Annotated in this window: 57 protein-coding genes (1 of these 57 running past the window's edge); 24 read left to right on the forward strand and 33 right to left on the reverse strand. The window is 45.3% G+C overall.

The window, feature by feature from the left end; genetic code table 11:
- Positions 1–613 precede the first annotated feature (613 nt).
- Positions 614–1,453 carry a hypothetical protein gene (locus M4S28_RS25525; RefSeq protein ID WP_249633816.1) on the forward strand — a complete coding sequence of 280 codons (840 nt, stop codon included), beginning with the start codon at positions 614–616 and terminating at the stop codon, positions 1,451–1,453.
- 895 nt (positions 1,454–2,348) lie between these two features.
- Here M4S28_RS25525 and M4S28_RS25530 read toward each other — a convergent pair.
- On the reverse strand, positions 2,349–3,317 hold the full coding sequence (locus tag M4S28_RS25530) for an Rpn family recombination-promoting nuclease/putative transposase (RefSeq protein ID WP_249633817.1): 969 nt from the start codon (positions 3,315–3,317) through the stop codon (positions 2,349–2,351).
- Between the two features lie 175 nt (positions 3,318–3,492).
- Between M4S28_RS25530 and M4S28_RS25535 the strand changes: the two genes are divergently transcribed.
- From M4S28_RS25535 to M4S28_RS25640, 22 genes are all read left to right on the forward strand, one after another.
- Positions 3,493–4,257: a ParA family protein gene (locus M4S28_RS25535; RefSeq protein WP_249633818.1), complete on the forward strand. Its 765-nt coding sequence runs from the start codon at positions 3,493–3,495 to the stop codon at positions 4,255–4,257.
- A 51-nt stretch (positions 4,258–4,308) separates the two neighbouring features.
- The gene (locus M4S28_RS25540) at positions 4,309–4,590 is read left to right on the forward strand and encodes a hypothetical protein (RefSeq protein ID WP_249633819.1); all 282 of its coding nucleotides are present in this window, start codon (positions 4,309–4,311) and stop codon (positions 4,588–4,590) included.
- A gap of 99 nt (positions 4,591–4,689) precedes the next feature.
- Complete coding sequence (locus M4S28_RS25545) at positions 4,690–4,863, forward strand: hypothetical protein (RefSeq protein WP_170213771.1); 174 nt, start codon at positions 4,690–4,692, stop codon at positions 4,861–4,863.
- A 280-nt stretch (positions 4,864–5,143) separates the two neighbouring features.
- On the forward strand, positions 5,144–5,467 hold the full coding sequence (locus M4S28_RS25550) for a hypothetical protein (protein WP_249633820.1): 324 nt from the start codon (positions 5,144–5,146) through the stop codon (positions 5,465–5,467).
- A 582-nt stretch (positions 5,468–6,049) separates the two neighbouring features.
- On the forward strand, positions 6,050–6,631 hold the full coding sequence (locus M4S28_RS25555) for a DUF2913 family protein (RefSeq protein ID WP_249633876.1): 582 nt from the start codon (positions 6,050–6,052) through the stop codon (positions 6,629–6,631).
- Between the two features lie 94 nt (positions 6,632–6,725).
- Positions 6,726–6,899 (forward strand): helix-turn-helix domain-containing protein, encoded by a 174-nt coding sequence (locus M4S28_RS25560; protein WP_249633877.1) that lies wholly within the window; start codon positions 6,726–6,728, stop codon positions 6,897–6,899.
- Between the two features lie 2 nt (positions 6,900–6,901).
- Entirely contained in the window at positions 6,902–7,105 is a 204-nt protein-coding gene (locus M4S28_RS25565) for a hypothetical protein (RefSeq protein ID WP_249633821.1), read from the forward strand.
- 399 nt (positions 7,106–7,504) lie between these two features.
- Positions 7,505–8,800, forward strand: a complete 1,296-nt coding sequence (locus tag M4S28_RS25570; RefSeq protein WP_249633822.1) for a coiled-coil domain-containing protein — start codon at positions 7,505–7,507, stop codon at positions 8,798–8,800.
- Positions 8,800–9,429 carry a tyrosine-type recombinase/integrase gene (locus M4S28_RS25575; RefSeq protein WP_249633823.1) on the forward strand — a complete coding sequence of 210 codons (630 nt, stop codon included), beginning with the start codon at positions 8,800–8,802 and terminating at the stop codon, positions 9,427–9,429. Before M4S28_RS25570 ends, M4S28_RS25575 begins: the two co-directional genes overlap by 1 nt.
- 79 nt (positions 9,430–9,508) lie before the next feature.
- Positions 9,509–9,763: an AbrB/MazE/SpoVT family DNA-binding domain-containing protein gene (locus M4S28_RS25580; protein ID WP_017098243.1), complete on the forward strand. Its 255-nt coding sequence runs from the start codon at positions 9,509–9,511 to the stop codon at positions 9,761–9,763.
- Positions 9,763–10,116, forward strand: a complete 354-nt coding sequence (locus tag M4S28_RS25585; RefSeq protein ID WP_017098244.1) for a type II toxin-antitoxin system PemK/MazF family toxin — start codon at positions 9,763–9,765, stop codon at positions 10,114–10,116. Before M4S28_RS25580 ends, M4S28_RS25585 begins: the two co-directional genes overlap by 1 nt.
- Positions 10,117–10,130: 14 nt before the next feature.
- Positions 10,131–10,355, forward strand: coding sequence for a hypothetical protein (locus tag M4S28_RS25590; RefSeq protein WP_050613175.1), 225 nt, complete (start codon positions 10,131–10,133; stop codon positions 10,353–10,355).
- The gene (locus tag M4S28_RS25595; RefSeq protein WP_017098253.1) at positions 10,352–10,747 is read left to right on the forward strand and encodes a hypothetical protein; all 396 of its coding nucleotides are present in this window, start codon (positions 10,352–10,354) and stop codon (positions 10,745–10,747) included. Before M4S28_RS25590 ends, M4S28_RS25595 begins: the two co-directional genes overlap by 4 nt.
- Before the next feature lie 464 nt (positions 10,748–11,211).
- Positions 11,212–13,029: a ParB/RepB/Spo0J family partition protein gene (locus tag M4S28_RS25600; protein ID WP_249633824.1), complete on the forward strand. Its 1,818-nt coding sequence runs from the start codon at positions 11,212–11,214 to the stop codon at positions 13,027–13,029.
- A 148-nt stretch (positions 13,030–13,177) separates the two neighbouring features.
- Positions 13,178–14,355 (forward strand): IS3 family transposase gene (locus M4S28_RS25605; RefSeq protein ID WP_249631935.1). Its coding sequence is split into 2 segments (ribosomal slippage): positions 13,178–13,436 and positions 13,436–14,355, totalling 1,179 coding nucleotides; the frame shifts between segments, so codons are not numbered across the junction.
- 347 nt (positions 14,356–14,702) lie between these two features.
- Positions 14,703–16,625 (forward strand): DUF3560 domain-containing protein, encoded by a 1,923-nt coding sequence (locus M4S28_RS25610; protein WP_249633825.1) that lies wholly within the window; start codon positions 14,703–14,705, stop codon positions 16,623–16,625.
- A gap of 92 nt (positions 16,626–16,717) precedes the next feature.
- Positions 16,718–17,002, forward strand: coding sequence for a DUF1640 domain-containing protein (locus tag M4S28_RS25615; protein WP_139686193.1), 285 nt, complete (start codon positions 16,718–16,720; stop codon positions 17,000–17,002).
- A 749-nt stretch (positions 17,003–17,751) separates the two neighbouring features.
- Positions 17,752–18,207 (forward strand): hypothetical protein, encoded by a 456-nt coding sequence (locus tag M4S28_RS25620; protein ID WP_249633826.1) that lies wholly within the window; start codon positions 17,752–17,754, stop codon positions 18,205–18,207.
- 36 nt (positions 18,208–18,243) lie between these two features.
- The gene (locus M4S28_RS25625; RefSeq protein WP_249633827.1) at positions 18,244–18,630 is read left to right on the forward strand and encodes a DUF7659 family protein; all 387 of its coding nucleotides are present in this window, start codon (positions 18,244–18,246) and stop codon (positions 18,628–18,630) included.
- A gap of 80 nt (positions 18,631–18,710) precedes the next feature.
- Complete coding sequence (locus M4S28_RS25630) at positions 18,711–19,046, forward strand: type I restriction endonuclease subunit M (RefSeq protein ID WP_249633828.1); 336 nt, start codon at positions 18,711–18,713, stop codon at positions 19,044–19,046.
- A gap of 439 nt (positions 19,047–19,485) precedes the next feature.
- Positions 19,486–19,929, forward strand: coding sequence for a lytic transglycosylase domain-containing protein (locus M4S28_RS25635; protein WP_249633829.1), 444 nt, complete (start codon positions 19,486–19,488; stop codon positions 19,927–19,929).
- A gap of 578 nt (positions 19,930–20,507) precedes the next feature.
- Entirely contained in the window at positions 20,508–20,867 is a 360-nt protein-coding gene (locus M4S28_RS25640) for a hypothetical protein (protein ID WP_050613184.1), read from the forward strand.
- 18 nt (positions 20,868–20,885) lie between these two features.
- Here M4S28_RS25640 and traI read toward each other — a convergent pair whose 3' ends face one another.
- From traI to M4S28_RS25790, 30 genes are all read right to left on the reverse strand, one after another.
- Positions 20,886–26,663, reverse strand: coding sequence for a conjugative transfer relaxase/helicase TraI (gene traI / locus M4S28_RS25645; protein ID WP_249633830.1), 5,778 nt, complete (start codon positions 26,661–26,663; stop codon positions 20,886–20,888).
- 1,686 nt (positions 26,664–28,349) lie between these two features.
- Positions 28,350–28,976, reverse strand: coding sequence for a hypothetical protein (locus M4S28_RS25650; RefSeq protein WP_249633831.1), 627 nt, complete (start codon positions 28,974–28,976; stop codon positions 28,350–28,352).
- A gap of 118 nt (positions 28,977–29,094) precedes the next feature.
- Positions 29,095–29,319, reverse strand: a complete 225-nt coding sequence (locus M4S28_RS25655) for a hypothetical protein (RefSeq protein WP_249633832.1) — start codon at positions 29,317–29,319, stop codon at positions 29,095–29,097.
- 209 nt (positions 29,320–29,528) lie between these two features.
- Positions 29,529–29,684: an adenosine deaminase gene (locus tag M4S28_RS25660; protein ID WP_249633833.1), complete on the reverse strand. Its 156-nt coding sequence runs from the start codon at positions 29,682–29,684 to the stop codon at positions 29,529–29,531.
- Positions 29,674–29,973 carry a hypothetical protein gene (locus M4S28_RS25665; protein ID WP_249633834.1) on the reverse strand — a complete coding sequence of 100 codons (300 nt, stop codon included), beginning with the start codon at positions 29,971–29,973 and terminating at the stop codon, positions 29,674–29,676. Before M4S28_RS25665 ends, M4S28_RS25660 begins: the two co-directional genes overlap by 11 nt.
- Before the next feature lie 20 nt (positions 29,974–29,993).
- A complete protein-coding gene (gene traD / locus M4S28_RS25670; protein ID WP_249633835.1) occupies positions 29,994–32,093 on the reverse strand; it encodes a type IV conjugative transfer system coupling protein TraD in 2,100 nt (699 codons plus the stop codon).
- Positions 32,094–32,945: 852 nt separating this feature from the next.
- Positions 32,946–33,476 carry a hypothetical protein gene (locus M4S28_RS25675; protein WP_249633836.1) on the reverse strand — a complete coding sequence of 177 codons (531 nt, stop codon included), beginning with the start codon at positions 33,474–33,476 and terminating at the stop codon, positions 32,946–32,948.
- Between the two features lie 82 nt (positions 33,477–33,558).
- Positions 33,559–36,372, reverse strand: a complete 2,814-nt coding sequence (traG, locus tag M4S28_RS25680) for a conjugal transfer mating-pair stabilization protein TraG (protein ID WP_249633837.1) — start codon at positions 36,370–36,372, stop codon at positions 33,559–33,561.
- Between the two features lie 3 nt (positions 36,373–36,375).
- On the reverse strand, positions 36,376–37,782 hold the full coding sequence (locus M4S28_RS25685; protein WP_249633838.1) for a conjugal transfer protein TraH: 1,407 nt from the start codon (positions 37,780–37,782) through the stop codon (positions 36,376–36,378).
- On the reverse strand, positions 37,779–38,192 hold the full coding sequence (trbB, locus tag M4S28_RS25690) for a type-F conjugative transfer system pilin assembly thiol-disulfide isomerase TrbB (RefSeq protein ID WP_249633839.1): 414 nt from the start codon (positions 38,190–38,192) through the stop codon (positions 37,779–37,781). Before trbB ends, M4S28_RS25685 begins: the two co-directional genes overlap by 4 nt.
- A gap of 137 nt (positions 38,193–38,329) precedes the next feature.
- Positions 38,330–39,109, reverse strand: a complete 780-nt coding sequence (gene traF / locus M4S28_RS25695; RefSeq protein ID WP_170213763.1) for a type-F conjugative transfer system pilin assembly protein TraF — start codon at positions 39,107–39,109, stop codon at positions 38,330–38,332.
- A gap of 33 nt (positions 39,110–39,142) precedes the next feature.
- Entirely contained in the window at positions 39,143–39,451 is a 309-nt protein-coding gene (locus tag M4S28_RS25700) for a hypothetical protein (RefSeq protein WP_249633840.1), read from the reverse strand.
- 33 nt (positions 39,452–39,484) lie between these two features.
- Positions 39,485–40,042 (reverse strand): hypothetical protein, encoded by a 558-nt coding sequence (locus M4S28_RS25705; protein WP_231718194.1) that lies wholly within the window; start codon positions 40,040–40,042, stop codon positions 39,485–39,487.
- 33 nt (positions 40,043–40,075) lie between these two features.
- Positions 40,076–40,567: a hypothetical protein gene (locus M4S28_RS25710; RefSeq protein WP_249633841.1), complete on the reverse strand. Its 492-nt coding sequence runs from the start codon at positions 40,565–40,567 to the stop codon at positions 40,076–40,078.
- 12 nt (positions 40,568–40,579) lie between these two features.
- The gene (locus M4S28_RS25715) at positions 40,580–40,933 is read right to left on the reverse strand and encodes a hypothetical protein (RefSeq protein WP_249633842.1); all 354 of its coding nucleotides are present in this window, start codon (positions 40,931–40,933) and stop codon (positions 40,580–40,582) included.
- A 30-nt stretch (positions 40,934–40,963) separates the two neighbouring features.
- Entirely contained in the window at positions 40,964–42,763 is a 1,800-nt protein-coding gene (gene traN, locus M4S28_RS25720) for a type-F conjugative transfer system mating-pair stabilization protein TraN (RefSeq protein ID WP_249633843.1), read from the reverse strand.
- 36 nt (positions 42,764–42,799) lie between these two features.
- Entirely contained in the window at positions 42,800–43,513 is a 714-nt protein-coding gene (gene trbC, locus M4S28_RS25725; protein ID WP_139686226.1) for a type-F conjugative transfer system pilin assembly protein TrbC, read from the reverse strand.
- 253 nt (positions 43,514–43,766) lie between these two features.
- Positions 43,767–44,777, reverse strand: coding sequence for a conjugal transfer pilus assembly protein TraU (traU, locus tag M4S28_RS25730; RefSeq protein ID WP_249633844.1), 1,011 nt, complete (start codon positions 44,775–44,777; stop codon positions 43,767–43,769).
- Between the two features lie 359 nt (positions 44,778–45,136).
- Positions 45,137–45,598: a hypothetical protein gene (locus tag M4S28_RS25735; RefSeq protein ID WP_139686224.1), complete on the reverse strand. Its 462-nt coding sequence runs from the start codon at positions 45,596–45,598 to the stop codon at positions 45,137–45,139.
- Positions 45,598–46,326, reverse strand: a complete 729-nt coding sequence (gene traW / locus M4S28_RS25740) for a type-F conjugative transfer system protein TraW (protein WP_249633845.1) — start codon at positions 46,324–46,326, stop codon at positions 45,598–45,600. The genes M4S28_RS25735 and traW overlap by 1 nt, the downstream gene beginning before the upstream one ends.
- Positions 46,277–48,826 (reverse strand): type IV secretion system protein TraC, encoded by a 2,550-nt coding sequence (gene traC / locus M4S28_RS25745; protein WP_249633846.1) that lies wholly within the window; start codon positions 48,824–48,826, stop codon positions 46,277–46,279. The genes traW and traC overlap by 50 nt, the downstream gene beginning before the upstream one ends.
- Positions 48,827–48,844: 18 nt before the next feature.
- Positions 48,845–49,072 carry a hypothetical protein gene (locus M4S28_RS25750; protein ID WP_249633847.1) on the reverse strand — a complete coding sequence of 76 codons (228 nt, stop codon included), beginning with the start codon at positions 49,070–49,072 and terminating at the stop codon, positions 48,845–48,847.
- Positions 49,073–49,112: 40 nt separating this feature from the next.
- Entirely contained in the window at positions 49,113–49,508 is a 396-nt protein-coding gene (gene traV / locus M4S28_RS25755) for a type IV conjugative transfer system lipoprotein TraV (RefSeq protein ID WP_139686327.1), read from the reverse strand.
- 2 nt (positions 49,509–49,510) lie between these two features.
- Entirely contained in the window at positions 49,511–51,049 is a 1,539-nt protein-coding gene (locus M4S28_RS25760; protein ID WP_249633848.1) for a TraB/TrbI/VirB10 family type IV secretion system protein, read from the reverse strand.
- Positions 51,039–51,824 (reverse strand): type-F conjugative transfer system secretin TraK, encoded by a 786-nt coding sequence (gene traK / locus M4S28_RS25765; protein WP_249633849.1) that lies wholly within the window; start codon positions 51,822–51,824, stop codon positions 51,039–51,041. Before traK ends, M4S28_RS25760 begins: the two co-directional genes overlap by 11 nt.
- Positions 51,814–52,386: a type IV conjugative transfer system protein TraE gene (gene traE, locus M4S28_RS25770; protein ID WP_249633850.1), complete on the reverse strand. Its 573-nt coding sequence runs from the start codon at positions 52,384–52,386 to the stop codon at positions 51,814–51,816. Before traE ends, traK begins: the two co-directional genes overlap by 11 nt.
- Before the next feature lie 14 nt (positions 52,387–52,400).
- Positions 52,401–52,703 (reverse strand): type IV conjugative transfer system protein TraL, encoded by a 303-nt coding sequence (traL, locus tag M4S28_RS25775; protein ID WP_249633851.1) that lies wholly within the window; start codon positions 52,701–52,703, stop codon positions 52,401–52,403.
- Between the two features lie 9 nt (positions 52,704–52,712).
- The gene (gene traA / locus M4S28_RS25780) at positions 52,713–53,000 is read right to left on the reverse strand and encodes a type IV conjugative transfer system pilin TraA (RefSeq protein ID WP_249633852.1); all 288 of its coding nucleotides are present in this window, start codon (positions 52,998–53,000) and stop codon (positions 52,713–52,715) included.
- Between the two features lie 449 nt (positions 53,001–53,449).
- Entirely contained in the window at positions 53,450–53,635 is a 186-nt protein-coding gene (locus tag M4S28_RS25785) for a hypothetical protein (RefSeq protein ID WP_249633853.1), read from the reverse strand.
- A gap of 365 nt (positions 53,636–54,000) precedes the next feature.
- Positions 54,001–54,189 (reverse strand): TraY domain-containing protein, encoded by a 189-nt coding sequence (locus M4S28_RS25790; protein ID WP_139686221.1) that lies wholly within the window; start codon positions 54,187–54,189, stop codon positions 54,001–54,003.
- A gap of 690 nt (positions 54,190–54,879) precedes the next feature.
- Between M4S28_RS25790 and M4S28_RS25795 the strand changes: the two genes are divergently transcribed.
- Positions 54,880–55,719: a hypothetical protein gene (locus tag M4S28_RS25795; protein WP_249633854.1), complete on the forward strand. Its 840-nt coding sequence runs from the start codon at positions 54,880–54,882 to the stop codon at positions 55,717–55,719.
- An 864-nt stretch (positions 55,720–56,583) separates the two neighbouring features.
- Here M4S28_RS25795 and M4S28_RS25800 read toward each other — a convergent pair.
- Complete coding sequence (locus M4S28_RS25800; protein WP_249633878.1) at positions 56,584–57,249, reverse strand: IS6 family transposase; 666 nt, start codon at positions 57,247–57,249, stop codon at positions 56,584–56,586.
- Between the two features lie 250 nt (positions 57,250–57,499).
- Positions 57,500–57,671, reverse strand: partial view of a hypothetical protein gene (locus M4S28_RS25805; protein ID WP_132714993.1) — the final stretch only. The gene runs 311 nt beyond the window's last position; only the last 172 of its 483 coding nucleotides appear in the window; the start codon falls outside the window, past its right edge — the gene reads right to left on this strand; it ends in the stop codon at positions 57,500–57,502.

Here is a 57,671-nt window from a genome sequence, read left to right on the forward strand (position 1 = left end):
AAATGGTTTTATTGAGAGGAGGTGGCTAAAAGTTGAGCGGTTGAATAAATATAAGGGCTATTAAATTTATATTAATAAAGTATAATATGTGATTAGATATCACATATTGTAATAATAGGCTTTAAGTTATTGATATAACTACGTATAATATTCATTATGTTAAACGATTTTGTGAAAATGTGATTTAAGACTTGAGACTCATAAAGTAAGTGCGTTATACTTTACTCAGATTCTTAAAGTGAAAAGTGCATTACATAGCACGCTACTACATAGTTTTCTATGTAGTGTATTTTTTAAGAATTGAGAGTGTGTTAGGGGTGAGAGCCTAACTAAATAGCATTCGCAAAGTAGCCGTTCTCCCGATAGTGAACGGCTTTTTTGTGCCTGAAATTTAAGCATTTGATCTTTTTGCAGATCTTGTGTAAATTGAAATCTTATTGTTTGGACTCTCAATCCAAACAACCCTAAAACTATCGGAATCAAAATATGAAAAATCCCATTGTGTCTTGCCTATGGCAAGCGACCCTCAGACTCCAGACCTCAGTAGTAACCGCATTAGAATCAGATCCTCACACTTTGATCTGGCTCGGTTATGGCTTAGAGGGCGAGTCTCATGTTTGCAGATAACCTCGCACCAGCGTTAGCCAAATCCCAATATGACAAAGCGTATCGTTTGATGCGTAAAGCACGTAAGCGTGAACTCATTGAGATGCACCATGAAGTGCTCAATCCTAAGTCAGCTCAACACGAGGTTGAACTTAACCAGGACGATTACGCGATCGGTTTTAAGGCTCAACGTTTGCTTCGTAGTGGTGAGGTGGTCAATCTTCCCCACGAGTACGCTTTTATATTGAAAGCGTGCCAAGAGTTTATCCATAATCCCCAGCGCTTCCCTGCCCTATTCGCTTGGGGCGGTGCGGCGATCAATAACATCCAATGCCGAACGCTGATCGCCAAAGCCTTAGCTTGTATCTTACCGAATACGGATTTGATAGGTGGCCGTATCGGTGTGCCGACCGAAGCCGGTTTGAAAACCATCAGCTATGACCAGTTGCAGGAAGACTACGCGCTACGTTGGGGCGAATATATTTCACCGAAGTCATTCGCTAAGGTGATTCGATACTTGCAACGTGCGACTTACTTGTACAGTGAGCGCATTAATGTGTGCGTCGATGATGCCGAAGGTACAGTGCGCAGCGCAGCCGCTTATAAGCAATTTACCGAAGCTTTCTTTAGAGACATTAAAGTGGTGCGCTATCCTAATATTTGTGAGTTGATTATTGCCTCTCGCAAACGCATGGAAAAGAAAGGCTTGCGTTTTGACTGGCTAAACTTCCGCACCATTGCTTCTGGTATTCAGGAGATCTACAACGCGACGCGCTGTAATGATTTTGCTAAGAACGTGGCTAACCTGTTCACAGCAACGCCTCACTACTCCCCTTCCCCGCACTAGCTATAGAGAAGTATCCGCTTAACGGCGGAGGGTTTTGCACGTTCGAAGCCTATTTTTGGTTAAAGATCCACCAATATTCTTCGTATTTACCAGAGTCTAACCCTGAGCCCCCTCCCCTCCCTATCGTTCTGAGTCGCTTTTTTACATTAATTTCAAAAGGGGGTGCAATAAAAGCGTGTAAGAGAAGAGCACAAAGATGGCTCTAAAAAATGGACTGCGGTTATGTGTACTCCGTAGTTAAACTTCGTATATAAATAAATATTTAAGTAAACATTAGATAAAAAGTTTAGGTTCACGCTGGCTGCTACATACTTGTATGTAGAGCCGGTGTGAAGCCGACAAGCGATAGCGCGTCAGTCTCATCCCCAAATCTAACTTGATCGATCCTAAAACAGCGGTCGCTACGCTCCAAGGTACCCACAGCCAGCATTAAGCTTTACTGAGCTAAAAAATAACAACGCTATCGCTGGCTGCGCTGGACTTTTCTTTTGTCATTCGACAGGAAACTCTTGAGCATATACTTAAGATATGTGGAACCACCACAATAACCACGAGTCACATCAACCAACAACGCATCTCTTACTCGCTTCGCTCGCGCATTCTAGCAAGGCGAAGGGCAATTTCCGTCCCCGTTACTTCATCGATACATTTTCCTTCATCTGAAATGATTAGAGAGCGTCTTACTCGCTACGCGAGCGCGTTTTGGTACTCGTCGCACAGCGACTCATGGAATAGAAAAGTGACAGGGCAGCGGATCTAATTTGATCTGCGCAGATCTTGAGCAAAAGAAGAGAGGGTTGATAAGGGATTGCTAAATATCAACATTGTTACAGTGTAACGTATTTGGGTTGTAAAAATAGCGAAATGTTTCCATCTCGCTATTTTGAGCCTGTGATCAGTTAATAAGAGTTAAAAGCTCTTTCTCTGTCAATCCTGTGGTTTCAGAGATCAACGATTTGTCTAAACCCGTTGCCAGCATTTTTTTAGCTATAGCAAGTTTCGCAGCTTGTTGGCCAGATGCTTCACCTTCTTGGCGACCTTGTTCTAATCCCTGCTCTAAGCCTCGTTCTAAGCCTCGTTCTAAACCTTGTTTTAAGCCTTGCTCTCGACCGCGGGCTTCTAATTGTTCTGCTACTGTCATGAAACGCTCCTCATGCTCTGGGACTTGTTGAGCTAATGTGCGCATCAAATCTTCTAGATTTGATGTCTCCCCTACTCTCAGCAAATATTCTACTAAACTGTCTAATTGGTTGGTTGTGATTAACCGCTCTAATAACAGTGTAACCAGTGTGTCTGTAAAATCCAATAAGTCTCTTTGCCGTACATGCTTTTGAACCAACTCTAACAACGCCACTCGTTTATGCTGAATGATCTCATCATCTGGCATCACAGTTACATCCACCAAAGGAAAATTCTGGCTATACAGTGTCTTGGCCATCTCTGGATGTTCAAATTCGTCCAGCCAATTTGTGCTGTACGGGTATGGGCTCGTTTTGCCATGATAGAACAGCAAGGGTACAACCAAAGGCAATGTGTCATTACCGGCATCTAGGTGTTGCTTCATTGCGGCAATAGCATATCGCATCATGCGAAAGCCCATATGCTTATCTGGTCTGCTTTGATGCTCTATCAAAGCGTATACATACCCTACCCCTTCCTCTGTCTTCATTGAGTAAAGTACGTCTGAATAGTACGGCACTAGCTCTTCTTCTAAAAATGAACCAGGTTGAAGCCGGAGTGTATCGAGATTGCAGATTTGCTTGATGCGCTCTGGCAAATGGATGTTTAAGAAATCTTTAGCTGTTTCTGGCACTGTCAGGAACGATTTAAACAATCCGTCATGTATCGATGTTGGTGTTTTCATTAGTACTGTTCTGTATAGATTTGTAGTTATCATACCAGAGATTTATTTAGGTTGGTCTACGTCGGAATCCAATATTAGAATGAGCAAATAAGTAATACATTTAGTATTACTTATTTGCTTTTTTTTGAGTGTGGTGTATTATCAAGTAATACTAAATGTATTACTTGAGGTGTGTATGAGCAAAGTGATTGCTTTACTAAATCAGAAGGGCGGTGTTGGTAAAACAACTACCGCTATAAACTTATCTGATACTTTGACCAATCAAGGTTATAAAGTTCTTGGAATAGATCTCGATCCACAAGGAAACTTTTCTAAGGTTGTTTCTGGTGGAGAAGCTAGGTTTCTTAAAAATGTTATGCAGCTATTTCTTAAAGATAATACGGTAGATATCTCGGATCTCATTGCAGAATCCGAACATTCTTCTAACTTTTTCTACATCCCAACAGATATAAGACTTAGCCGTGTCATAGAGTCGGGTTTAACTCTCAGTTTTCGAGAACATCGATTGAGTAAGCACCTTGATAGGATAAAAGATCAATACGATTTCATAATTTTAGACTGTCCGCCGAATTTATCTTTAACTACAACTAATGCAATAGTAGCTGCAGATTTATTTTTAATGCCTGTTAATAGTGGCGTTTTTGCTTTGGATGGTCTCGAAGACTTGTTAGATGCTCTCAATGAAGTCGCTCAAGGTGAAATGTTGAACTATTACGTATTTCGAAATGAGGTTGCTGTAAAAAATAAGAAAATCAATACAGTAATAGAAGAAGATTTGCTCGATATTGCTAATCATAGATTTCTCAAAACATCGATCAGAAGATGTGAAGATATTGGGCAAGCATCATTTATGTCACTTCCATTGAGCAAATATAAGAAAGGCTCTGTAGCGATTAATGATTATAAATCTTTAGTTAAAGAAATTTTAGACTTGATGTAGTACTAATAGTATTACATTGTATCTTTTGGTATTACTAATAGTATTACGTTTATGGATTTGAAAAACAGAAAAAAAAGAGGCGATCGCGAAAAGGTTGATGAGCCAATAACAACTATCACAAAGGTTAGTAGAGTTCAGGCTAAACAGAGTGCTCCAACATGTTATCGTTTTAATGACTATGATAAGGCTGAAATTGCCCTAGCTGTTGCAAATGTTAAAGCCAAAGTAGTTACAAAGGTAACCCCAGCTAAGTTACTACGTGCCTTGGTTCGTTTGAATAATTCTGGTGCCGTAAGTCAAGAAGAACTGGCAAAAATGATAGATTCTTTGTAATACTAAAAGTATTACAAAGACTATAAAAAATACCTCCTTGTAATGTTTACGAGACGAATACAAGGAGGTACACATCAAAACCCCTAAGAGGAAATTAAGATGCAATTGAACTGTAGCATAACTCACACCCTAAACCAAAGCGTGACTAATGAAGAACTCGATACGTTGGTTAGCCTCATGGAACGCAACTACTTTCGCCCCAACCAACAAGAAGTGATTGCCGCATTCGTTGGACGACAGGCCATCAAGAACTACCTAGAGGAGTGTGAGTGATAATTACTTTACCACATGGTGTTTTTCGGTGGTGATTATGTATAATATGTTAAATTGATAAAATTAGGCTGGCTTTTGCGCGTTAGGGGACGACTCTAGCTACAACCGCTCGAAAGTCAGCCTCTTCTATTTCCACACCCTAGATTTCCCTTCTGAAAGTTAATTACAGTTTTCTGATAAATGTTAAACACTTGTGATGCCTTTTTATTTCGACTCGATTTTGCCCTCTAAGTCTCAAAACTAGAGCTTTTTGATTTCAATCTAGCTGACCGCTATCAGATTGCCTTTAAAAATTGATCCTGATGCGGGATCTTTTGTTAGCATTAAAAAATCAAGAATAAAAATGGAGTCTTCTTTTATGTTACTGAGAAATTTTATCGATACTAAAGCCTTGTCTTGGCCATTGGCTCCCCATTTAGAACTGACTAAGGTGGGGAAGTTGAATCTTTATCTTTCTCCTGATATCCCAGAACGAAAGTTTTCAATTGATGAGTTACTTGCTGAGGTGAAGTTGTCTAAAAAGCAGACTAAATTATGGGCGGCTTATTTCCGGGATCTTGCTAGTGAGCTAGATGCTCTTCATGATGAGAGTAATATCAAATAAGCTGAAATTTTTTTGGTGCTCTCGATAGGGAAACCAAGGAATGATTAAATGAAAATAGTTAAACAATTAATCAGACAGTTATAGTCAGTTAAACAGTAAGCTTATGGCGTGACTGGAAAAATAATGGAGCTTAATTGGACCTATGCGTTTAAGCCTTGAATTTGCCGTTGAATGTAAAAACTGACGCGCGATTGCTTGTCGGCTTTGCACTGTCTCTACATGCAAGCATATAGCAACCAGCACAAATCTATCTTATTGGATTTGAACTTGAATATAAATGAATGGGTGTGTACCGAGGACGGAGAGGGTGATCACGTGGTCGATCGTTCTGAAGTTCGAGTGAAAGGGAGAAAGCCATTAGTGAACAATAATCCGTTTTTTTCGAAACTGATCTTTGTCACCCAACAATATCTCAATTGCTCTCTTAACATCACCAAGGATCTCATTAAGCGAACCGTTTTAAATTTGTCAGAACCATTCACCATTTCAGCAGTCAGGCCATAGTTTGCTCTCTAGCCAGATTCTGTAAGGGCTAACAGGTTTCTGATAACATTGCTCTATTCTCAACCTCTAAGTATAAATATGAGTCGTAAGCTGAAATATTTCCAAGCCTTCAATGAACTCGTGACCAACGCGCTTCTTGCTTTGTATTGTTCGATTAAAAACGATGGTGGGTACTGGACAGTAAAAAAAAGAAATGAATATTTGGTGAAGTTCATCAAACCTAAAGTTAAACAGACCCAATTTGCGAACTGTAAAAAAGAAATTAAAACGATGCTGAGTATTGGCCGACATGCCGGCGGCAACCTTGAACAAAGGTTGTGGGAGATGAATGACGTTAATTTGAGCTATCAAGCCCGTTTTTCGCAAGCTGATGAGCTTTACATTATGCTGACCGATATTTTTGAACAACACCAATTTCCCTCTATGCTAGAAAACACGAATGAAGCAATGGAAGTGGATACCCTATATATGACGCAGGAAGAAATCGAAAAAGGATTTGATGCTGAAAATATTCAAATCAAACCGCTGGCAATGACCGTGAAAACTCACCGATTAAAAGCTTTGATTGATTCAGTACAAAGCAAAGGCACTTATCGCGTCGAAGTCGATTTTGTTGATGAGCATGAAGTGATTCATTTGTTGCTGCATAGGAAGGAATAGTCACTTGATAGATCAACCAAAAATTAGAGAGTTAATCCAAGCTCAGTTAGTAGAGGTAGGCTCTACAACGGCTACACATGACTTAAGCTACGTGATGAAAGTCGTTGAGGAGCTTCTTATTGACGAGACGGTTATACATACGAGAGGAAATATAACCAAAGCCGCAAGGTTCTTGGGAATGAACAGGGGAACATTGAGTGCTAAATATGAGCGGCTTCTGCAATCGAGAAGGGATTTACACCCCAATTCGTCCCGTAAGGAGATGTAGATATGGCTTTTTATAACGTTAAGCTTTCTATTGGTGATGTTGTACTCACCGAGTACAGTGGCTATATGAAAGGAATGAAAGGTGTAAAAACGTCGGCGTCTAATGCCGCTCAAAATAATGACTCAATTCTTATTCAGGTATTTGATGTGGCGGGCATTCTTGTTGCCCAAAAAGTTAACGGGTCGTGGGTTAATATCAATACTTGAGATTGTTAGCGACAAGCTTATTGTATGGTCGAAGTTCATAAAAATAGACAGATATTTATTGCCTACGATAACTTGTCGCCAGCATATACTGACCGTGTTTTTCACTATCTTGTGCTTTATCCGCTTTCCCCTGTTGCATCGAGCACTGGTAAACTTTTTGCAAAACTTACCAACAGTTAGGCCAAAGTTAACCACCACTATATCTAGTGGCTTTTGCGCGAATCGATTACACCACATCTTGTGTTTTCCCCTAAACCCTTTAAAACCAAGTCGTGAAATAGCGTTTAAAGAAATTTTCGCTTATCTATGTGTGTATATTAGTAATTTCAAAAAACATACACATACCAACTTAACTGCATATGGTATGCTTAGGCTCAATTAATTGTTCTAGGATATTCAATGAAAACTGCAAAATCTTCTATAACCAGACTTAAGAGAGTCATAACTGATAAGTTACCTTCAGCACCTGATATATACGGTTTTCAAGGGATAAACAGGGATTTATTGATTGAATGTTTGGATGAAACATATGGCTTACTAGAAGGGCTTTCAGAGAAGCGTGAAACATTTGATGTGATCTTTATGAAACGCACCCTTGCGGAGTTAACTAAGGCGTCTACAGATTATCTAAAAGACGACTTCTTAAGAGAATTTAATAGAGAGGTGAAGTTCAACGATTTCTTGGAAAGTATCTTCAAAATCAGGAATTTAGTTAAGCAAACATATCTTTTAGTGATAGAAGAAAGTATTCGCAATGAGTCTCAGATCAGTATCTTAAAAGAAGATTTGAAAATTTATCAAGAACAGCTTCAAAGCTATCTAGATTACAAAGTTGAAATCGATGAATCTGCCGATCTTATCAAAGCCGTGAAGGAAGATTTAAAAGCCTATCATTCCCAGTATGAAGATACTACATCACATGTCGACAATGTTGTTAATCAAGTTGATAAGCAATTAGATTCTTTGACACGTGACGCGAATACTGCTGAAACTGAAGTAGAGCAGATTATTACCACCAAAAATCAAATTGTCAGAAACAAAGTTGCCTATCAAGGAAGTGTTGATAGATTCAATCTACTCATTAAAAACCTAGAGACAAGGAACGAAGATGCCTCCTCGCAAATTGACTCGATTGATACCATTAAAAAAACAATCATCGAACAGCAAGAAAGCATTCAAAATATCATTGATGATGCTAACAGAGCAAGCATGGCGGGTTCATTCAAAAAACGGAAAGACGAACTAAATAGGCCAATTAGTTCATCATGGTGGACAATGATCTGTTCACTTATATTAACGGCTGTGGTCTCTGCGATGCTACTCGTTAATAGTGGGCTATTCTCAGATGAGTTTAAATACCTTGATTTTATTGTGAAAATCCCCGTTATAGCTCCGTTTATCTGGATTGCATGGAGTAGTAGTCAAAGGAATAATTATCTAATAAGAATACAGGAAGATTATGCTTTTAAGTATGCATCAGCGATGGCCTTTGAAGGGTATAAAAAACAAGTCCAAGAAATTGACTCTGATTTGGAAAAACGTCTGCTAGCCCTATCTGTTGAAAATATGGGGATGAATCCGATCAGGTTGTTTGATAAAACCGTCAAATGTAGTCCGGTAAGCGATGTCTTACATGGAGTAGCTGAAGCCACAAAAAACTTGAAAGACGCAGTTAATCCTAAGAAGGGTAGCTAATGGCATTACCTATTTTAATCGAAGACAAGGACAAAATTTGGCTCTTTAAAGTCATAAATCAAACACCTGATCCGGACCTTAATGCTTGTCTAATGGGTTTCTTTTTGGGTAGCGGGATGACGACATTAGAAATATGTCGCGTACAGGTTCGAGATATTGTTAAAAAGAACGGACAGTTAGCAAAATGCTTTACTGTCAAAGGTGAGGTGAGCCGAGACTTTTACCTATCGAATATAAAGTTGCAAAACTTAATCAAGAGCTACGTTAACAAACGCCAAAAGGATGGTGATCACCCCGATCTGCACAATGGCTTTGATGCTGATGCGCCGTTCTTCAAGCGAAGCAATGGCGACCACTTTAAAATCAAACGTAGAACAACTGAAAAAGGTAATACAAGTTTGTACTGTAACGCCCTCAATAATCATATTAAGCGGCTACTGGCTGACGCAGGTATTGAACAACCAAGTATCTTATCAGGTCGCAGAACGTTTGCTGTTCGCTTAAAACGGCATGGAGTGGACACCCCAACGATTCATTTGATGCTTGGCAACAAATCTCTTGAAACCACATTAAGACTTATCGAGACAGACACAGTAAGCATGTTAGCTATTGCTGATATGGCATTCTAGTTATAACAATGTTGACACAAAGATTGGAATGTATACAATTACTGTTGTTATAATAATGTATACACATAGAGGTTGAGATATGCGCACTCAAGTACGAAAAATTGGCAATAGTCTTGGCAACATAATTCCTGCTACGTTCATTCGTCAGCTTGGTTTGGTTGAAGGGGCTGATATTGAGGTTAAAGCCGATGGTAAAAAAATCACTATCGAACCAATCAAACGCCCGAAGAAACGCTTTCCGTTCAGCGAAAAAGAACTTCTGAACGGCTTAGATGCTCATACGGCACATGCTGACGAATTAGCGGTTGTTTCTGGTAAGGAGTTAGGCGAGTAATGGCTCAGTACATCCCTAAACGTAATGACATTATCTGGTTAGATTTTGAACCCGTGAAAGGCAAGGAGATCGGCAAATACCGTCCTGCTCTTGTCCTTTCAAGTAAAGAATATAATCAGCAAACGGGGTTACTTATCTGTTGTCCGATTAGTACCAGTATTCGAGGTCAAGCTACCGAGGTTCCGGTAATGAATTTGGATAAACCTAGTGTCGTGGCATCAAGTTTGATTCAAACACTCTCTTGGAAAGACCGTAACGCGAAGAAGATAACCACCGCTGAAAACGGTGTGATGGAAGATGTTTTACTAAGACTTATCCCGTTGATTGGGGCTGAGTCTCTGTTTGAAGAATAAACGAGGGAAAAACGATGGCTGAAAAATTTAAGTATTTCATAGAACTCATTCAAGAGAATGAAAGTGCTGCTAGATCAGAAGGTACGGATGCATATTTTGTTAATCCAGTCAGTAAAGGCGACATAATTTATTGGGATAATGAACATGGTAGCTGTGGCGGTGTTATCAAATCAGTAGAACACCATCCTACGATATCCGTTCTCATTGTCAGAAAAATTAAATTTGGGGGAGGGGTGTGACAAAGCCTGATGTGTTAAGAGTTGTTGAATTTGTGATTAACAACGCCAAGAAGGGAGAGCATTTTAGTGTTGCTGAGGCCTCTCAATCGAAAGAACTTAATGGTATTTCGATTTATCGGATCGCTGAAATACTGAGGTCTACTTGTTTGGAACCACAAGGGCCATCAAGTTTAGAACGATTAACTACAATTAATACCTCAACATATCAACACGCAGAACAAGGAAGGTGGTCTTTAAATGCACCTGCTTATTTTGGCTATCTTACGTATCAATCTAATCTGAAAGCAGAACAAGCAAATAAACATGCAAGAAATGCATTTTGGGTAGCTATAGCGACAATGGTTATTTCTATTATCGCTATATTTTTTAACTTGATCGCTTACCAAGAATAGCTCGTGAAAGGGCTGCGTTGTGGGGAAGGCTTGAGTTGGGCGTTACCCTTCGGGCAAGGCTTTTCGCTGGTATCTTTCACCTATGCCCTAAGAGTGACATCACCCTGGTGTGTCACTGCGTGCCGCCCCAGAATGTGCCTCTCTACAGACCCTATCTAAAAAGATATCGCTGGGCGGCACTCCGCTGCAATCCTGAACGCCAGCACCTCGTCATTCTTCCTCGTTGCCATTTCACCTCTTGCCGTGTTGAGGGCGTAATCGTTTTATTGATGCTTTCCTCTGGTTGCCTTTTGTCTTGAACTCACTTGCTTAATCGCGCTGATTTCTAAATCTCTCAACTTTCGTCCGATTTGCAAGGGAGGCTTCGCCGCTACGCGCCCTTGTCAAAGCAGACTTTCAAGTCGAGTCGATGAAATCAGGCAATAAGCGAAGTGATACTCAACTAAACAAAAGGATACATTCTTATGAACGCCATCACTCAAATCTCAACGCCCTCTAACCGTCAAGACGCGACCAACGTATCGACGTTGGACTCTCAGGCAACTGCACAAAATGATATCTCTATTGTCATGCTGCCTGTCAGTCAATTAGTGGTGTCTGATTTAAACGTGCGTAAAAGCAAAGCAAGTAAAGCCGATGATGAATCCCTGCAAGCGTCCATTATTGCACATGGCATTATCCAGAACCTTGTGGCTCTGCCTTATGATAAGGATGCGTATCCAGTCATCAGTGGCGGACGCAGACTTACTCAGCTCAACGCGCTAGTAGACACTGGAAGTATTAATTCAGACTACCTTGTCCCCGTTAAAGTATTGAGTGAATCAGAAGCGCAGTCTTATGCCACTGAAATCTCATTAACTGAAAATGTGACTCGCGCATCGATGCACCCTGTTGATGAGTTTGAAGCCTACGCAAAGATGATGAAAGACGGCGTGAATGTAGAAGCCATCGCGCAGCGTTTTGGTAAAACGCAGCTTTACGTGCATCAGCGCATGAAATTGGCTGCGGTTGAGTCGGTTGTCCTCGATGCGTACCGTGAGGGTAATGTCTCTCTTGAGCGTGTCATGTTATTCACCATTGCTAGCCCTGAGCGTCAGCTTGAAGTGTGGGAGCGAGTGAAAGACAGCTCATTCTACGGGGATGGTCAAATTCGCAATATGCTCAAAGAGTCTGCATTGGAAGCATCAAGTGGTTTGGTAAAGTTGGTTGGTCAAGAAGCCTATGAGCAAGCCGGTGGTGTTGTTACAACCGACCTGTTCTCTGACAAGGTGTATTTTGAAGACCGTACACTAATGGAATCACTGGCGACCGCATTGATGCAACTGGAAGCGGATAAGCTGACAGCGCAAGGGTGGAAGTGGACACAAATACTTCTCACCCGTACTCACGATGAAACCCGTGGCTATTTTGAACTGACAGCGAATCAAGGCAAGTACAAGAAAACCGAGAAAGCGTTAGCAGGGTGCATTCTGACCCTAAACTATAAGGGTGATATTGCTATCATTAAGGGGCTAGTAGCGAAATCTGAACGTAAAGCCCTGAAAACCTTGCAAGCGCAAGCTTCGAAAAAGAATGCAGCGAAAGAGGACGGAAGTTCTGTTGCAGTAAGTGACGGTGTAGCGTTAGAGGCTGAATATTCAGGTGCGCTTAGCGATGATTTGAAAGCGCATCAATTAGCGTTATCTAAAGTAGCCTTGCTTAATGCACCTAATATCGCTCTTGATGCCCTTTATTACTCTCTGTGCGTCAACGTTTTTAGCGGTCGATACTCATCAACACCTATCGAGCTTGAGGTGAAAGATACCCGTCTCGACCCCAAGCAGGGCGAATTTGAGCGCAATAAAGCCCTAGATGCTATCGAGGTACACAAAGCAGGGCTTAACCTAACTTGGCTAGATGAAGAAACCGCAGTGAAAAGCTATGAAGCGTTTTGTCAGCTTAGTTGCGAAGAAAAAGAAGCCATGTTGGTGTTTGTGTCAGCAATGGCATTCAAAGCACCTTATCACCAAAACGACTTATCTACACAAGTACGCGCAAAAGTCAGCATTGATAGTGCGCAATACTGGCGACCAGATACGGACAGCTTTTTGAAGCGCATCGATAAAGAGACGTTAATTAATATTGCTCGTCCTGTGATGTCACATACATGGCTACAAAGCGCTCAGGCACTCAAAAAGGGTGACTTAGTTAAACAGCTAGATACTTGGTTAAATGGGGGCGATGAATCGCTAACAGACGCGCAGAAAGAACATTTTGTAAAGTGGATGCCAACTGGGTTTTAAACGATTTAAGGTGCAGTCCTAACGGACTGCATCCCCGCTATTAAGCTCTTTGCCTCACTATAAAGTGATGTTTGTAGTGGCATAGTTAATTTGGCCACCTGATTAAGAGGTGATGTATGATCATCTCGATACTAAAACAGGTGACATTATGACTAAGCGTGAAAGACGCACTTTTAACCCAGAATTTAAACTTGAATGCGCTCAGCTAGTGCTTGACCAGGGACGTTCCTATAAAGAAACCTGCGAAGCAATGGGGATTGGAAAAACTACGTTAGAAAGCTGGGTAAGGCAACTCAAAGCTGAAAGAGCTGGTAAGACACCAAATTCATCACCACTCACTCCAGAGCAAAGAGAAATTCGTGACCTTAAAAAGAAAATCAAACGCATTGAAGAAGAAAAGGAAATTCTAAAAAAGGCTACGGCTCTCTTGATGTCAGACTCCCTGAACGGTTCTCGATGATCGAGAAACTCAAGAAGAGTTATGCTGTGAAACGGCTTTGCGAAGTGTTCGGGGTTCATCGCAGTAGTTATCGTTATTGGGCAAATAGAGATAAATCTCTGTCGTCAGAGCATGTGCTTGTTCGTGCCGAAGTTCGCCGATCTTATGAGCTGAGCAATGGTTCCGCTGGAGCGAGAACCATTGCTGACATAGTCACAGCAAGAGGTATTCGACTTAGCCGTTACCGAGCAAGTAAGTTCATGAAAGAACTAGACTTAGTCAGTTGCCAGCTAGCAAAACATACGTACAAAAAAACACAGCAGGAACATGTTCATATACCTAACCGGTTAAATCGTCAGTTCGCGGTGACTGAGCCGAATCAAGTCTGGTGTGGCGATGTGACTTATATCTGGACGGGGGAGAGATGGTCTTATCTAGCCGTTGTTATTGACTTGTTCGCACGAAAAGTCATCGGTTGGGCAATGTCTAACTCACCAGATAGTGTATTGACTGGCAAGGCGCTGACCATGGCCAATGAGAGCCGCGGAAGGCCGTCTGGTGTAATGTTCCACTCGGATCAAGGTTGCCACTATACGAGTAAAAAATATCGTCAGTTGCTATGGAGATATCGAATCACTCAAAGTATGAGTCGTCGAGGGAACTGTTGGGATAATAGTCCTATGGAGCGAGTGTTCAGAAGTTTAAAAACGGAATGGGTACCAAAGAATGGCTATAGAAGTTTTACAGAGGCACAGAAAGCAATAACGGATTATTTGGTTGGTTATTACAACCAGCATCGTCCACATCAATACAATGGTGGATTAACACCAAATGAGTCGGAACGACAGTTTTGGTTCCCTTATAAAACTGTGGCCAGTTTTACTTGACCACTACAGTTTACGTTCGTTGATGTTAATCCGATTCGTTAGGGAGTGGGGCTTACAGGACCTTATCGACGGCTTTTTTATCATCATGGTTTAAGGTCGATTTGAAGGGCTACGTGTCGGTGAAGGCTTGAGTTGGGCGTTACCCTTCGGGCAAGGCTTTTCGCTGGTATCTTTCATCTATGGCCTAAGAGTGACATCACCCTGATGAGTCACTGCGTGCCGCCCCAGGATGTGCCTCTCTACAGCCCCTATCTAAAAGGATATCGCTGCAATCCTGAACGCCTGCGCTACTGCGTAGCTGCGCCTCGTCGTGCCTCCTCGTTGCCTTTCACCATCTGAACTCAAGTGTGAGTAATGACCTTGATTCACTAGCCGGCTTATTTGCCCTGACTCGCATCACAACGCTTTCTGCTCTTCCTTCTAGATATCTCATCACAGAACCTGTTTTACAAGGGTATATGAACGCTACGCGCCCTTGTAAAGCAGAACCTTGTAATGAGCTAAAGAAGTCAGGCGACAAGCGAAGTGATACTCAAACAACAAGGGGCAAAGCCATGCTAGTGAATCCATCTCAAACTCACACTAACGTTCAAATCGCGACCAACGTATCGACGTTGGACTCTCAGGCAACTGCACAAAATGATCCCTCTAAGAGCAAAGAGAAGCAGGATTTTTTAACCTCGTTTAAGGCTGGCAAATTGCGTAAAAATGCTAAGGCCAAAATTACTAAGTTGTTGGAGCTTGCGGATTCGTTGATCTTAAAAACTCAATCAATGGGTATGGATGATTGCTTTAGAAGTAATCAGCCTGTCACGATGGATAAAGCGGAATTTTGGGATTGGTACGAAAAGAACTACAGCGACATGGTTATTTTATTAACTGTCCATGACGGGGTTCTGGTGAAGGCTACGGTATGTGATTGTATCTACCATTTTTCTAATGATGTCGTCATGACTTTTTCATTGGATTCACGAGGCGAGGACACCGCTATTTTTGAGAATGATCCCCTTGACGCTGAGGAAAGCGAAGAGGTGAAAGAATCCGTTTTATTAACGTCGTTCGATAAATACGAACACTTAAAAAAAACGGCCATCGTGAAGCAAGTTGTCATTGATTGGAGTGAATCAAATCTATTCTCTGATGGTGATGCGTATACGCTAGACGATTACAACACCAAAGCAACCCAAGAAGCGAGGGAAGTCGGTCGCAACAAGGGGTACAGTAAGACGATGATGTATATCGAGTTTGAGAATGGTGATTTGGAGCGATTCAGACATGATATTGATGCAGACTACCCTACGTTAAATCATTACTACGCTGCTGTGAGTGACATTAAACTCATTGCACTGTCTAAAGTGCGCTTTACGTTTGAGCAAGTGACAAAGGCGTTAATTGACGGCTACCTGTCACCGCTTAACCGTGATGAAAAAAAACCAACACCACCGACCCAAGATAACACCCGTAAAGTCGTAGCTCTAGGGGACTATCAAGAGCGACAAGAAACGAAGCGTGAGCGATTAGAAGATCGCGCCGCTAAAGCGGGATCGGTGTCTAATGAGCGGTTTAATACTGCGAGTACATTAGGGAAAATGTTGCCGTTCGGTCAGCCAATCCTTGTTGGTCATCATTCAGAAGCGAAGCACCGTAGACACGCGGAGAGCATCAATACAAACATGCGAAAAAGTGTAGAAGCTCAGGATAAAGCGGAATATCTCAGCCGTCGCGCTGATAGTGTTGGCTCTGCTGGTATCGCGTCAGACGACCCCGAAGCGGTCGGTAAACTCAAGGAAAAGTTAGAGGCTCGCGTTAAATCTCAAGAATTGATGAAAGCCGTAAATAAAGTGGTTCGTGCTCCCCACATGAGCGAAGAAGATAAGATCGAATTCTTAGTTAAGACGCATGGGCAAACCGAAGAAAAAGCGAAAAATTTGTTAAAACCTGACGCATGGGGAGGGCTAGGCTTTGCCAGTTATGCCCTTAAAAATAATAATGCAATGATCCGCACGATAAACAAACGACTCGTTGAATTGGTGTCGTTACACAATGAGGAGCCGTTACAGGAGAGTGGTGAAAGCATGGGGACGGCTTGGGAGTTGTACGAGGAAGAGGGACGCATTAAGTTTTCTTTTGAGGGTATCCCAGACGAAGTTATTCGACAGAAATTAAAAAGTAATGGGTTTAAGTGGTCACGATACTCTAAAGCGTGGGTTCGTAAATTAACACCTAATGCCGTATCGGTGACAAAAAGACTCATCACTCTTCTGAATTAATCAAAAATATGAGTCATTCACTCGTATTCACACGTGAATGACTTCCATAACGTAATGCAGTAAACTCAAGATAATTAAATAGGGTATCTACTATGTCTGAATCAAGCAAAGTCACATTAAGCGTTGAAGAGTTGATCAACTTAACTGCCCATGCTGCCACTCAAGAGCAGTTAAACGATACGCGTAAAGAACTCGACCAAAAAATCGAAACGGTTCGCCATGAAGTTCAAGATGTTCGTCATGAAGTTCAAGATGTCCGTAATGATCTTACGGATAAGATTGATTCCATTAAAAACCTCATTATTGCAACCGCTTTCGCGATGATTGCGACTGTAGCCGGTGCAGCCTTTTGGCTTGGTAATAATATCAACGTTTAATAGTCAAACATATTGCCTTAAATGCCTCTTATCCTAGAGGCATTTTTTGTCCTCGTTATGCCCTCGATCGCTTCAACACTCGCGCTAAAAGAAGTTGAGCCAAAGGCTCGACCGCAAGCGGTCGTTAAAACGGCTCTCAGTGCCACTCTGCGCCCATTTACTCAATGTCTGATTATGCTGCTTTGTCTTCGTGTTATTTTGTGCATTTGTGGCTTATAGGGATTGATAGGCGGCTTTTTTATCATCATGGTTTAAGGTCGATTTGAAGGGCTACGTTGTGGTGAAGGCTTGAGTTGGGCGTTACCCTTCGGGCAAGGCTTTTCGCTGGTATCTTTCATCTATGGCCTAAGAGTGACATCACCCTGATGAGTCACTGCGTGCCGCCCCAGGATGTGCCTCTCTACAGCCCCTATCTAAAAGGATATCGCTGCAATCCTGAACGCCTACGCTACTGCGTAGCTGCGCCTCGTCGTGCCTCCTCGTTGCCTTTCACTGCCTGACATTAAGTTCGAGTAAGGGCTGGTTTTTTTATGCGCCGATTTTCCTTTCTACTCGCATCACGTTACGGACTCGCAAGCTGTTTTACCTTCTCTCAACACAACCTGCCTTGCAAGGGAGGCTTCGCGCTGTATCCCTAGAGCAGCAAGCTGCTAAGGGCTACTAGCCCCTTGTCAAATCAGAACGATGTTGTGAGTGCGGACAGCTAAGCGGCTCCGAAAAGTGATACTCAAACAAAAAGGAAACTCCTCATGGCGCAACAAAACTCAACCCTAACTCTCCCTAAAATGCCAAACAGCGACCAACGTTTCGCCGTTGGGCACGAAAGCTCACCAAAAAATGATTCCTCTTTAGTGTTGCACTCTGATTGTGAATATCAGGATGCAAAGCTGGAATTGGCTTTCCTTGAAGATAAAGACAATGAAATGACGGCTTTTCATGTTCGTGTTGCGGATTTATCGAACGCCATTAAACGCTACGAAAACCAAGGGTTCTCTATTGCACAGGGGAGCCATATCTCTATAGCGGAATTGAAAAACGCAGGATTTACGATGTGCGAGGGGCAGCTCTATCCGTCCACACTCTCAAAAGTCCGCTTTCAGATATTGCGACATTTTCAACTTGGCTCATTAAACGACAATTTTATCGTCATGGATGTATCAACATCGTCAGAAAAATTGTTTTCGTTCGACCTTTGCCCGTTTTGATTGGCTTTTTTATCACGACATAAGGAACTGATAAGCATGAAATATCTATCACACTATATGAATGACAAACAAACCCTTGTCTTTGATGAGCTAGGCGCGTTCTTCGCCTTTTCTAATGAGCAATTCGCAGCAGCAAAAAAAGAGGGGATCAAATACGTGTCGCTAGGGTTTGGTATGATCGTGCCAGAGAGTAATGCGAGTGCTTTGATTGAAAAATTGGATGAGATCCAAAAGGAAGCGATCGCACAAGATATTGCTGAAAATGGCATCAAAGCGATCATTCGTCGTGAGCTATTCAACCACGAATGTTTCTATAGCAATGACATCCGTGACTGTGTTGAAAAACTCACCGATTACAACGTCTCAAGCGAGGAAATTTACGCGGTGTTTAACCATGTCCGACAGACAGAGAATGTGTATTAATTCCATATGAAAACGCCTAGATATTTGCTCGAACAAATATCTAGGCAGTGTCCAAAACTTAAACATACGGTTATTTAAAAATGAACGAGCTAAATATTATCTCAACCAAAGAAAAAATGAAAGTTCAGACTTACGTTTGTACAGCACAGCCATTTGATTTAGGCAAGGTGGTGATCACGCAAGGTATCGACGCTTTATTACGTAAAAATATCGGCGCCAGCTTGCGTGTCTGTTTAATGCGTCACCAAAATGGCGATTGGGGGAATATGCCAATTGAAGATAAGATTTCAAATGACGAAGCCACTAAAACAGGGGAGCGCATTCTGTCAGGCTATCGGTTGTGTGATAAACAAATTTGGATCATTACCGAATGGGATCGCAGTGTGACGACGGTATTATTACCGAATGAATATTAATCACGATTTCAACTAGAAACAAATCCAGTCAATGACTGGATTTTTTTGCGTTTTACTTTCTGGTTTCGGTTTTAAAAATCGATTCGCACTTATTCACAATAAACTATGTGGCTAAGTTGAGTATAGGTACTCTGTGAATAAGTGCTCGTTTTTACGCTGTATTTTTCTTTGTCATCCGACTATAACCTTCATTTTTTTCTGTCAATACTGTGGAACCACCACAATAATAATGAGATCGTTTTGATTTTCGAGTCATTAAGGTCTAGCAGGGTGAAGGGTATTTTTTGATGTGGTGAATGTTGAATATATCTTTAGGGTTCTACTATGCTGATATAGTGATTCTTACTCACTGCGTGAGCGCGTTCTCTACTCGTCGCACAGCTCCTCATGGTAAACTGATTTTATCTTATTTATTAACAATATTTATTGTGGTTATATAGTGAAAATAAAAACAATCTTCGTTTTTCTCATTCCATTCCAAGCGTCTTCTTTTTGTTTTGATGAAGCAGGATACCATTATAATGTCTCTCCAAACTTACTTAGAGCGATTGCACGCGTTGAAAGTAACTTAAACCCTAATGCTATCAATGAAAATAAAAATAGCCGTGGTGAAGTGGTGAGCCGTGATTATGGGCTGATGCAAATTAATTCGAGCTGGTTCAAAAAGCTTTCGGATTTTAATGTGAATGATCAGAATATCTATGAGCCGTGTTTTAACGTGTCATTAGGTGCATGGGTATTAAGTTCTAACTTTTCCAGTCATGGCTATAACTGGAACAGCATAGGCGCATATAATGCGGGTTTCTCCAAACGTACCGAAACCGCCAGAAAAATATACATCCAAAAAGTCCAATCTGTTTATTATTCCGAAAAAGTTAAATAACCATCACTGCACCGTTATGGTGCAATGATGGTTGTCATTTTCTCTTTCTCTTCCTTCCCTCCCTCTCTTCGCTCCTACGTCTGACCCTTCTTGCAGCTCTCTATTCAGTCGCCATAGATCCGGCTTTTTATCTTTCTCTGGTCAAATTTTCTCAAGTTAACCCACCTCAAGCTGATGAAGCTATCCTGACCTTTTACTTTCTCTGAAAGTCACCACACACCACGGCACATTGATTTCAATGTGAATGGTTGTCTGTGAAAAACATAAAGACAATAAAAACAATAACTTATAGATATCTATGGGAGCAAAATAGAGCATGAAAAAATTTTCAAAATCTCAACTAATTAGCCGCTGAAATCGTATTTAAAAATGTGTTAAATGTATTTAATCTCCATTTAACCCATGCGTGGTAAGGTTTGCAGGCTGTTTGACTTGAAAGTGAGTGTATTTGTATTTTATTTCAATTTAGCCCTTTTTGAACAAGGTTTGTGGGCGATTGTGAAGTTGTGGTAATATGGTATTGTATTTGAATGTACATTAAATCGTATTAACACATTTGGGTGGGAGAAAATCTAAAAATGGCGAGAAGCACAGTATTACAAGCCACAATCAAAGGGCCGCTAGAGCAAGATTTTCGCAAGTTTAAAAAGAGAGAGGGTTTGACTGATGCAGATGCGGTTCGTCAGCTTTTGACATTGGCGCTACGTATCAAACTGAATGACAGTGATGATGAAAGGCCGTCGAACCGTGAGCTGATGGAAGAGATTTACCGCGTAGTAAGAGGTAGCTCTGCCATTGGTGAAGTTATTCATGGACAAACCTTTGATGGTGAAAAACTATATAGAGATCAAAAAGACTCAAAGCCTGTCCGTCAGCAAGTTAAGGCGGACATTGATAAAAAAGTAGAGGCCTATCTTTCAGGCGAAAAAAAAGGGTAGCCACTGGCTACCCTTTTATTATCGCTCTAACTCTCTTTCGATTTCTTTGTCTTCCCAATGGCTCTCTTTCTCTGATTGATTAAATTCCATCTCTTGTTGAGGTGAATATTCTTTTGGCTCAAAGTGGTCGAGTGATTGGCTGTCAGTCTCTTTTTTCTCATTGTAGTTGAGGATGTCTAATTCGCTCTCTTGATGAGAAATATGTGGCTCACTTAATTCTACGTTATGTGCGCTGTTATCCCTCTCTAGTTTGTCAATGCACGATTTAATGTCTTCTTTAAGGTTATCGTCTGACATGAATTGAATGTCTCGACCGTTAAAGTTCTCGATGATTTTCTCAATGTTATTTGAGTTTAAATCGTGATTACCTTGGTTTAATACAATAATGATGTTCTGTCTCAGTTCATCGGTGGAGATGTTTTGAATATCGTTCTTATGATTGATATTGATAATGTCAATCTGTCCTTGGGTTTGGTCTCGAATTAAAAATGAGTTTTCAATTGAGGTGCTGATAATAGTGGTGTTTAAATTCTCTCCTTGATGGAATTGTGTTAATTGTTTGGACTTTGTGCCTAGGGTTCTTGGATTAATGTCTAGGGAGGTGTCTTTATTGCCTTGAGTATCTAAATAGGTCACTTCAATGGCTTTGGTTTCACCTTCTTTATTGTGGATGTTGGTTAACATCGCAGGATGAAGAGATCTATCTTCGGATGAATAGACCGCAGAGTGGAACTTAACGTGGTTATTTTCAATGTTATTGACACCGAGCTTGTTTAAGTACGTTTGGGCCAGTGTATTATCCATTGGTAAGCTTTGATTGATATAATCTTTAGCCCGTTCTTCAAACTGCGCAATATGCCTTGGGGTGGTGCTCAGTAATTTGTCGTGTTTACGGTTTTCCTCCAGTTGATATTTATCTGGCTCATTGAGCATCTTGTGCGCTTCATTCATCGCGGCTTTATAATTCATTTCCTTATGACTCATGATTAGGTTAATCAATGCGCCTTTTTCGCCTGTGGTGTAGTCTTTAAAATAACCACGATATTCTCCGGTTAAGGTCACTTTAATGGCCGATTTACCAATACCAAAGGTTAAATAATCCCGGTCTGACTTGGATTGATTTGGCTGGCCTAATAACTGAATGGCGAGACTTTCGGTGTATTTGGGTAGTTGTGTGTTGATGTGCTCCCTAAATGTGTTGTAGTCAAAATCACCACTTTTATTTTGGAACCGGACGTCTTCATGAGGCAGAGCATTACGGTTAAAGTAGGTGGTGTCTTTGGGTGGGATTTGGTTAAGGGTTTCTATCGCACTGGCTTTGTGGCTCTCTTTAGAAAGCCAGCTTTTGACCAATTGTTTGGTGTTGTCGGTATAGAGCCGAATGTGCTGACTGGCACGAGTCACATCGATACCAGCGCGTCTTAGGTTGGTCAATGCGCCTTTGCTTTGTATCGCGCTAATGACGTGTTGATAGGTGGAGCCTTGCGCCATGTCTGCGGTTCGGCTATACGCATAATCCCAATGCCCGTCTTTAAGCTCATTCGGGTTAATGGTGAGCATCTGTCCTGTTTTCGATTGCGCACTGATGTTGTCTGAGCTTGCTTGCGTGATGCGGTACTCCTCGTTGGCTTTAATGCCGCGCTCTTTATCGGTAAAACGGGTGATGATTTTATCGCCCGTTGAGAGTGGCTTTTCTGATGTAGAGAACAGGGTGGTGAAGCGGTGGTCACGGTTACGCGGTAAGAACGGCCTTGTCTTACCTGTACTCGCGTCTTGAAGTGTTACTACGCCATGCTCTGAATCTACGTGAGTAATGGTGGCGTATTCGCCGGGCTTGGTGCTCAGTATCAAGCCTTTTTGATACGGCATCATGGTGGTGAGCTCTTCCCCCGTCGCGCCGATTGAGCGTAGCCTCGTTGCGATGACGTTCTCTTTGCCTAATTCACTCTTTTTCATCAAACCGACACGGATGTGTTCGGTGATGGTGTCTCGCTCCTGGTTGGTGTACGCGATAATCAGTGTGTTGTCTCGCGTGTCGGGGGTGCGCTCTAAATAGTCTTTGGCGACCACATAAGGCAGCTTCTCTGTGGCGGTGAGCTGCGCTCTGCGTCGGTCTTTGTCGTTTTCATCCAGCGTGGAAATGACATGTTGACTGTTGCCTTGGGTATCAGGGGCTTGCTGCTGGAGCTTATCCAGAGCGCTCTGTGGCTGCTTATCAATGGTGTTTTGCGCCGCATTAAGTAAGGTGTCGTTTTGCTGACGGATGATGTCGGTCATGTAAGCGGTATCGATGCGGCCTTGGCTTATGGCCAGCTCAAAGGGTTTGCCGGCACTGAGCGATAAAAGCTGCTCTCTATCGCCCAATTTGGCTGTTTTGGACTGACTGTCATTGACCAGCTTTGTGAACTCATCGGCTTGCTTGTTGCTGACCATGGAGCTTTCATCGAGAAAGAACAAAGTGTGTTGGTAGTCGCTGGCATCGCGGTTTCCTTGTCGGATGTCAGAGAGCAAACTTTCCAGGGTTTGCGCTTTCACGCCTTTGCTTTCTAGCTCTGCGACGGCTGCGTGTGTGGGCGCAAGACCGATGACACTTTGCTCTGGCTGCTGGCTGGCTTCTTTCACTAACTGGATAAGTTCAATGTTGGATTCAAGCATGGTGGACTTACCTGTACCGGCTAACCCTTGGATGGCCACAAAGCTGTCCTTGGTGGTTGAGATGAGGGTGATGGCGTCCTTTTGCCCTTGGGTTAGGCGAGGCTTGGTAGCGAGAAAGTCTTGCACCTGCTTAGGCGTTGCAAAAGGTTGATGCTGGCCTTTACCATCATCGATGTTTTGCAGGATGCGCTTTTCAGTTTCTAGCGCGGCTTGCGTCGTCCAGCGTGTGCCGTCACTGTACTCCGCAGAGAGGGTGTCGCTTCGCTTAGTCAGCTCTGTTTCAACCTGCTCTTTGGTAATAGAGCCTCCGGCTTCTTCAAAGGCGTAACGCACCGCTTCCACGACTAAGGCTTTTTGGCTAAACGCCGCTTCTCGCTCTGAGAGGTGGTTCAGGGCAAAGCTGACCGCTTTTTCGATGAGTGGGGCGTTTTGCGATTTGGCCAGTGCTGACAGCGCTTGACTGACATCCTGCTTTAGTAAATCTTGGGTGGCGTCGTTTAGGTAGCGGTCGTTGACGTTTTGCGTCTGCAGTACGCGCTCAATGGCTGACGGGGAAACCTGTTCTTTTTCAAGTGCGCTTTGGGCTTTGTCTGGTTTGTCGGTGAAGATATCAAGGCGCTCTGTTTTTTCAGTCAGGTCGTTTATCAGGGGCTTAGATAGGGTAAACGCTTTGCCAGACAGTAAAGTATGGGCTTTTGGCTCAATATGGTGGGCGCCGTGAACGTAGTCGTATTGCAGCGGCGCGTCTTTTAGGCTCTCTAAGTTGACGCGCTGCGTTTCCCCTTTGCTCTCAAGCGTGAGGCTTTCTTTGTCAAGGTGAGTGACAAGGTAGCTTTGGTTCGCGTCCAAGCCCGCAGGGAAGTGTTTGCCTAGCGTTTGAAGGCGTTCGCCTTGGGCGATGTTGAGACTTTGCGGTTTATTGATTTGCATCTTCATCTGCTTAAAGGCGCGACTGGACGGGTCAAAGGTGTGTGATTGTCCATCGTGTTTGCTGAGTGCGGTCATGGTGTTGCTCTCTTTATCGATACTGGCGATGACAAAACTCTGAGGTTTGTTTTTCTCCCAATGGGTGAGTGTCATGCCAGGTTTGTAGTGTTGGACGAGGGGTTGTTGCGCTTTAGAGAGGTGGTGAGGGGTTTGAGTGAATAGGGTGGTTTCGTGTCTGGCGAGGGCGCCAGTATTTTTGAGTTGGCCCCGTATCGCTTCGGTTAACCGCCGCTGCTCGACGCTGGAGGTGGCAATCACTTGCGTGTTGGCTTTATCGGGGAGGTCTGAGTACACCCGCGCTATCCTATCGGTATCATTGTCATGCAGTTTTACGTTGGTATGGCTGGCTCGCTTGCCAACCCAAGAATGACTCTCCACATTGCCTTTTTGATACAGCGAGATAGCGTTATTGGCTTTAAATCCCTGACGGCTTGATACACGATTAAGCATCACTACTTTACTGCTCGATTGTTTGGCTTTATCTGTGAGGGCCAACAATTCATTGGCGCTCATCTTATTGGCGTCATCGATGAGCAAGACGTCTTTATTGGTCAGCGGCGTATCGCTTTGCAATAAGCTGTGGGTGGTGTGGCGCTGCTCTGGTGAAAAGAGCTGACCGACCCAGGCGCTGAGAGTTTGACTTTTGCGCTGGACGCTCTCCATGCCTTCAGCCTTAGCTTTCACGCTTTGGGAGACCAGTTGGACACGCTTACCGCTGTGATTGCCTACGTTGAGTAGCTGCTGCGCAATACCCTGTGATGAGCCGTGTACATTGACCACATGGAACTGTTTGGTGGAGTGGTACAGGTCAGTCAATAGGCGCTGCTGGCTTTCAGGGATAGCGAGCTTGTTGAGCGTGTTGGATTCAACGTGTGTACGCATATGATGCGCCCGTCCTTGTGTGCTGTCGATAAGCGCTTTCTCGTTATCAATTAAGCCTTTGGTGGTGTATTGCCCTTTTTGACTGAGTCCTATCAAGTCGCCCTGTTTAATCATTTCATCCGCGACTTTTTTGATATCAAGGGCGTTGAGTTGCACGCCGCCTTTGGTGAACTCTGAGGCGGTGAGTTCAATGATTTTTTCTAGGTGTAACGCGGTGCTGTATTGCCCTAGATGGTCAATGGCTCTGCTGATGGCGGCTTTGGTTTCACCAAGTGGTGGGGTGTTTTGCGCTTCTTTTACTTGTTGCGCCATGGTGACAAGCTCTGCGGGGTCATACCCTTGCTCTTTTACGGTGCTTTGCCACTGTTTGTTGAGGCTGTCACTGCTCTGGTAGGTTTTGCTTTTACGAGTATCGAGGTTTGCTACGTCTTTCGCCGCGCGCGAGTCAAAGCCTAAATCGAGTGTGCGTTGGTCAATTTGTTGTTTGCGAGTGGACGACGCATCAAGAATAGGCTGAGGGACACCGCTGATTTCGAACTGACCGTTGCTGACGCCTCGCGTGGAATAACCGAGTGTTTCTGCCTCTTTAGCTAATTGGCTCTGGTACAANATACCGTAGTATTTTTGGAAGTTGTAAATNCGCTCGCCAGTNCCGTTAATCACGCCCCCTTTTTGTTTTAGGCTGGATGCAAGCGTGCGAAGTTTTCCTTCTTGNTCGCGCGTCATGTTAGCGGCTAGCGCGTGNGAGTGGACCTGTGGGTCGTTTTCACGGCTGGTNTTATGGCGTACGACTGCGAATATCATCGAGTCGGTGTTGTGAAACTCGCGNGCTCCCTCTTTGTTGATGGTAGTGAATTGTGCCACGTCTTTTTCNAGNTCTGTTAAGGCGAACTTCACNGCGTTATTGTGCGCTTCAATAAGTCGATNGTCGCCACTNACAAGCGCAAGAACGCTGACGGTTTTAGGTGCAGAAAAGGTCAGGTCGAAGCCCGATTTATGATCATTTCGTTTCCCTTTAATGGTTTCANCNCCCAGGTTGCCAGAGAGNACCGACTCTAGGGTGGCTTGCTCTACNGGNTTNCCCGCCAGTCCCGCTTCGATGGCCAGCTTGCCATGCCAGAAGGTGTTTTCTCCCTGGNCTTTTTCNTTGAGGTAATAGTTATCGCNNNCGTCTTTTTCTAAAGAGACGTCAGGTANGTCTTTGGGGTTTTCTTCGCTGAGNTAATATTTGGCAGCGCCAGAAGCGGATTTCANTGGGCTAATAGAAAGCATGAGTATTNTCCTTATGAAAATACCGCGAGCCAAAAAGTGCACCTAAAACGAGCAAGAACAACTAACAACACTAAATAGAATGGTCATTCATCTTAGTGCGGCAAGGCGGTAATACTTGTTTAATTGATAAGTTTTGGGTGTGCTAGGTGTGTATCAAAAATGTGTTGGTTCGCGGTTGGATGATTGAGTTGATGTGGTGANTNNTNNTATTGCTGCTCTTTTANTCGCAATGCATTCATNTTGTTNGAATAANNCACAAAATCNGTNGGTGGCGTATCNGTTGCAGAACAAAAAANATTGAGACAGTGTTGTATNTTTTCTAATGATTCATCATGTCCAGNTAACGATGTGGGNGCTCTTACTGATAGTTCTTGGTGTGTNATTGTNAGTATTTCTTCTAGTGCNTTNGGATCTATCTTGTCTTTAATACCTATATCGTCTAACGAACTGACAATGACGTTGATCGCAAAAAAAGCCATGCGATTTAATTCCCTATAAGCCTCTGAATACAATAAAGTTGGAGCTATTTCTGTGATTTTATTTGTCGCAATTTGATTGACTATTTTCCAGTACTGCTCATCGATGTTGCTACCGCGAGTGAAGTACGCGGTTGTGGTTTCCTCCCAGTATGGTCTATCGATAAAATGACGTTTTAATTCTCCTATGCACCAGTTAACGTCTTGTTCAAATTGAGGTGTATCAATGCGTTTTTTCATTTTATTTCCTTATGCAAGGCAAATTGCCGCTAGCAGCAAAACTGAGCGGTGTNGGGGTTAAGGGGAAAGTAGAATTAAAAGCTGTGAGTACCCTTTGAGATGGCGGTGAGTGCTGTCACATTCTTTATTGTATGGTCTGTCATTCTTGCAGGGGTATTGTATGCAAGGTTCAGTATGGATGTTGATATTTTAGATTTTACTTACCCTATATTTGCTGTTGCTTTGTGGAGCATGTTAACTCCGTTTTTAGACTATTGGGCAAATGAAGGGATTGTTCGTACTTTTACTCAAACAAAAATTGCTTTTTATGGCGAGCATTGGTTTCAGTGGGGAGTGTCGGCTTTAATTTTGATTGTCGGCTATTTTATGGTTTTTTGCATGAGCCGATANAGATATGAATAACACTGACAATCAGTGCGTAAGTCCAGATACAAGAAAACGCCCATGTTACAAATAACGTCCACATCTGAATAGGTAATGAGAATAACGGTATTGCGATTATTGATGCCGTGATTACTGAACATACACTAAAGTGACAAAGNGCGTTTCTTAGTGTTGCAATGCTGGTTCTAGTAAGCGCTTTCACATTTTTCTTTTTTGATAGCCATCGATGAAAGCGTGAGGCGTGAATGCTGTTTCCTTTCTGTTTGTTTAGAGCGCAAGCTAAGAACGTTGAGTACGTAATGATAAAGACAATTTCTAGTGTAGTTTGATACAAGTTGTTATGCACCCTGAGTAGGATGAATGGACTATAAAATAAAAAAATTAGCCATGATATATCACGGGTCAATAGGGCTATTGTCATAAAAGGATACTGGCTTCTGACAGTGTGCCTCGTTTTTTTAAACTTGTCTTTGAGTGGCATGGTGGTGCTCTTTATATAACGTAAATTGCCGCTAGCAGCAAAACTGAGCGGTGTGGGAGTTAAGGGGAAAGTAGAAGTAAAAGCTGTGTGGACTAATTTGTTGGTTTACGGCTCAAAGCTCGAATCGATAAATAAAACACTGCCATAGCAAAATCGATTTAATGATGTGACATCGTCAATGAACTCACAAAACCATTCGGGGTATTGATCATTGTTGTAGTGTTGAATAATGAGAATATTCTGCCTTGCCTCGTACATAGGGTGTCGGGTGATATAGTCAAGGATGTCAAATGTGGCGTCACTGTAAGGTATGTGACTATTAAAAATATCGTCAATCTTTTCGATGTGGCCGGAGAGCATTTCATAGCGCTCATGCGCCTTGGTTTTAGAAAAGATGCTCTCTTTTTGCTGTTTATTGAAATGGAGCGGTCGTCTCATATTCACGAGATGAAGGGGTACATGGCGCAAAGCGCAATAATAGGACGTCAGTTTTAAAACCGTTTCTGTCTCACTGGGAAAAACCATGTTGTTGTGTGTATATCCGTCCCCTGCTTTTTTAAAAAGACGAAATAGGTAGGATGGGGTGTTTACGATAATTGCATTTAAATATCTGCTTGCCTCAAAATTTGGGGGTTGGAGCAAATTTGATGGAAGGTGTTTTTCTGGGGGTGATGGCTTTGTGGTGCGGATTAAATTGAAAAAGTTCGGCTTGATTTTGTCTTTGATTGACATGGTGGTATTTCCTTATGCAACGCAAATTGCCGCTAGCAGTAAAACTGAGCGGCAATCAGGATGAGAGGCGGAGTTTAAAAGCCTTGCAATGGCAAGGCTTGAAATAGTGGTTGAGTGATTAGTCGAGGTGATAAGGCTCTAAGGTGTAGCCTCTATGGTGCGTGCGTTGGATTAACCTTTTAGCGTCTCTATAGGTCAGTACGAGATGTCGCCAGTCGTTGCCGTCGAGCATATCAAGAACAAAGAGGGGTTCAGGTTGTTTGTCAGGTGGTGTGTTTTGGTGAGTGTTCGGTTTTTTTACTCGCGCGCTATGTTGGCGCTTGTGTTGGACTCTTGGTTTCATAATCACTTTCCATTGTTGGGGAAACAACGTAAGGCAAGAAAGAAAAGCGGCATAGATTAATATGCCGCTAGCTAAAGAATTGAAAAATGTGAGCTTTTCAAGATTAAGCTTAAAATTACACTGGAAGCAATGTGAGCAATGTTGTGTGAGTCATAGAGAGCTCCATGACTCACATCTAAATAATAATCATTATCATTTAGATGTCAAGGTTATTGTTCATACCAGAGTTTATTAAAAGCGCGCTCCTCTAAAATATCTTCAATTCGCCGTCTGGTTTCGGTTTCCTTTTTTTCTCGCTCAACGTGGCTGCGTGTAGAGTGTTTTGGTAAACAAAACGGCTCTTTTACGGGCTTATTATCGTCCATTATATTCCTCCGTTAAAGAAACAGTGAGTGTGATTAATGTACCTGGTTCTGGCGCTTCTATGTCGATGAACGCAACATAACCTTGCCAAATTCCATCAACTTTTTCAAAGTGTTGCAACGATGCATCTAAGTGCCAGTTAAAAAAGGCATCATCAACTTTCTTGAAGGGGAGTTTGCATTCGGGCGCATTTTTCACGATAAAGTCGGCAAAATCGAACTCGCCTGCAAAGGCGCACCCGCCACTTGAGTGTTTTTTAATAAATTCAATCTCTAAGGTAAGGTTTGACATGGTGTTCCCTTAATCGTTCGTTATTCATAAGCATCCGTGATTTCGATATCTTGAGATATCGCCGACTCTTCAAGCTCTTGCTGAGCGCGCTCTTGATGGTCATTGTCTGACTTGAGATTTTCGGCCTCTTTGCTGGCTAACGCTTTGACCGTCTCACTTCGTTGTGCTTGTTGGATTTGGTCGGTTTCCAATTTCATCTCTTCCGGCGTTTCAAACTGCTTGGCTTGGATTTCGGTGAGTGCGTTACGCTCTTCTTCGTTGAGGAGCATACCAGGGGCGACACACTCAAAGTAAATCGCTTTTTGATACGCCTTAGTCATGGCGGGTGAGGGGGTGTAATTACGTTTGATAAAGGCCGGTGTCACATCTCGCATTTTATCAAAATGCAAATCCAGTTGAGTGATGAAGCTGCTTCCTGGTACGCGAAGGTAACATTGCAAATCATCCATGGCTTGGATTTCACTGCTAGAGACGACCGGACGTGTCGTTGTCTGGTGGCCAATCGATACCCCGTCACGCAAAGCATTTGCACCGTAAGAAATGTTCTCTCTAGATACGTCCACCTCTTGCTCGCCTAAATCTTTTGATGAGATTTGCGCCATTTGCGCGGAGGGGGCGCGAAAGTAAAAACGTGAGTTGAGTAAGTCAAAAATGACGTCAGCGGTGTTTTTACCGTAGGTTTTTACGAGCTGAGCATAAGACTGGAGGCCAATCACATAACATCCCCCAAACTTACGTACTTCGGCAATGATGGTGTCCAGCTCAGGCAGTTTATGCAGACTTGGCATTTCATCCATAATCACCCAAATACGGCGGTCTTCATCGTCTTTGAGTCCCAAGATAGCGTTAGAGGCAATGGCAAGCCAAGTCGAAATCAAAGGACGCAGTGAGGCGTGTTGCTGCGCGTTACTCGATAAGAACAAAAAGCCTTTTTGTTTGTCGTCTTGTACCCACTCGGTGATAGAAAACGGTTTACGTTTGTACTTTCCTTTAGCGTCTTTGTCATCCAATCCATCTAAAAAGCGTAAACTCTTGATGTAGGTGGCGAGCACCGACTTAATGGAGATGGCCGTCTTTTTGATGTCTTTCGAGACCAGGGAAGCCGACTCTGTGCCTTGCAGGAAATTACCCAGAGTTTCAAGCTCAGACGTGAGTATTAAGCTGAGCAGCCTTGCGGTCGAGCAGGGCTTGTCATCTTGGCTCATGCGATACGCCGCACTCGAAAAAATAGTCCGGGCGGAATCGACCCAGAATGGGTCGCCTTCGCCATGCTGCGGGATAAGGGCGCTGGCGATATTTTCAAAGTCAGGGGCTTCTTTTGCGTCACACCATACATCCCAATTGGCGCAGCGTTCATCGAAGGGATTGAGTAAGGTGTCTTGGCTAGGGTCAAAGAACTTACTGGTAAAGGTGCAGCCTTTATCATAAATAATCGCTTTATCCCCACGTTTACGTATCCATCGCAGCAGTTTACGCAGCATGACGGATTTACCAGCCCCTGTGGTGCCGTCAATGAGCATGTGCTGAACTTCAAACTCACGCTTAAATAAGGCCAACCCATCCACTTTAAAATCAGAAATTCGTCCGTTGCCTACGCCCTGCTTCTTGAGTTTCTTTGCCCGTTTTTTTAAATCGTTTGTGAGCACTTTGGGTTCGGCGTATTGGAATCCTCGAACGTGGAAGTCTTCACTTTGCTTTTCGCCTTGTCGCTTAAAGAAATTCATGGCGAGCATCAAAATAGCAAAGGCTATACCGAGGGCCATTAAGAAGTTGATTTGGGCTTGGCGAATGACCTCATCATAGAGGCTGATGAGTTGGGTGTTATCCAGTTGGGAGGCGAGCGTGCCAACGTAGCGTTTTCCACTCCAGAAGGTGGTGACTTCGCTGTTAAGGTCGTGCCCTAGGCTGGCATAGATATGGTTGCGCCAGTAGTAGAACACCGACCAAAAGGCGTTATCGGGCGCGCGTAGCCAAGTAAGCACGCCTGTGAGCGCAATCACCGACCAAATGGCGGCGTAGACTAAGGTGTTGTTGACTTGGAAGAACATCCGAATGGAGTGAAAAGTAATTTGTCCACCACGGGTAAAGTGGTTGCCGGACGCGCGTTTAGGCCTAGGCATAATGGTTTCCTATAACGAGTGAGCGTGAAAGTGTTCTTTTATGTGTGTAACGAGAAGGGGGGCGATGTGTGTTTTTGGGTGGTGTTTTTGTCCTTTTATTTTTGAGTAATCATAGGAATGGGTAAAGGCATTGAAATAAGAGCCTTTTGATGGCTGATAACCGGTTGAGGATAATGTTCATGGCATCGTTCCTTTGGGTAAGGATTTGAAAAGGGGCGTCATTGTGATACGTTGTGTAAGCTCAGTGAATGAATGGATTCGAGTCCTTTTCGTTGATTGAGTATTCTTGAGAAATACACTGAATCAAAAGCACCCTCTTTATGAAGGTGCTTTTTTATTTCAGAAAGGCAAGAAAATGACGCTTTGGCGCTAAAGTGACGTTTTTCTAGCATTGGATGAAAATGTTCAGTAGGATAGCAAGGCTGCTTGGTGCTCATCGTACTGAAGGGTGCGTTCTTTTGGGAATAGGCGTGGGTAGTGACGATCTGATATATATCGTCACAGCCAAGCAGCACATTAGTATGAATAGAATAAGCAATATCTAGCCAGTACGTTAACCCGTGCTGGCTTTTTTGTGCCTGACATAAAATAAGGTAGCAGAGCAAACAAATGCTGACGCACTGCGTTTGTCGGACTCACTCAACCTCTACATGCAAGCATATAGCAGGTCGAGCGATCCATGGTTTATCCAACAAGGTTAAAATGGGGTGGGTACAGTCGAGTCGTGCTGACTTTTTTCCTGAAATAAAACGAACGCTGAAAATCAAAAACCTCGAAAGTTCTATAAAAACTCACGAGGCTCTGAGGGGTATCTAAGCGGTAAAAATCTTAGTCGTATCGTTTGGACTGAGACTAATATTTCCAGCCGTTAAATTGCAACGATTTAGGGATTGGGCTGTAGCAAGGGTATTCAGTCTGTAAGCCGTAATTAATGACTGTGGCTGTATCTACACTAAAAGCGGCTGCATAATTCCCTTGTCTAAAACCTTCTGGATCGATCTTGGCCGTTTTATCTAACACCTTCCAGATGAGATCTACGATGAACTCAGGGTGGCGCCTTGGATCAAGTGTCATGGTGTCCTGCATGCAGAACCAGTTTCCACCACCTAGACGTTTTTGATTTGTGGCGCTTTTAAAGTATGCAGTATGCAAACCTTGTAAGTAAGCGTTTAAGCGCATCGACTCTACCGTGTCTGTCTCATCAATGTGCTGCAAGAAGTAGGGCAGTTTTGTGATGTCTGCCATTGCTCTAGGGGCGCTATACAGTTTGGGGCTTTCGTACTGCTCGTGTATCTCGCTCAGCAGTTGAGTGAGCTCAGGCGAGTGGGTTTGAGCTTGCGCACTTGCACAGGTAAGCAGTAGCAACGATAAGATTTTTTTCATGGAAACACTCCTTTTAGATACCTGATCATAATACCAGTATTTAGGCGATGCATAAAGTCCTTTTTATGCATCGCGATCAATACTACTTATTTGGGTTTTGAGTGTATCTTGGCGCAGCAGGGTACGCTTGATCCGAAGTGACGTATTCCATCCTTTCCGGTCTGTTTACCTCTGTTTCTACCTGTGATTTGACAGTCAGCTCAATGATAGGCTCAGGCTTTTTAATGGGTTGCTGCGCTTGCGCTTGCTGATGTTGTACATTATCGGTAACGCCATCAAAGCGCTCTTGGTTAAACAGTCCACCCGTTTCATTGGTGTGCAGCATCGCCGTGCGCTTGTCTGCCACCGTATCAACGGTGCTGTCCCATCCTTTTGCCATGGTGCTGTTTTGCTCCGGTGAAAGGTTTAGCTGCCCCGCAGGTGTGCTGGTTTGGTGCGTTTGGTTCATTTTGCCTACAATTTTTGCTGTGTCCCCATCAAGTCCCGCCATGGTTGCAAACGCTTCCGTGCGAGTGAAGTCTTTCCATTGTTCTTTCGCCTCAGCAATATCTTCCGGTTGGCGGGCGGTCATGAGGCGTTGGACGTCTAGTTGTTCTAATTTTGCTGTATTTTCTAAGTAACCTTGGAAGGCGTCATTCGCATTCGCAGTAAAGCTGCCACCCCCAGACTCTAAACGCGTTTGGGTGTTGGAGAGGGCGTTCAAGTCCGATTGGCTTTGCATCACGCTAGCGCCAAGTGATTTGGTGTTGCTGGTGTTAATCGCAAAGTCATGCGCAAATTGCTCCACAGCGGTGCGGGTGTCTTTGTTGTCCACCTGCGTACCGGCACTGGTGACTGCGTTTGCCCCTTCGGTGTATTGCTGCGTGGATTGCTCAAGCTGCTGCTTTTGCTCACTGTTCATATTGCTGTAAGCGGTACGTTCATCGTCAGACCATTTCACGCCGCCACTGGCGTTGAAATTAAATAGCGATTTCCCTTTACCCGTGCCGACGCCGCCCTCGAAGCCGCCATGGGCACTTTGCAAGTAAGCTTTCGATTGGTCTTCTGTCCAGCCCGTTTGCTTAATCACGCTGTTAACCGCCGTTTGCATGTCATTCATGCCCTCGCTGACTTGGGTGTTAAAGCCACTGGTACTGCCTTCACCGTAGCTGAGGTTTTTCCCCACACTGTCATGCCAGCGGTCACTCAGCGCTGCGCCTGCCTGAATGTTTTGTCCCAGTTGGGTGCTGCTTTGCTCTAGGTTTTGCGCGGTGTGACTACGGGCATTGGCTACACTCTCTTGCAGCATGGCCGACGTGTTGGTGTTGATGTTGCCGCGGCTCGTGGTTTGGGTGCTGTCGTAGGTAATGCGCCCATCAGGGTGTTGCGCGACCACCGTGCCATCTGCTTTTTGGGTGTAGGTGTGACCCTCGTTGGCAACGGTGTTGGTATCAAACTTATTGGTGTTGGTGTTGTTCATGCTGTGGTTATCAATCTGCATGCTACCAAAGTCCAGATTACCGGTGGACGCTGCCGCGCTCGCTCTGGCATTGGTTGAGTTAATCATGCTTGATAGTTGGTAGTTCATGCTCGACATGACTTCTTGGCCCCCTTTGAGGATGCCCTTCGCTATCATAGGTACGCCTATCATCAAGATGCCGGTCATCCAAGCAAAGCGGCTGTGAAGTTCATCCGCGGCGTTGGCGTTGGAGAGCACCAACCCTCCAAATTTACCGGAGACGTCCGTTGACAGGGATTCCAACCCCCAAAGCTGAAAGCCGTTGATGATGGCAAAGAGTGCCGGCCATGTGGCTAAAAAAGCAAACGTCCCAAAATAGTTTTTGAGCACCATCATGGTTAAGCCAGGAATGACCGCGGCCCCGGCGACAAAGAAACCGAGGCACGCAAAGAGCATGAACATCATCGTATGGAGCATCGGTAAGTATTCTCTGGCCATTAAGCCTAATGACGCCCACATCGAAGTGGTTTGCAGTTTGTTGGTGGTATAAGCGTAATTGAGCGCCGCTTGCGTCGGGTCAAGGCTATCAAGATTGTAGCGCAGCTCGTTCATCAGCATGTTTTGTTTGATGGTGCTGGACGCGCTGGTACTGATTCTAAAAAACTTGTCGTAGCTGCGGGTGAGTGACTGCACCACTTGCGGCTTATAACGGTCTGCGTCTTTGCCAAGCAGTTGATGCGCTAACAAGCTCATGTTTTTATTGGCGGCATCATTAAAGCGCTGCTTGATGATAGGGTAAGCCTCATTACATCGTTTGTAGGTGCTTCGGCCGCCGCCTTCATCAAGGAATAACGCGCGCAGTGGGCTTTGTCGAATGCCATCGAGAAACACAAAAATATCAGGGGCGTTGAAAAGGGCATCCCATGTGTATTTTCCATTGATTCTGACATCCCCAATCATGCAGTTATGGAAATAGTCTCGCCAGAGTTTTTGTAGCGACAACTCATTGATTTTGGATTGTCTTGAGAGCTGGTAAAGCTCTGAGCCAAACAGCATCCCCGTACGACCGTATCGCTCATCGTCGGAGGTGGTGAAAATGGCTTCCACCCCTTCCGCCATCCCCACCATGATAGATGAGAAAAAGTACGTCGGCACTGCCACAAGGTAAGGGACGTTGTCCACCTTATAAGCCTTACCCGGTTGCGTCTTATCAATGATGAGCATGTCGGCTTTCATGTTGATAAGAAACAAGGGGACGGCGAAAAATACCACCATCCATTTGATGAGGTCTTTGGGGTTACGTGACAGCATGAAGATAAACAGACTGGTGACCAGTCCCAGCATCATGCACATCTGTAAGTAATCCCCAAAGGTATTGGTTCTGAAAAAAGTGGCCAGTGCATTAAAGGCTTTGTTGACCACCTCGCCGGAGGTGTAAGTGTAATATTCGAGTATCATCGGTCAGTTCCCATAAGCTTGCGCGGGTTTGGTGGTTGTGCTGATTTCTTTTGTGCTTTGTTGCGCGGTCTTTCTTTGCGAGTCAATCAGTTGATTGCGGTTGTTGAGCGCTTCAATGGCTTTATCGGCCAGCCCTGCGGTAAAGCGTTTGGCGTTATCGATATCGCGCGTGATGAGGGTGATGTCATCGTGGCTGTTGTTGGTGTTGGCCAGCGATTGGCGGGCAACATTTAACATGCTCACGAGGTACTGATTCAGCAGCTCCACCGCTATCATTCGTGAATAGCTGTTGGTATCGGGCGTTTGATTGGCGGATAAGTCGTCAATAAAGAACTTGAGTACCGGTGATTGGGTCAGCTCCAGAAAACCCTCTTGCTTGAGTGTGAGTTTTTGGTCGGTGGCTATCTTTTGCAGTATCGATTCCAGTTGTGTACGTATCTGGTTTTGTATGCCGTTCGTTTGAGAGATGGATAAATGGTTTCGTTTGGTAACGGTAATGCATGCCTTGGGATCTGTGTTGCGGCACTGATACACGTCAGCTTTACCCCCTTCAAGCAAGACATTGACCAAGTTATTGTTATCGGTCAAAAGGCTAGGGTAGTAACGCGGGTTGCCGTCTTTGTCGTACACGTAAGTGCCTGACAAGCTCATCATAAACTGCGCCAGATTTTTGTCGGCTGACAAAAAAGCGTTATTCATAATCGCAGACCACACCACGTTGTGATTGGTTTGGGCGATGTCTTTCAGTGCAGAATCATTCTTGGCGTTGGCGAGCTGACCGGCGGCTTTGCCTCCTGAGCCGCATTCATGCTGCGCTTCAACCCAATCCGAGAACGCGTTGTTTTGTGTGCCGAGCGTCGCGCAGACGTGTTTTTTGGTGGCCGGGGCAGCAAAGGCGGCCAATCCACCGATAGACGCTTGCGCGGCTTCGCAAGAGTTGACCGACTGGTTGAGGTATTTGTCGGCAATGGCTTGCAGATTATCGAGGTTTTGTTTGAGCTGCGGCGCCCAGGTTTGCAGGGCTAGATTGACAATAAAGGGCGGAGCATTATGAATGATGGCTTTGCCCAGTTTCACCAGTTGGTCTGAGCTGATGTGTGAAAACCCGCCCATGAACATATCAATGCCAGAGCACCCTGCACTGATGGAGGGAACCGTGGCGCTGACCAATTGTGCATCGACAATTTTGTTGCGCACAAACAAGCTGCCTCCGGTGTAGTAGTTTGCCGACTGCCCTTGGTAAGCGGTCGGATTTGAGACATTGGCGTTGTACCCTGAGTTGTCAAAAAAACGCGCCAGCGAGTTATTGGTGTCGGCGTGGCTTACGCTTGATAAGCTGATGAGAAACAAAGGAATAACGCACTTATGCACCGAAACGGTGGATAAGTGGTGGGAAAGTGAGCGTTTCATCGAAGAGCCTCCTGCACGCGCGGATCGCTTAAGGCTTGTTGAATGCTTTGGGCGAGCGTGCTTTCTGGTACGTCCCCAATGCTCAAGCGTGAGAACTTACGGCTATTGACGTTCATTAAAAAGGTCGCGGGCATGACGGCTTTACCGTTGCTTGGGAAAAAAGTCCTGCCTATCTCTGGTGTGACAGGAATAGGCACTTCAAAGCCAGCAATCCCCACGCCATCCACAGAGAAGGCGTAAACCGGTAATTGAAATTTCTCACCAAGGCGAGTGATTTTAGGCGCGGTCTTATGGCAGTATGGACACGTGCTTTCGAAAAAGAACGCGAGGGCGTATTGGTTTTGCATGGCCGCGTGTGCGCTTGTGGTTAACAGAGTTAAACTAAGCAATAATATCCGGGAAAAGGGCATGATGCCTCCAAATAGAGTGAATTAACGTAATGGATGAAGTCAGAAATTTAATGGTGAATAACCCTGTAGGGTGGTTTTTCTTCGCAGCGCTAGTGATGGTTGCCGTATTTTTGTGGTTTTGCATCGATTGAGTGACTTTAAAAATTCGATTGCTTAAAGTTGGTGGCGACATTGTAGAAGCGACCCACTAAATCATTTTGACTTATCCAGCCATACGCCAGTGGCTTCATCTCTCCAGTGCTTGGGTGCACTAAAATCAATGCAGGTGTAAAAGGCACTGAGACTTTGCCTTGGTTATGGCGGTTTTTTTTGAGGTTAGTGATGAAAGTATCATCATTGCTGATACCCAATAACTCAAAATGGTATTGGTCAGCAAACGCTTGGATGGACGGGGCGAGTTGTTGGCTGAGTGTATCTTTACCTTCATAGACAAAGAAAAACCCCCATCCGTCTTGTTTCATCTTTTCAACCGCGTCGGTTTTCTTCTTATCCTCCAGTTCTAAATACACCTGTCTTGCGGCTTGCTCCGTCGGGTGGTCTTTGGTGTAAGAGAACTCAGGTCTTTCGAGCAGCAGCGCTTTAAAAGTCATGCCTAATTGGTCGGTTTGGTCTGTGATAAAGTGATTTAACGCTAAAAACTTAGCGAGCTTGTCTTTATCTTTGGGATGAATGGCGGCGTCGTTTTGCGCTTCAATATGCGCAGAGTGAAACCAGTCCATCTGTTCGGTGGCCGATAAGGTTCTAGGCGGTGACACAGTGGTTTGGGTATTGCTTGGCAGCGGCTTGGGTTTGGGCGTTTTGGGTGCTTGTCTTGGCTCGTTGTACCATCGCCACCCTGGAGGGGCGTCATTGGCGAGAGCAGAAGGTAGAGGGGCAAGCAGCGTTAGGGTAATGACGTAAAGCAGAGATTTTTTCATCATCATAGGCCTTGGTTAAATAAAGCGAAGTGACTAAGAGGTTAAGCATTTGGGTCTCTCACGTAGGCGGCGCATTTGATGTGGCGATGGGTTGCGTAGCGTGAGTAAGTATTGAAGGTATTCATCATGGAGCAAAGCGTGGTGTTTAGACCATACGTCTTGCTCACTGCTAAAGTAGTGAGTCTGATTTTCAATGTTTTCTATCAGCTCTCGATACTCATCCAGCCTTTTAGTGATATCGGGATAACGGTCAAGTTGTTTGGTGAATATCACATCGTTTGGAATGAGCCGTAAGAGAGTAAAGGTACGCAGTAAAAAGGTTTGCAGGGGTTTGATAAACATAATCATAGACCTTGATGAAATGCGGCAGAGTGTTTAAGTAATGGGTGACAGTGCGCTTATGGCTTTTCCTACAATTTGCGGTGATTGGCAGAATTGAGGTTTGAATCTTTCGTTATCGCAAAGTAACCAGAATCCTTGTTTTTCTTCATCCCACTGCAATCGTCTAAATATCCGACCTTGCGAGCTATCCAAGCAATAAATGCCGTTAGGTAGGTGGCTATCTGGTGTGAGTTTTTCAAGAACTACCGGCGTATTGATAGATAGCGTTGGGCTCATCGCATCGTCTAAGCAAAGTTCGACGCATTGGTTGGATTGAAGCCAGTGGTTATCGGTGTAGTTCTGGCCGGTTAATAACCAAAGGATATCTTCATTGGCCAGTTGCGCTATGGCGATTAAGTCGTGAATGCCAGGAGTGCTTTTGCCATTTACATAGTTGTTGATGCTGACAAATGAGCCTGCACCTTTCCAAGCTTTCGCAAAGGCTCGTTGCGACATGGGAGCAATGGCAATGCGAAGTCGTTCACCAAGTCCGCAGATTTGCTCCTTTATTTTGGGATTAAATTCTCTTTTTCGAGTCTCTAGATTGTTCATGGTCTACTTTATCTTCACATTGATTGTGTTTATTTAATCAGGCTTAGTTTGGTGCGCTGAATCTTTGTTGCACTCATTGGTCATCTGTCTTGAGCGTTTGCCATATTTCGCTTTGATGTGATCGCAAACGCTAAATAAGCTGGTTACAAATAAACTGAAAATCACCAAACTCAAATAAAGTAGCCCTATCTGCTCTCTTTCTCGCTGTGTGGTCACACGTGCAGAGTCGGCTATTGAGGTGGTTTTTACTTCCGAATTTGGACAAGGGTTGGCATTACCTACGATGCTTGCTCTATCAATCGGTGTTCCATCGGTGCATTCAAAAATGCGTATCTGCCCTTTTTCGTCTTTGCCTAGCCACGCAGCTTGTGTTACTGCGGTGACTATTCTTTGGTTGTGATTAAAATGGCTGTCAGTTGCTAAAACATAAGCAGCGATGACAAGCAGTAATACCGCGGGCATTTGAATGAGGTGGTTAACAAGTAGTGATAGTGTGGAGCGGTGGCGCTGGATAAAGTTTTTCATGTGATTTCCTTTTTAGTTGTGAGGGTGCTCGTTATCTTGATTTTTATGGTTTCCCGATCGCACGTAGGAAGTCGGCATTGCGTTAAAACGTGTCTGCAGCGTTGAGTGCATGACTTTTATTGCGATATAGAAGAGTAGACTGTACAGCGTGATATCAATGCTAAGCTGCCAAGTGTTTGTCATGGCGGAGTGAAGCGAAGCAAGAGACATCGCGTCCAATTGCTCTGGTGTCAGCGTTGTGATGTGGATGGCCAAGAGGCAAGTAAAAATCGAGGCCAGCAGTGCAAGCATCAGCGCAGCGATGTGCATTAGGCTGATGGCTTGCTGCAGGGCGTGAGTCAGTTGGTGAGTACGTTTGGGTGTCATGGTGTGTGTCCTTTTGTCTCGAATCGTTTGTTATCCCCCCGTGGCACTTTGAAGGCGTTTCTTAATTTCATCAAAGTTGGGGAGGTTGGTGTTGGCGTGCATGTCTGGATAGAACTCTTTAAAATCAATGTATTCAAAGTTAATTTGTCCTAGTTCTTCGGGTGTAATGGCGGCGCAAGTGGGGTTTTTGGCACTGCCTAATCGTTTACCCAGTTGCTGAATAGAGCCTTGCTCTTGGATGATTTTAGCGAGCTTGTTGTCGTAAACGCAGTAACTGCGCTTTTTGCGGGTGCAGACTCCGAGCACTTTCTTTGCGCAGTATTGCCCCACGTACAGGGTTAAGCCTTTCTCTTTGGCTTCACCGAGCGCTTCTTCCGCTTCGCTGCATTTTGCTCCTAAGCCTTGCCCCCATCCTGAGTCTTTACAACAGTCGTTAAACCCCGCGAGTTTCTTACTGCATTGCATTGGCTTACCTGTGAATATTTTAGGTGGGTCGCCCACATCTTTTACCGCTTCGGCAAGCCCGGCGAGCGCGGCGACGGACTTATCAAAGTTACCGTTAAGTTTAGGTTCAGGTACGTAGCAGTCTCCATCAAGACAGAACGATTGCTCACCACACTGCATGTTCGTGGCTCTGCAGGTCTTCTCAATACAGTTTTTCGTGACTTCATGCTCGATGCACACCCCGTTTTGTTTGAGGCTGCAATGAGTGCTCACGGTTTCGCATTGGCTTGGTAACGATTGGCAGGTATCAGCCATTTCACACTGGTAAAGTGTCTGGTATTTCCAACAATCCAGCGTGATATCCACGCCATCAATATTGCGTGTTTCTTTTCCTTCAATGCATTTACGCTCTTTGGGTTTGCATTGAGGGATGAGACGGTCACATTGTTTGTTCCAACTCATTTCATAATCGGTATACCCCCAGACAAGACGACCTGCGGCGCGCCCTGGTATTTGCCAGTTAGGGAGCGTTCCCGGCTCGAATTCTCCTGCCTCCGAAACGCGAGAAAAGGTGATGGTCTTTGACGTTAGCGTTAATGGTGGAGAAAATTGGATCGTGCCAGGTGTGACCGTGTTTGAGCAATCTTCAAAATCAGGATTGCACTGAAAGGAGTTTTTCCCTTTATGCGTATAGATAAGGTGGTCATTGATATAAAAATGAGTCGTGATGGCCCAAGTATTAATGGCATAGAGAGCTGGGATAGTGATTGACAATAAGGTCTGCGCTTTTTCTGGGAGCGTCACTGTGTCAAATCCGTGTAGGCGTACGTGGTCATGCTGGTAGACGATAGAATGATAAGGCGTAATACCGGTAATGAGTTGTGGGTTACTTAATATCGCTGTTTCATTACAAGGTACGGGGGTGTTGGTTGGTTGCGTACACACCTTAGGCGTCGATTTTTTAAGGCATTGCTGACCCGTATCGCAGTCTACGTAGGCATTCGAAATGCCATGAGTGATTTCAAACGCATTCTCTTGGCCAAGTAAGGCAAATTGCATTGCCGGATCGTTTTTTACATCCGGTCGCCCTTTGTTGAAGTTGGCGTTGATGTCTTGAGCCAATTCATTGGTCACAAACTCTGTTCCCTTTTGGGCGTTGATATCACTGTCTGACAGCTGGGATTGTTTTGGGTTTCGCCTCTCTTCTCGGCACGCCGCGTCTTTGCAATAGTCATCGATGTTGAGGGGGAGGGCATCAGGTTTGAGCGCTTGACCGGCTGCTTGTTTCGCCCAATTGACGCTGTCGGTAAAGGTCTGTTGCTCGTTAGCCAGTGCGAGCGTAGAAAAAAGACTGAGCGTGAGCGCAGCCAGGACATAAATCCGCATAAGAAGCACCTCGTCAAAAATTGTGATGATAGAGGGTTATTGGGAATAGAGCGTGCGCAGTAATGGATGAACATTTTGCTGCGCATCGCCCGTGGCGAGGTAATCCAGAGCTTGATAGAGCGAGATATTACCGTAAAGGATATCGTAGTCCGTGGCTTTACAAGGCTGCTTGGGTAAGCAGCGGTCTTGTTTAACCGAAACAAACGCCGGTACGCGCTGAATATCAAACTGCTTAAACCAATCGGGACTTATCGAAAAGCCGCTTTGAATGGGCGCCTTGTTGGGCGAGCGTATTAAGGACTCAATGCGCTTGGCCGTGGCCGGAAAGCCTTGGGGTAAGACGCCGCGTATCACCAGTGGTACGCCCAAGTGCTCACTTTGCATCAACAGCTGCTTGAGCGCGGTCTTGGGCATGGTCAGTGAAACAAACACCATCACTCCTTTTGGGGCTTGGTCAGGGTTGCGCGTGGGCTTTTGTATTCCCAATAAAGGAGAAAGGCTCTCTTCTTTTATCAAGTCCTGAACATTGCGGCTAAGCGTCAGCGCTTCTTCTCGATAAGCATGGGCTTGGTTTTGTATGTCGTCTGTATCCCATGGTTTTGCTGTCTCTGGCTGTGAAGCCATCTCTTGCTCAAGTTTGGCAAAGGCTTTGAGTTCTTGCTCTGTGTAAGCTTGAGTGGAGAACGCCATCAAACAACACAGGAAAACAAAAGAGCGCCGAAAGGCGCCCTCAAAAGATAGAATGGTCATAGTTACCTCTTTGTTATGGCCGCTTAAAAGGGGGATAAAGGGTGTGAGCGTTTTGAAAGCTGATTGACCGCACCTTACGAGTGTTGAGGTCGCGGCAAAACGAGAAACAAAACTGCGAGAGCGGGAAACAGCAGTAGATATGCTTGTCACAGGCAAGCTCTGTTTTTAAAAAATCAGAAAGAGAGCCGTGGGTACTGGCTATAAATAGATTTGTTTCATTATTATGGGCTTGAATGGGTATCATCACTTAATCTTATAAAAATACACAATTGCGCTTTCGCCATTGTACAAAACCAAAATTGTCCCCTGTCACTGGATTGTCATGACCGGCTTCCCAGAGTGTGGTGGTCGTGGTGTATGGGTGACACCAGGCCGCATCGGGAATAGGCGCCGACATTTGATACCGATAACGGGATTTTGGCAAGATAGGATCGGGATATTGATAACAAATCGCCCCATCTTCACCGCGCGTCTCCCAGATTATCCCCTGCCGATGCAGTTTGTAGTTTAGCTTCTCCATTAAGAGTGTCGCCGCTTGAATAGGCGTGTCTCGATAGTTGGTGGTGCCAGTCAGTGGGTAGGCACTGCCTTGTGAGCCTAAACACCAAAACAGCGCATCAATAGGCAAAGCAACGTTCGCTGAGGTCAACATGGCTTCGGGCACGCAAGCCAGCTGCGCGGCTAGATTACCAAACAGTAGCGCTTCGGGATTGATAATGAGCGATAACTCGTCGTCGTCCCAAAGTGGGTCAATCTCTGTCATGTAGGCCACATCAAACACATCGGTGGCCATGCAAGCAGTGGATTGCATCAGTTGTAACCAGTAAATGACCGGGTACTTATACCAATGACCATGATAAAAACCGCCGTCACTGCTGTCACTCTCTCTGGCGGTAACGCGCCCGCCGATACGCTGACTGTTAGCGCCTGACATTTCTACGCCCATGTTCACCATGCAGTAAGGGACGCGTGTGATATCGGTTAAGGCATAAGGCTCCCAATAGCCGATGTTGACCCCAACTTGTACGAAGACGGGTGGGGGTTTAGGGCAATAAGAGATAGGCGTTGTGGGGTTGGTGGTGTCTGGATATTTGGACGGCATGACCGTGGCTGAGCCTATCGTCATCGGGAACAAGCAATCCCAACAAATATCGGTAATGGGGTTAATAAAACGGCTTTTACAGGCGGCGCTGGCGGCTAGGGTGGATGGCGCAATAAGAACCAATAGGCAGCACAGCAGTAAACGAAAGTATCGTTGCGTCATGGTGGTGTCCTTTTTCCACGCGTGGCGTGGTGCTCCTTTTGTTTCGACAAGAGGCTTCGCCTCGTTATCGCAGCCAAAAGCGAGCTTGGTGAATAGAAAAGAAGTGATATTGGAAACATGATCAAGGGAGGTGCGCAGTCCCAAGTCAGTTATGTTGTGTTAGAATCTGGTGCGAAATTTAACCATTTATGAGGTCTTATATGGCATCCTTAAAAAGTTGTAGGGTTTGTAATGACTCTATATCCTCAAACTCTAGCGCTTGTATACACTGTGGAGAGCCTGATCCGTTTGGTATAGAAAAAGCAAAGAAGATAGTTTCTATTCTCTTGCTCGGCGCCGTCGGGTTGTATTGTTATTTTTCAGGTTACTTTGATTTCCTCTATCGTTGAGAGCAGTTTGGCTAACTGCGCAAGTTCTTTGTCGGCTTTCTCACGATGATACCCAAGGTGGTAAGTCAATGAGAACGGCACAAGAGAACGATACGCTCGACTGTAGCGTTTGTGAGTGAGGTGAAAACACAGTTGGCAATGGTTGTTGAACATAGCAGAGAGATGCCATGGTGACGTTTTTAGGCGTTGAGAAAGTTGCTTAGCAAACCAAACAGGCGCCGTAAAATAAAGATAAGGCGCTGAAAACCGCCCTGTTAGCCAGGCAACGTGCCCTTGGCAAGAGCCGATGGTTGCCACGCCCTCAATGGCGTTCAGTGCGTGCACCGCAGGGGCAATTTGTGGGTCAAGTTCTTGATAATCTTGTCTACGAAGCGCAATGCCTGCCAGCGTGATCTCGTAGAGCAGCTTTTTCCATCGTTTTTGGGTTGTCATTACTCTATCTCCAAGGGTTGCAAGCCCGATACGTTCACCTCATCGATGCGCCAGCGCGTGCCGTCTTGGTAGGCAATAGCAGGGACGTGAGTGATGTTAAGCGATTGGGTTAGGTGGCCTTGCTGCGAAAAATACATTCTTGCGTCCAGTAAGGTCGCCATTTTATTCGGGCTGCCTCCTGTCAGTACCCACTTGATTGGCTTGGTGTTTTGATACTCGCTGGCAAACCTTCGTTGCTGCGCGTCTCTGGCATCAAAAAAGACCAGCACCTTACTGAGTTCAAACTGTGGTAGAACGTCTTGACCGTCGACCTTTGGCCAAGTGCGGCTGTCAAAGGGGTTCACCCTAGTACCCGCCTTGGCTATCACTGCCCCCGTCGTGGGGGCGATGATGTCTTTAGGGATAGTGATGCTTGGGTCAACGTAAAAGGTGCGGGGGTTGGTCGTGGTGGTTAACCCTTCAACGGGCGGTGGGGTTTCAATGCTTTGTTGTACGCGCTCTGTGAACTCGTTTTGCATGTCCGCCAGTTTACCGCTGGCCTCAAACCCTTTCAGCCTTTGGTGTATCCACTCCAGCATGTCGATTTCACCGATAGGGAAGACCGGGGCGACTTGCCCCAATGCTTTCCCGTGAGCGTTAAAAGTGGCCATGCCTGCTGCGAGGATAAAAGGCAGCAAACTAAGCGCTTGCGCCAATAGCTTGATTAAAGGCGTCAATTTCTTTGCCATAAAAGTGCATGGAGGTTTGCTCAATGGCGCGCTCCAGCGATTGACCTTGTTTATAGAGATTTTCACAATACTCAAACTCCTTTGGCTCGGTTGAGAACATGGCGCGTTTCACCGGAGAGGCGAAAAAGCGGTGGTAGGTGACATGGCCGCCCGCCTTGATACGCGCACTGCTGTATCCGGCTTCTGCAGAGGGGGCGAAGCTTTTAATGATGCGCTGCTCAAACGGTGAGAAGGCATCGGGGTTTTGGGCTAGATATTTATCAAACCCTTCCCCTTGGCGAAGAATGATGTGGATATCGGAGTTGTTGTAGCAGGCTTTGGCTTCTTCACTGCTAAAGAAATCCTCAATCCCTTGAGTCACCGTGCAAAAAGCGCCGCCGAACTTACGGGCGGTGCGATAACCGGTGTTGATGAACTCCCTGGCTTGTTCGTTCGCCCCAGAGAGCAAGCTCCACGCCTCTTCGATGATGCACATCTTGGGAGTAGAGCGAGAGCCTGAAAGGTACATCTGCTGGTTAATCGACACCATCAGCGCAAAAATGACCGGTCTGAGCACTGCAGGCGGGAACCCATCGAGCTCCAACGTAGTAAATTCAACGTTTGGGTCGAGCATGGAGGGCTTGTTGAACACATCTTTGTACATGCCGTCGGTGCAGAACTTTTTCAGTTGCACCGCAATGTCTTTGATGCGTCGGTCGCCTTCTTCTCCCGCAATCTCAATCAAGGCGTCTCTGACATCATCCACTAAGGCTTGATTGCCTTTACACTCCCACGCCGTCACTATCGCATCGCCGAGTACACTTTGTTGAAAGGCGGTCAGCGGCGTGTAGGGCGACGCAATGGTGGCGAACAACGCGGTGATGTTATCGAGCGCTTCCATCATGGGGTCAACGGGTCTACCGTCATCGTCCACAAACTCAAACTCCGCATTTTGCATGGCGCCTAAATGGGTGAACGGGTTTAAGAAGATGTTGGCGTGGGTCATGTAGGTTCCCCCAAGGCTGAGCGTCAATTTTTTGTAGCTGGCGCCTTTATCGAGTATCCACACTTTACCGCCCATGGCGTAAACCGTTTCCGCGATTTCTTGAACCAGAAAGCTTTTCCCAGCGCCTGAGCCTCCCGTCAGGGCGATGTTTTGGTTATCACTACCACAGGTGAAAGGGTTAAAGAACGAGATTTGTTGGCGCATCGTGGGTAAGAGTACGCCCCCTTTGAGCTGGCTAAAGTCCATGATGAGAGGAAAGAGATTCACCAAGTTAGAGCTCTTTAAGGTGCGAACGCGCCCGGCTTTTTTGCAATCGCCCCATAACCCTTCACTCATCATAAAAGGCATCGTGGAGAGCAGCGCTTGGGGCTGATTCATTTTTAGTGGAATGATATCAAGCCCCGCATTGCCAAATGACTCCTTCGCCGCTTGGGTGTCTTTTTTCTGACAGGCTTTGTCGGTCAGCAGTGAGACGGTGAGTACCATAGACGCGATGGTAAACTCTTTAGACAACAAGCCTTTTTGCAAGGCTTTGCGCTCTTTGAGTTCGTCTTCGGCCATGGGCGCGAGTATCGCCATTTGGCTGTTCACCGTCTTGGTTAAGTCTTTTATCTTATTATCGTTATCTGCGTTCTGCTTACCGGTTGGCTCGTTGCGAAAGCTCAAGGTCACGCGATGCGGGCAAGTGATGTTACGCGATACGTTGCGGATAGAAGAGAAAGCCTCGGGTAAGGCGTACAAGCGATAATCACCAGGCAATCGAGAAAGCCCCAAATGAACCAAGCGTGTGCGTACCTCTTCCCCTTGGTCATTGGTGTGACGGGTGGCGATATGGCCACGATGGGTTAACGCTTCGGTATCGGGAGATAACGCTTGCAGGTTCAAAGGCTCTAATGGGTTGTAGCTTTTTTCCTTTGGCCGGTCTTGGCGCTTATCAAAGTTTAAGATATCCCCCACACCAGTGAGCAACATCTCAGGTGTCACGGGCAGTAAATCAAACCCCAACTGCGCGAGTCCCGTCTCTAGCGTCATTCGCGCATCCAGCAGCTCTTGTGGGTCTTTTTCCGTGGTGGAGACAAAAAAGAACGCGTCGTAGTCGCGCAAATCAAAGCGATTGTTTTTTTGTCTGTGCAGATAACCGTGCTGCGCGGCGTAGTGGGCGTAAATGGCGTCATCGTTGGCCATCTTCTGGCAGATACCGCCTCGCTGACTGAGTAGCGCTTGATTGCCTTCTAAGTAGTGCGCGACACGGTTATGACCAAACAGCTGTACTTGATAGTCCCATTTATCCCCATCGGGCAAGTCCCCCATGAGGTGGCTTAATGACTGAATTAAATCTTCGTTTGCGCCCCCAAGGACGCTGATTTTAAAACCAAAGCCGCGTGAGTGAGCGTTATCAAAGACTTGCTCAATGGGATCGTAGTCTCGATACGGTAATTCATGGTGAAGGTGGTTTTGGGCTTGCTTGGCATCTTGGAACAAGGCGGACAAGCCACTTCGTGAGGTAGAAAACATGGGTATTCCTTTTCTATTTTACCAAAACACAGACAATGGCCAGCTGACACTTTGCATCGCTTCATCACTGAGTTGTATATCGGTAGCTAGCTTTGGTGGCACTAGGCTGCGCTGTGCGGCTTGGGTGATGATTTGCTCGAATTGAGGGGGATGAGACTCGATGTAGCGCGCCACAACATCATCGTGTGAGGTGATGAACTGCGCCACTTGTGCTAGGGCGCTGCTCAGGAATACGCCCCATAACACTAAGAAGGCAATGAATGCTTTTTGAGTGTTCTTATCATGGTTAATCCTTCCAAATCTCGCGCGCAGGGCGCCCAGACCAACGGCTATCGTCTAAGACAAAGTAAACATCCATCGTATCGATGTAGTGATTGTCTTTGTCGATGAAAGGGAAGACGGTGAGCTTTTTAACGTCTTCTTGGCTTCGCTCAGGCTCCCCCTCTCGATTGCGCCTTGGCAGTAAGGTAAAGGCGGAAGGCGGGGCGAGACGCGATTGAGGGGAAACCGTGGCTATGCCGCTGTCACCGGTATAGCCGTAGACGTTGTCTCGAACCTCGTTCATGGTGACGCATCCGGAAACGCCGCCGACCTTATCGCAACTGTATTCGCTCTCAAAGCCCGCGCTGCAGCCGGTCAGACCTAGGAGTATCGATAGTGAAAACAAAAACTGTCTATTCATGGTTATTCCTCACGCCCAAAGCCCACGCTGCTTAACCCTTGCTGGGTGATTTTTTGCGCTAATGGGTTGATAGGGGCGGTTTGAGTGGTGGGTGAAAGGGCGGGAGCATTGGTAATAACATCGAGTATCTGGTTAGAGCTCGATACGTGCTCACGCTGCTCATTTATGCGCGCTTCGTATTCATCGGCCAGTAGAGGGTCTAAGGGAAAGCCTTCCAAAAAGACAATATTGACGATGGCGCCAGGATTGACTTCTACGATGGGGTGGTAGAGCTCCGCCAGTTTGATGTAGTAGTCCGCTAACTTGCTGCCAACGCTTTCGGTAGCGCCGCCCAGCAGGTTTAACCCTATCTTGTCGGTGTTGACACTGGTACTTGGACCAAGCGCGGTCGGTGTTGTGGTTTGGGCGAGCGCTTTACCGGCATCCCCAACGCCTTGCAATATTCCGGCAATGCCCGCCATTTGAACGATTTTCCCGTTTTTCAAGATGGTCGTGCCGCGAATGCCATTGCGCCCAAAGTTAAACACGGTCGCATTGACGGGGATATCAAGGATATCCCCATTGGGTTGTATGCAGCTCATTCTGTTGGTGCGCGCCACGCCGCGACTGGATGAAATTTCCCCGTAGACCGCGCCTGTGATGGTGCAGTCCTTGAGTTTGGAGGGCTGACCGTTGGGTAATATTCCTTGATTGACGGTCTGAAAGACAATCGGGGAGGTATCTCCTTGTCCAGACACGCCCGCATTCGCATCCGCACCCCCAGTAATCACTGCGGTGACAAAAGTGCCGGTTGGTACGTAGTTATCGGTCGTGCGGCGAGATTGTTTCTCCTCGATACTGGCTTGCCAATGAAACTCAAAGCTATCAAAGGCATCCCCACTAAAAGCCACATCATCTTGTTGTTGATACTGAAACTCATTGACCTTAGCGGTTTCAATGTTGCCATTTATCGCCGGTCTTGGGGGCAGCTTGTATTGACCAAACGTGCCGCCTTGTTGACTGTCTACCTTGTGCTGAATGGAAGAGTCGCCTGTATTGAGGGCGGAGGCTAATTGTGTCTCAAGCTGGACTTTGAGCGCGTCCACTTCATCGAGCTTTTGTTGCATCTTTTGCTCAAGCTCTGTCAGTTGTGACGCATTATCACGCTCATTGGCTTTTTTTATGTTGTCTAACTCAGAGGTTAAGCTCTGTCCAAAGCGGCTCAATGTCCCCTCAAACTTGACTAAGCTTTGCTCGATTTGGTTGATTTTGTCTTGTTGAAACGTCAAGGCCGATTGGTTGTCCTTGGCGGTGAAATCGTCGGTGACGATAGCGCCAAAGCCAACGTCTTGATTGACGTTGCTTGGCGCTTGGGAAGGCTGAGTGAATCGCCATACCACGAAAGCGAGGGCGGCCAATATCAGCAACACCGTGAACGTAATGGTGCGATTGCGCTTTCTTGTCACCGCATTGACGGTGCCGCCGTCTTCAAAGTCTCCGTCGGTGTCTTTAAAGGCGCGTTTCTTAAAGCGGTCAAATGCGTCCTTTTGTTTATCGAACATGAGCGGCGCCTCCTCCGGTAATGAGATAGAGCGTGGTGGTTTGCCCTGGTTTTAATTGATAGGCATCGAGCGCAGCTGAGCGTGCAGAGTCGCTGTAGAACTGCGCGGTGGTCAGCGATAGGTCACTGCGGCCTTGGTTTTTGAGCTGATAAACCACCCCAGAGTAATCACGGCCCACAAAGACCGTTTGAGGGATGATGGCTAATGCCGCTTCATCTTTAGGCAGCGTTTTAGGGTCAACGTCATGGCGTTTAAAGCCCGCAATGGGCGCGCCGTCATGGACAGAGCGCATCATGGCTTTGGTGAGCGCGGTCATGGCCGCGGGGTAATCCGCGGCAAGCTCTATTGGGCTTTGCTGCTCTTTGTAGCTTTGTGACCAGACAAACTCTGTGACCAAAGATGGGGTCGCTTTAGGTGTAATGAACAGCGCGAACAGTCGCCCTTTCTCTGTGGTCAAGTGCGCAGTGAACGGCAAGGCGATATTGATTTTTAGTGCAATGGAGCCTGATGCGTCTTTTTGGTTGCCTGACGAGGTGCAAAACCCTTTCGGGCAGACTATAGAAAGAATGCGGTCGTTTTTGACCAGTAAGCGGTTCACGTTAATGGAAGAGAGTGCCAAGGGTATGGTGTCGCCTTCATCAAACTCATAACTGACCATGGCGGCATTGTTGGCTATGGCTAAGGGGGAGATGAGCCAAGCCAGCAAAAGCGCCATGGATAAACAAAGGGAGCGCCACCGCATTGAGGGGGTAAAAGATGGTTGATTAAGATTCATCGGTATTGACCTCGACGGCTTCAATGGAGAGTAAACCTATTGAGCCTTGTTCGTAGCTAAAGTTAACTTGATACCACTTCATTTCTGGCTCTAGGGGGCGTTGGCCGACGTGCTTTTGGAGTGTGCCGTAGAGCTGTACTTGGAGGGTATCGAGGGAGATACGGACGTCCTCGACCGCAAATTGACTGCTGATGTTGTCTTTTTTAATCACCGTGGCTTCACGAAGCAGCTTAGGTTGTACGCTGTGCCAACTGGTTTCATCAACATAGTCAAGCAACAACCCAAACTGACGGCCAACGCTGGCCGGGGTAATGTTGAGTTTCAGGTGGAGGAGGTAATCAGCCATTTGTTGAAGGTAAGGCTCATCGACGGCGCCGTCTGAAATGGTAAAGGCTTGAGAGAGTGTCGGGGGGACTAAGGTTCGGCTTTGGTGGGTTAGGGCTTGATAACTGGTGTAACCCAACACCAGGTTCGTGATAAGCATGACAAGAAAGCCTGCACTCAAAAAAAGATTGAGGAGGCTTTTGACGGCCAGCTTATCCCGTTTGACAAACGGGTCCATGAGGAAAGGTCTCCTTAAAAAATCCAGTAACGGCGACAGGCTGAGGGCGTGCGCTTAAAAAGGGTGGACTTGATGAAGGAAGCCCCCCACCAATAAAGTGACAAGGTAATGATGTTGTCACCGTATTGCGCTTTGATGTAACGCAACCCCCCAAACCAAGCCATCGATAACGTCAGCCCTATCATTTCGTGTTTCAGCCAAAATGAGAGGCCGAAAATAAAGAAGGCTGGCGCGATTTCATCAACAGGGAAGCCGAGCCAACGGCGACCTTTGTTCATGTGTTTTGGGATAGAGAAAAACTGATGAGGGTCTTCCATGGCGGCGCCTTAGCCTAAGCCGACTTGTGGCGCAGCTACGTTCCACAAGATGGTGCCTGCAACGAATCCGCCCACGGCGGCAAACCAGTTACGGGTCATCAGTCCAGTAATGACCGCGCCGACCAGTCCGGTTCCTAGCATGGCCGTTTCAACCGAAGAACCTTTGCCTGCGGTGTCTTTCATTGTCTGTTTACCTGCTGCGAAGATATCAGCGGCCAGAGCAGGATGAGCGATGAAAAGCGTCGATGCAGCGACGCCAAGAGCGACCATGAGGGCGCGTTGGGTACGTGTTTTCATAATGAGTTTCCTTATTGAGTGATAAAATTATCAAATGAGTGTTAATGATGGCGTTGCCTTCTTGCCGGAGAGACAAGAAGGCAGGGTTTGGCTTTTCAATGCTCACTGACGGTCGATAGGACACAGAGTGTTTTGGGTGGGACGCTTGCTCTTTTTGAGCCTACTGCCAATAGACTACGCGAGACGCTTACAAGACTGACTCCCCAGAGAGTTCAGTGTTTTTTAAGTGGTGGCATCACTCACAGTTTGACTGTGAACAGACGGTTTTCTATGCCGTTTTCAGGGGCAAAACCTATGTCTGGTCAGTGAGCATTGAAAAGTGTTTACCCTATCCGCTGACGCGGTACTCCTTTTGTCTCAACAAGAGGCTTCGCCTCGTTATTGCAGCCAAAAGCGAGTGAATGGAAAAGCGGGGCGTGTGGCGATAGCTTTGTTGATATTGTCTACCCTTATATCGATGAGCTCTCCATTTTGTCCGCGGCGTAGAGCGCGGTTTGTGCGAGAGCGCGATACGTTTGGGATAACGCGGCTTGCTCGTCTGATGTTAAACGCTTCCCGTTGGCAGGAATAGCGGCTTGCTCGATAACATCAACCCAAAACTTCACCTCTTGAATGGCGGTCATTTTTGATTCCATGGGTTCGTTCCTTTGCGTGGTTTAGCTTGGCTCTCTCCAAAGGCCACTGTAGAAATAGGCTTTGGAGATTGTCTCTACCTCACCGCCGAGACAATAGGCGGGGCTTATTCACATTTCGGGTCATTCACACAGTTCAGCCATCCCAGCTTATGCACTTCCATTATCTATAGGTCATGCACCCGGTCGCCGTAGCGGTCAATAAGGTCTGTTTCAGTGAATTCCTGTCCTCCGTCACTGGTTTGCTCGGAGTGACTCACACAAAACAAGTTCCGTGTTAAGTCGTTCATGGCGCAAGTTGTTAAAGAGCGAGTTGACCATCGTTTTGATGTTCGCGATCCCATTCGGGGATCTTTTTTTTGAAAAAATTACGGTTTATCTTTGGGTACTTCCCAGTTCACACCGAACAGCTCAAGGTGGTGCTCTAGTCGTGCTTGCGCTTCCGCGCGTTTTGTACGGCCATTGTGAGCCGTTGAGCTATCTAGAATTTGGTTATGTTTGCCTGAGAGCTTCACGTTGACGTGTGTACCTTTTAAATCGGATAATTTCTTATTCAAAACGGTTTCACTTTTTTCTTTATTTTACATAATGAATATNATNCGNACCNANTTAANNTGTTGNAAAATAAGGATATATTGAGTATATTTTTGAGGGTGTGGTTGAAAATAAAGCGGTTAGAAAAATATAAAGGCTATGAAATTTATATTAATGAAGTATAATATGTGATTACATATCACAGATTATAATGATGGTATGTAACTTATTGATATAACTACGCATTATATTCATTATGTTAAACGATTTTGTGAAAATGTGATTTAAGGCTTGAGCCCCATAAAGTAAGTGCGCTATAATTAGCGCAGATTCTTAAAGTGAAAAGTGCATTACATAGCACGCTACTACATAGTTTTCTATGTAGTGTATTTTTTAAGAATTGAGAGTGTGTTAGGGGTGAGATCTTAACTATATAGCATTCGCAAAGCAGCCGTTCTCCCATACGTGAACGGCTTTTTTGTGCCTGAAATTTAAGCATTTGATCTTTCTGGCGATCTTGTGTAAATTGAAAGCTCATTGTTTGGACTCTCAATCCAAACAACCCTAAACCGTATGGAACCAAATCATGAAGAATCCCATTGTGTCTTGCCTATGGCAAGTAACCCTCAGACTCCAGACCTCAGTAATAACCGCATGGACATCAGATCATCGTTCTATGATCTTGCTCGGTTATGGCTTAGAGGGCGAGTCTCATGTTTGCAGATAACCTTGCACCAGCGTTTGCCAAATCCCAATACGACAAAGCGTACCGTTTGATGCGTAAAGCGCGTAAGCGTGAACTCATTGAGATGCACCATGAGGTGCTCAATCCTAAGCCTGCTCAATCTGAGACAGAGCTTGACCAGGACGATTACGCTATCGGCTTTAAGGCTCGACGTTTGCTTCGTAGTGGTGACGTGGTCAATCTTCCCCACGAGTACGCTTTTATCTTGAAAGCGTGCCAAGAGTTTATCAATAATCCACAACGGTTTCCTGCGCTATTCGCTTGGGGAGGCGCGGCGATCAATAACATCCAATGCCGAACGCTGATCGCCAAAGTCTTAGCTTGTATCTTACCTAACACGGATTTGATTGGTGGCCGTATCGGTGTGCCGACCGAAGCCGGTTTGAAAACCATCAGCTATGACCAGCTCCAGGAAGACTACGCGTTACGTTGGGGCGAGTATATCTCACCGAAGTCGTTCGCTAAGGTGATTCGATACTTGCAACGTGCGACTTACTTGTACAGCGAGCGCATTAATGTGTGCGTCGATGATGCCGAAGGTACGGTGCGCAGCGCAGCCGCTTACAAGCAATTCACAGAAGCCTTCTTTAGAGACATTAAAGTGGTGCGCTATCCTAATATTTGCGAGTTGATCATCGCCTCTCGCAAACGTATGGAAAAGAAAGGCTTGCGTTTTGACTGGCTAAACTTTCGTACCATTGCTTCTGGCATTCAGGAGATCTACAACGCGACGCGTTGTAATGATTTTGCTAAGAACGTGGCTAACCTGTTCACAGCAACGCCCCACTACGCCCCTTCTCCACACTAGCTATAGAGAAGTATCCGCTTAACGGCGGAGGGTTTTGCACGCCTGTAGCGTGCTTTAGGTTAAATATTCATCATAAATGCCCACTTTCACCAAAGTAGAACCTTAATGGTTGTCCCCTATCGATCGTTTTGAGTCGCCTTTTTATGTTGATTTCAAAAGGGAGTGCAATAAAAGAGTGTAAGAAAAGAGCACAAAGATGGCACTAAAAAATGGACTGCGGTTATGTGTACTCCGTAGTTAAACTTCGTATATAAATAAATATTTAAGTAAATATTAGATAGAAAGTTAAGGTTCACTCTGGCTGCTACATACTTGTATGTAGAGCCGGTGTGAAGCCGACAAGCGATAGCGCGTCAGTCTCATCCCCAAGTCTAACTTGATCGATCCTAAAACAGCAGTCGCTCCGCTCCATAATACCCACAGCCAGCATTAACCAAGATGAACTAAAAAAGAACAACGCGATCGCTGGCTGCGCTGGATCTTTCTTTTGTCATTCGACAGGAAACTACTGAGCATATACATAAAATTTCGTGGAACCACCACAATAACTACGAGTCACATCAACCAACAACGTACGTCTTACTCGCTTCGCTCGCGCATTCTAGCAAGGCGAAGGGCAATTTTCGTGCCGTTGGTATGATCTATTCATTAAACTTAATCTGGAGGATAAGTCCTTATCTTACTCACTTCGTGAGCGCGTTCTGGTATTCGTCGCACAGCGACTCATGGGACTAAAAGTGACAGGGTAACCGTCTTGATTTTCTGCGAAGATATTAAAGGTTGATCTGTGAATAGAGCTTACAAAAACATTGGCTCTGTCGCAAAGTTCTGTAGAAGTACAAGTGTACTGATTTTCAGATACAATTAGGCTGCTAGCGCGTAAAACTGCTCCCAAACAGATAAGCCTTCAGGGTTGTCGAGCTGTCCATTTTTAATCATCGACCACAGTTCTACACCCGCTAATGTAGCCTTTGCTCCTTCATCAGATTTCCAGCCTAGTGCCTGGTTCATTTTACCTTTCACTCTGCGGTGACTTTGCTCAACAATATTGTTCAGATACTTAATTGAAAGGATCTCAATAAGTTTCAGCATGCGGCCGCTATGCCAAAGTTCAACGTTGAGATTGTGCAGTGCTAATGCGTTGGAATGGCTTCCATCAATCACCACCTTTTCAGGTAGTCCGTGTTGGCCGATGGCCTTTTGAAAAAAGGCTCTAGCTGCTTTTTCATCCCGCTTATCACGCAGTAGAAAATCAATCACATCACCATATTTATCAACGGCTCGATAGTAATATTTCCATTGGCCTTTTACGTTGATATAGGTTTCGTCCATCCGCCACGAAGAAGCGACTGGCTTCTTCTTTTTACGAGCTCGATGTTCTAGCAATGGCGCATACTTTATCACCCAGCGGTTCAAGGTTGAGTGATCAACATTGATACCTCGTTCTGCATAGATTTCTTCAATTTCACGGTAACTCAATTTATAAGAGAGATAGTACCGAACCAATTGAAGGATAGGGGATTTTAAGATTCAGTGGGATATCATTATTTAAATGAATTGACAATTATATGGGATATTTGCCATACTGAGTGTGTAGAAGGGTTTGATATGTAATCTGCATCTGGCTTGATTACATATTTGTAAGCTACCTATGGCTAGCCAGAAAGTCATAGTAAGTTGTTAAGGTTAACCACCTGTCCCGACCCCATAGAGCTAAGGGAACGCCACGAACAACACCTATTAAGAAAAAAGCCGACACTACGTGTCGGCTTTTTTCGTTCTATAACTCTAGATTCCCCATAACATTACCTGGATGAGCTTTCTTATCGTAGGCAGTAATGATGTTGTAAAAAGGCTCTTCGTTTTGAGGCTCTTTTAAATCGACGACGACCATACCGGTATTTGATTCGACTATTAATGGTTTGTTGGGGCTCTTTTTAGGGTCAATTATC

This window comes from Vibrio sp. J383 (assembly GCF_023503985.1).
GTDB lineage: Bacteria > Pseudomonadota > Gammaproteobacteria > Enterobacterales > Vibrionaceae > Vibrio > Vibrio splendidus.

Coding starts and splice junctions, on each gene's coding strand:
- traC (WP_249633846.1), bottom strand. CDS start 48,826: ATGTTTTCTACCTCACGAAGTGGCTTGTCCGCCTTGTTCCAAGATGCC.
- M4S28_RS25530 (WP_249633817.1), bottom strand. CDS start 3,317: ATGAAAACACCAACATCGATACATGACGGATTGTTTAAATCGTTCCTG.
- M4S28_RS25640 (WP_050613184.1), top strand. CDS start 20,508: ATGGCGAGAAGCACAGTATTACAAGCCACAATCAAAGGGCCGCTAGAG.
- traL (WP_249633851.1), bottom strand. CDS start 52,703: ATGGAAGACCCTCATCAGTTTTTCTCTATCCCAAAACACATGAACAAA.
- M4S28_RS25700 (WP_249633840.1), bottom strand. CDS start 39,451: ATGTTTATCAAACCCCTGCAAACCTTTTTACTGCGTACCTTTACTCTC.
- M4S28_RS25655 (WP_249633832.1), bottom strand. CDS start 29,319: ATGAAACCAAGAGTCCAACACAAGCGCCAACATAGCGCGCGAGTAAAA.
- M4S28_RS25615 (WP_139686193.1), top strand. CDS start 16,718: ATGTCTGAATCAAGCAAAGTCACATTAAGCGTTGAAGAGTTGATCAAC.
- M4S28_RS25590 (WP_050613175.1), top strand. CDS start 10,131: ATGGCTGAAAAATTTAAGTATTTCATAGAACTCATTCAAGAGAATGAA.
- M4S28_RS25715 (WP_249633842.1), bottom strand. CDS start 40,933: ATGACACCCAAACGTACTCACCAACTGACTCACGCCCTGCAGCAAGCC.
- traV (WP_139686327.1), bottom strand. CDS start 49,508: ATGAATAGACAGTTTTTGTTTTCACTATCGATACTCCTAGGTCTGACC.
- traU (WP_249633844.1), bottom strand. CDS start 44,777: ATGACGCAACGATACTTTCGTTTACTGCTGTGCTGCCTATTGGTTCTT.
- M4S28_RS25585 (WP_017098244.1), top strand. CDS start 9,763: ATGGCTCAGTACATCCCTAAACGTAATGACATTATCTGGTTAGATTTT.
- M4S28_RS25760 (WP_249633848.1), bottom strand. CDS start 51,049: ATGTTCGATAAACAAAAGGACGCATTTGACCGCTTTAAGAAACGCGCC.
- M4S28_RS25665 (WP_249633834.1), bottom strand. CDS start 29,973: ATGTCAAACCTTACCTTAGAGATTGAATTTATTAAAAAACACTCAAGT.
- traN (WP_249633843.1), bottom strand. CDS start 42,763: ATGCGGATTTATGTCCTGGCTGCGCTCACGCTCAGTCTTTTTTCTACG.
- traD (WP_249633835.1), bottom strand. CDS start 32,093: ATGCCTAGGCCTAAACGCGCGTCCGGCAACCACTTTACCCGTGGTGGA.
- traA (WP_249633852.1), bottom strand. CDS start 53,000: ATGAAAACACGTACCCAACGCGCCCTCATGGTCGCTCTTGGCGTCGCT.
- M4S28_RS25540 (WP_249633819.1), top strand. CDS start 4,309: ATGGATTTGAAAAACAGAAAAAAAAGAGGCGATCGCGAAAAGGTTGAT.
- M4S28_RS25535 (WP_249633818.1), top strand. CDS start 3,493: ATGAGCAAAGTGATTGCTTTACTAAATCAGAAGGGCGGTGTTGGTAAA.
- traG (WP_249633837.1), bottom strand. CDS start 36,372: ATGATACTCGAATATTACACTTACACCTCCGGCGAGGTGGTCAACAAA.
- M4S28_RS25600 (WP_249633824.1), top strand. CDS start 11,212: ATGAACGCCATCACTCAAATCTCAACGCCCTCTAACCGTCAAGACGCG.
- M4S28_RS25620 (WP_249633826.1), top strand. CDS start 17,752: ATGGCGCAACAAAACTCAACCCTAACTCTCCCTAAAATGCCAAACAGC.
- traF (WP_170213763.1), bottom strand. CDS start 39,109: ATGAAAAAATCTCTGCTTTACGTCATTACCCTAACGCTGCTTGCCCCT.
- M4S28_RS25625 (WP_249633827.1), top strand. CDS start 18,244: ATGAAATATCTATCACACTATATGAATGACAAACAAACCCTTGTCTTT.
- M4S28_RS25545 (WP_170213771.1), top strand. CDS start 4,690: ATGCAATTGAACTGTAGCATAACTCACACCCTAAACCAAAGCGTGACT.
- M4S28_RS25705 (WP_231718194.1), bottom strand. CDS start 40,042: ATGAACAATCTAGAGACTCGAAAAAGAGAATTTAATCCCAAAATAAAG.
- M4S28_RS25675 (WP_249633836.1), bottom strand. CDS start 33,476: ATGAAAAAAATCTTATCGTTGCTACTGCTTACCTGTGCAAGTGCGCAA.
- M4S28_RS25795 (WP_249633854.1), top strand. CDS start 54,880: ATGTTTGCAGATAACCTTGCACCAGCGTTTGCCAAATCCCAATACGAC.
- M4S28_RS25785 (WP_249633853.1), bottom strand. CDS start 53,635: ATGGAATCAAAAATGACCGCCATTCAAGAGGTGAAGTTTTGGGTTGAT.
- M4S28_RS25555 (WP_249633876.1), top strand. CDS start 6,050: ATGAGTCGTAAGCTGAAATATTTCCAAGCCTTCAATGAACTCGTGACC.
- M4S28_RS25710 (WP_249633841.1), bottom strand. CDS start 40,567: ATGAAAAACTTTATCCAGCGCCACCGCTCCACACTATCACTACTTGTT.
- M4S28_RS25685 (WP_249633838.1), bottom strand. CDS start 37,782: ATGAAACGCTCACTTTCCCACCACTTATCCACCGTTTCGGTGCATAAG.
- traK (WP_249633849.1), bottom strand. CDS start 51,824: ATGAATCTTAATCAACCATCTTTTACCCCCTCAATGCGGTGGCGCTCC.
- M4S28_RS25560 (WP_249633877.1), top strand. CDS start 6,726: ATGAAAGTCGTTGAGGAGCTTCTTATTGACGAGACGGTTATACATACG.
- M4S28_RS25580 (WP_017098243.1), top strand. CDS start 9,509: ATGCGCACTCAAGTACGAAAAATTGGCAATAGTCTTGGCAACATAATT.
- M4S28_RS25735 (WP_139686224.1), bottom strand. CDS start 45,598: ATGACAACCCAAAAACGATGGAAAAAGCTGCTCTACGAGATCACGCTG.
- M4S28_RS25660 (WP_249633833.1), bottom strand. CDS start 29,684: ATGGACGATAATAAGCCCGTAAAAGAGCCGTTTTGTTTACCAAAACAC.
- M4S28_RS25565 (WP_249633821.1), top strand. CDS start 6,902: ATGGCTTTTTATAACGTTAAGCTTTCTATTGGTGATGTTGTACTCACC.
- trbC (WP_139686226.1), bottom strand. CDS start 43,513: ATGACCATTCTATCTTTTGAGGGCGCCTTTCGGCGCTCTTTTGTTTTC.
- M4S28_RS25525 (WP_249633816.1), top strand. CDS start 614: ATGTTTGCAGATAACCTCGCACCAGCGTTAGCCAAATCCCAATATGAC.
- traW (WP_249633845.1), bottom strand. CDS start 46,326: ATGGCAAAGAAATTGACGCCTTTAATCAAGCTATTGGCGCAAGCGCTT.
- trbB (WP_249633839.1), bottom strand. CDS start 38,192: ATGCCCTTTTCCCGGATATTATTGCTTAGTTTAACTCTGTTAACCACA.
- M4S28_RS25630 (WP_249633828.1), top strand. CDS start 18,711: ATGAACGAGCTAAATATTATCTCAACCAAAGAAAAAATGAAAGTTCAG.
- M4S28_RS25575 (WP_249633823.1), top strand. CDS start 8,800: ATGGCATTACCTATTTTAATCGAAGACAAGGACAAAATTTGGCTCTTT.
- M4S28_RS25570 (WP_249633822.1), top strand. CDS start 7,505: ATGAAAACTGCAAAATCTTCTATAACCAGACTTAAGAGAGTCATAACT.
- M4S28_RS25650 (WP_249633831.1), bottom strand. CDS start 28,976: ATGTCAATCAAAGACAAAATCAAGCCGAACTTTTTCAATTTAATCCGC.
- traE (WP_249633850.1), bottom strand. CDS start 52,386: ATGGACCCGTTTGTCAAACGGGATAAGCTGGCCGTCAAAAGCCTCCTC.